The organism is Eubacterium aggregans (genome assembly GCF_900107815.1).
In the GTDB taxonomy this organism is placed as follows: Bacteria; Bacillota; Clostridia; order Eubacteriales; family Eubacteriaceae; genus Eubacterium_O; species Eubacterium_O aggregans.
Genome location: NZ_FNRK01000002.1, coordinates 57,058 through 114,728, shown reverse-complemented (window position 1 = coordinate 114,728; position 57,671 = coordinate 57,058). Strand labels below are relative to the sequence as shown.

The 57,671-nt window shown below is 48.8% G+C and carries 61 protein-coding genes (2 of these 61 only partly in view); 7 read left to right on the top strand and 54 right to left on the bottom strand.

Going from position 1 to position 57,671, the window contains the following annotated elements:
* A protein-coding gene (locus BLW33_RS01715; RefSeq protein WP_242911563.1) for a citrate/2-methylcitrate synthase crosses the window boundary here: on the bottom strand, positions 1 to 9 show its start. The gene continues 1,329 nt to the left of window position 1, outside the view; 9 of the gene's 1,338 nt are visible here — the first part of the coding sequence; the start codon lies at positions 7 to 9; its stop codon lies beyond the left edge, outside the window.
* Between the two features lie 327 nt (positions 10 to 336).
* Entirely contained in the window at positions 337 to 969 is a 633-nt protein-coding gene (locus tag BLW33_RS01710) for an ECF transporter S component (protein ID WP_090244322.1), read from the bottom strand.
* Between the two features lie 155 nt (positions 970 to 1,124).
* Here BLW33_RS01710 and coaBC point away from each other — a divergent pair, with 155 nt between their 5' ends.
* Entirely contained in the window at positions 1,125 to 2,321 is a 1,197-nt protein-coding gene (coaBC, locus tag BLW33_RS01705; protein ID WP_090304465.1) for a bifunctional phosphopantothenoylcysteine decarboxylase/phosphopantothenate--cysteine ligase CoaBC, read from the top strand.
* A gap of 6 nt (positions 2,322 to 2,327) precedes the next feature.
* Here coaBC and dprA read toward each other — a convergent pair whose 3' ends face one another.
* From dprA to mraZ, 33 genes are all read right to left on the bottom strand, one after another.
* Positions 2,328 to 3,422 carry a DNA-processing protein DprA gene (gene dprA / locus BLW33_RS01700; RefSeq protein ID WP_176966579.1) on the bottom strand — a complete coding sequence of 365 codons (1,095 nt, stop codon included), beginning with the start codon at positions 3,420 to 3,422 and terminating at the stop codon, positions 2,328 to 2,330.
* Between the two features lie 41 nt (positions 3,423 to 3,463).
* Entirely contained in the window at positions 3,464 to 4,996 is a 1,533-nt protein-coding gene (locus tag BLW33_RS01695; RefSeq protein WP_090304462.1) for a YifB family Mg chelatase-like AAA ATPase, read from the bottom strand.
* Positions 4,996 to 6,402: an amidophosphoribosyltransferase gene (locus BLW33_RS01690; protein WP_090304460.1), complete on the bottom strand. Its 1,407-nt coding sequence runs from the start codon at positions 6,400 to 6,402 to the stop codon at positions 4,996 to 4,998. Before BLW33_RS01690 ends, BLW33_RS01695 begins: the two co-directional genes overlap by 1 nt.
* 191 nt (positions 6,403 to 6,593) lie before the next feature.
* Positions 6,594 to 7,397 (bottom strand): family 1 encapsulin nanocompartment shell protein, encoded by an 804-nt coding sequence (locus BLW33_RS01685; protein WP_090304622.1) that lies wholly within the window; start codon positions 7,395 to 7,397, stop codon positions 6,594 to 6,596.
* Between the two features lie 10 nt (positions 7,398 to 7,407).
* Positions 7,408 to 7,773 (bottom strand): demethoxyubiquinone hydroxylase family protein, encoded by a 366-nt coding sequence (locus BLW33_RS01680; RefSeq protein WP_090244335.1) that lies wholly within the window; start codon positions 7,771 to 7,773, stop codon positions 7,408 to 7,410.
* Positions 7,774 to 7,911: 138 nt separating this feature from the next.
* Complete coding sequence (locus BLW33_RS01675) at positions 7,912 to 10,086, bottom strand: bifunctional 4-hydroxy-3-methylbut-2-enyl diphosphate reductase/30S ribosomal protein S1 (protein ID WP_090304458.1); 2,175 nt, start codon at positions 10,084 to 10,086, stop codon at positions 7,912 to 7,914.
* Between the two features lie 98 nt (positions 10,087 to 10,184).
* Positions 10,185 to 10,763 carry a lysophospholipid acyltransferase family protein gene (locus BLW33_RS01670; RefSeq protein ID WP_090304457.1) on the bottom strand — a complete coding sequence of 193 codons (579 nt, stop codon included), beginning with the start codon at positions 10,761 to 10,763 and terminating at the stop codon, positions 10,185 to 10,187.
* Positions 10,760 to 11,410, bottom strand: coding sequence for a (d)CMP kinase (gene cmk / locus BLW33_RS01665; RefSeq protein WP_090304455.1), 651 nt, complete (start codon positions 11,408 to 11,410; stop codon positions 10,760 to 10,762). The genes BLW33_RS01670 and cmk overlap by 4 nt, the downstream gene beginning before the upstream one ends.
* A gap of 5 nt (positions 11,411 to 11,415) precedes the next feature.
* Entirely contained in the window at positions 11,416 to 12,654 is a 1,239-nt protein-coding gene (locus BLW33_RS01660; protein ID WP_090304454.1) for a BaiN/RdsA family NAD(P)/FAD-dependent oxidoreductase, read from the bottom strand.
* Positions 12,642 to 13,559, bottom strand: coding sequence for a MurR/RpiR family transcriptional regulator (locus BLW33_RS01655; protein WP_090304452.1), 918 nt, complete (start codon positions 13,557 to 13,559; stop codon positions 12,642 to 12,644). The genes BLW33_RS01660 and BLW33_RS01655 overlap by 13 nt, the downstream gene beginning before the upstream one ends.
* Positions 13,556 to 14,137 (bottom strand): tRNA 5-(aminomethyl)-2-thiouridylate-methyltransferase MnmM, encoded by a 582-nt coding sequence (gene mnmM, locus BLW33_RS01650; protein ID WP_176966578.1) that lies wholly within the window; start codon positions 14,135 to 14,137, stop codon positions 13,556 to 13,558. The genes BLW33_RS01655 and mnmM overlap by 4 nt, the downstream gene beginning before the upstream one ends.
* 1 nt (position 14,138) lies before the next feature.
* Positions 14,139 to 14,528 carry a hypothetical protein gene (locus BLW33_RS01645; RefSeq protein WP_090304449.1) on the bottom strand — a complete coding sequence of 130 codons (390 nt, stop codon included), beginning with the start codon at positions 14,526 to 14,528 and terminating at the stop codon, positions 14,139 to 14,141.
* Between the two features lie 3 nt (positions 14,529 to 14,531).
* Complete coding sequence (locus tag BLW33_RS01640) at positions 14,532 to 15,251, bottom strand: pseudouridine synthase (RefSeq protein WP_341456139.1); 720 nt, start codon at positions 15,249 to 15,251, stop codon at positions 14,532 to 14,534.
* Positions 15,248 to 15,823, bottom strand: coding sequence for an SMC-Scp complex subunit ScpB (scpB, locus tag BLW33_RS01635; RefSeq protein WP_090304447.1), 576 nt, complete (start codon positions 15,821 to 15,823; stop codon positions 15,248 to 15,250). The genes BLW33_RS01640 and scpB overlap by 4 nt, the downstream gene beginning before the upstream one ends.
* Positions 15,795 to 16,502: a segregation and condensation protein A gene (locus BLW33_RS01630; RefSeq protein ID WP_242911562.1), complete on the bottom strand. Its 708-nt coding sequence runs from the start codon at positions 16,500 to 16,502 to the stop codon at positions 15,795 to 15,797. The genes scpB and BLW33_RS01630 overlap by 29 nt, the downstream gene beginning before the upstream one ends.
* Positions 16,503 to 16,553: 51 nt before the next feature.
* Positions 16,554 to 17,249 carry a site-2 protease family protein gene (locus BLW33_RS01625; RefSeq protein WP_242911561.1) on the bottom strand — a complete coding sequence of 232 codons (696 nt, stop codon included), beginning with the start codon at positions 17,247 to 17,249 and terminating at the stop codon, positions 16,554 to 16,556.
* A complete protein-coding gene (gene lysA / locus BLW33_RS01620; protein WP_090304441.1) occupies positions 17,200 to 18,471 on the bottom strand; it encodes a diaminopimelate decarboxylase in 1,272 nt (423 codons plus the stop codon). The genes BLW33_RS01625 and lysA overlap by 50 nt, the downstream gene beginning before the upstream one ends.
* Before the next feature lie 75 nt (positions 18,472 to 18,546).
* Positions 18,547 to 19,077: an NUDIX hydrolase gene (locus tag BLW33_RS01615; RefSeq protein ID WP_090304439.1), complete on the bottom strand. Its 531-nt coding sequence runs from the start codon at positions 19,075 to 19,077 to the stop codon at positions 18,547 to 18,549.
* 10 nt (positions 19,078 to 19,087) lie between these two features.
* A complete protein-coding gene (gene nrdR / locus BLW33_RS01610; protein WP_090304437.1) occupies positions 19,088 to 19,543 on the bottom strand; it encodes a transcriptional regulator NrdR in 456 nt (151 codons plus the stop codon).
* Positions 19,544 to 19,551: 8 nt separating this feature from the next.
* Positions 19,552 to 20,625, bottom strand: coding sequence for a cell division protein FtsZ (gene ftsZ, locus BLW33_RS01605; RefSeq protein ID WP_090304619.1), 1,074 nt, complete (start codon positions 20,623 to 20,625; stop codon positions 19,552 to 19,554).
* Between the two features lie 44 nt (positions 20,626 to 20,669).
* Complete coding sequence (locus tag BLW33_RS01600; protein ID WP_090304435.1) at positions 20,670 to 21,143, bottom strand: small basic family protein; 474 nt, start codon at positions 21,141 to 21,143, stop codon at positions 20,670 to 20,672.
* Between the two features lie 22 nt (positions 21,144 to 21,165).
* Positions 21,166 to 21,903, bottom strand: coding sequence for a DUF881 domain-containing protein (locus BLW33_RS01595; RefSeq protein WP_176966577.1), 738 nt, complete (start codon positions 21,901 to 21,903; stop codon positions 21,166 to 21,168).
* A complete protein-coding gene (locus tag BLW33_RS01590) occupies positions 21,890 to 22,606 on the bottom strand; it encodes a DUF881 domain-containing protein (protein WP_090304431.1) in 717 nt (238 codons plus the stop codon). The genes BLW33_RS01595 and BLW33_RS01590 overlap by 14 nt, the downstream gene beginning before the upstream one ends.
* Before the next feature lie 8 nt (positions 22,607 to 22,614).
* Complete coding sequence (locus BLW33_RS01585) at positions 22,615 to 23,403, bottom strand: cell division protein FtsQ/DivIB (protein WP_090304429.1); 789 nt, start codon at positions 23,401 to 23,403, stop codon at positions 22,615 to 22,617.
* A gap of 32 nt (positions 23,404 to 23,435) precedes the next feature.
* Complete coding sequence (gene murG, locus BLW33_RS01580) at positions 23,436 to 24,539, bottom strand: undecaprenyldiphospho-muramoylpentapeptide beta-N-acetylglucosaminyltransferase (protein ID WP_090304427.1); 1,104 nt, start codon at positions 24,537 to 24,539, stop codon at positions 23,436 to 23,438.
* Positions 24,536 to 25,642, bottom strand: coding sequence for an FtsW/RodA/SpoVE family cell cycle protein (locus tag BLW33_RS01575; RefSeq protein ID WP_090304424.1), 1,107 nt, complete (start codon positions 25,640 to 25,642; stop codon positions 24,536 to 24,538). Before BLW33_RS01575 ends, murG begins: the two co-directional genes overlap by 4 nt.
* A complete protein-coding gene (murD, locus tag BLW33_RS01570) occupies positions 25,642 to 27,015 on the bottom strand; it encodes a UDP-N-acetylmuramoyl-L-alanine--D-glutamate ligase (RefSeq protein ID WP_090304422.1) in 1,374 nt (457 codons plus the stop codon). Before murD ends, BLW33_RS01575 begins: the two co-directional genes overlap by 1 nt.
* Positions 27,016 to 27,038: 23 nt before the next feature.
* Positions 27,039 to 28,010, bottom strand: a complete 972-nt coding sequence (mraY, locus tag BLW33_RS01565) for a phospho-N-acetylmuramoyl-pentapeptide-transferase (RefSeq protein ID WP_090304420.1) — start codon at positions 28,008 to 28,010, stop codon at positions 27,039 to 27,041.
* A gap of 3 nt (positions 28,011 to 28,013) precedes the next feature.
* Entirely contained in the window at positions 28,014 to 29,378 is a 1,365-nt protein-coding gene (locus BLW33_RS01560) for a UDP-N-acetylmuramoyl-tripeptide--D-alanyl-D-alanine ligase (RefSeq protein ID WP_176966576.1), read from the bottom strand.
* A gap of 90 nt (positions 29,379 to 29,468) precedes the next feature.
* The gene (locus tag BLW33_RS01555; protein ID WP_090304417.1) at positions 29,469 to 31,874 is read right to left on the bottom strand and encodes a penicillin-binding transpeptidase domain-containing protein; all 2,406 of its coding nucleotides are present in this window, start codon (positions 31,872 to 31,874) and stop codon (positions 29,469 to 29,471) included.
* A 26-nt stretch (positions 31,875 to 31,900) separates the two neighbouring features.
* The gene (locus tag BLW33_RS01550; protein ID WP_090304415.1) at positions 31,901 to 32,398 is read right to left on the bottom strand and encodes a hypothetical protein; all 498 of its coding nucleotides are present in this window, start codon (positions 32,396 to 32,398) and stop codon (positions 31,901 to 31,903) included.
* A gap of 34 nt (positions 32,399 to 32,432) precedes the next feature.
* Positions 32,433 to 33,368, bottom strand: a complete 936-nt coding sequence (gene rsmH / locus BLW33_RS01545) for a 16S rRNA (cytosine(1402)-N(4))-methyltransferase RsmH (protein ID WP_090304414.1) — start codon at positions 33,366 to 33,368, stop codon at positions 32,433 to 32,435.
* A gap of 9 nt (positions 33,369 to 33,377) precedes the next feature.
* Complete coding sequence (mraZ, locus tag BLW33_RS01540; RefSeq protein WP_242911559.1) at positions 33,378 to 33,830, bottom strand: division/cell wall cluster transcriptional repressor MraZ; 453 nt, start codon at positions 33,828 to 33,830, stop codon at positions 33,378 to 33,380.
* Positions 33,831 to 34,004: 174 nt separating this feature from the next.
* Between mraZ and BLW33_RS01535 the strand changes: the two genes are divergently transcribed.
* From BLW33_RS01535 to BLW33_RS14050, 5 genes are all read left to right on the top strand, one after another.
* On the top strand, positions 34,005 to 34,274 hold the full coding sequence (locus BLW33_RS01535; protein ID WP_090244381.1) for an ACT domain-containing protein: 270 nt from the start codon (positions 34,005 to 34,007) through the stop codon (positions 34,272 to 34,274).
* Positions 34,275 to 34,288: 14 nt separating this feature from the next.
* Positions 34,289 to 35,647, top strand: coding sequence for a PFL family protein (locus BLW33_RS01530; protein ID WP_090304412.1), 1,359 nt, complete (start codon positions 34,289 to 34,291; stop codon positions 35,645 to 35,647).
* A gap of 17 nt (positions 35,648 to 35,664) precedes the next feature.
* A complete protein-coding gene (locus BLW33_RS01525) occupies positions 35,665 to 35,922 on the top strand; it encodes an NAD(P)H-dependent oxidoreductase subunit E (RefSeq protein ID WP_090304410.1) in 258 nt (85 codons plus the stop codon).
* Positions 35,923 to 35,948: 26 nt separating this feature from the next.
* A complete protein-coding gene (locus BLW33_RS01520) occupies positions 35,949 to 37,463 on the top strand; it encodes a 4Fe-4S dicluster domain-containing protein (RefSeq protein WP_090304407.1) in 1,515 nt (504 codons plus the stop codon).
* A gap of 114 nt (positions 37,464 to 37,577) precedes the next feature.
* On the top strand, positions 37,578 to 37,742 hold the full coding sequence (locus BLW33_RS14050) for a hypothetical protein (RefSeq protein WP_176966575.1): 165 nt from the start codon (positions 37,578 to 37,580) through the stop codon (positions 37,740 to 37,742).
* A gap of 144 nt (positions 37,743 to 37,886) precedes the next feature.
* Here BLW33_RS14050 and BLW33_RS01515 read toward each other — a convergent pair whose 3' ends face one another.
* The 19 genes from BLW33_RS01515 to BLW33_RS01425 form a co-directional block, all read right to left on the bottom strand.
* Positions 37,887 to 38,450: a 5-formyltetrahydrofolate cyclo-ligase gene (locus BLW33_RS01515; protein ID WP_090304406.1), complete on the bottom strand. Its 564-nt coding sequence runs from the start codon at positions 38,448 to 38,450 to the stop codon at positions 37,887 to 37,889.
* A 32-nt stretch (positions 38,451 to 38,482) separates the two neighbouring features.
* Positions 38,483 to 39,400, bottom strand: a complete 918-nt coding sequence (locus BLW33_RS01510; RefSeq protein ID WP_090304404.1) for an AAA family ATPase — start codon at positions 39,398 to 39,400, stop codon at positions 38,483 to 38,485.
* 20 nt (positions 39,401 to 39,420) lie between these two features.
* Positions 39,421 to 41,184, bottom strand: coding sequence for a vWA domain-containing protein (locus BLW33_RS01505; RefSeq protein WP_090304402.1), 1,764 nt, complete (start codon positions 41,182 to 41,184; stop codon positions 39,421 to 39,423).
* 32 nt (positions 41,185 to 41,216) lie between these two features.
* Positions 41,217 to 41,432 carry a DUF8180 domain-containing protein gene (locus tag BLW33_RS01500; protein ID WP_090304401.1) on the bottom strand — a complete coding sequence of 72 codons (216 nt, stop codon included), beginning with the start codon at positions 41,430 to 41,432 and terminating at the stop codon, positions 41,217 to 41,219.
* Positions 41,429 to 41,866 carry a DUF3842 family protein gene (locus BLW33_RS01495; protein WP_338070051.1) on the bottom strand — a complete coding sequence of 146 codons (438 nt, stop codon included), beginning with the start codon at positions 41,864 to 41,866 and terminating at the stop codon, positions 41,429 to 41,431. Before BLW33_RS01495 ends, BLW33_RS01500 begins: the two co-directional genes overlap by 4 nt.
* Entirely contained in the window at positions 41,859 to 42,059 is a 201-nt protein-coding gene (locus BLW33_RS01490; protein WP_090244396.1) for a CooT family nickel-binding protein, read from the bottom strand. Before BLW33_RS01490 ends, BLW33_RS01495 begins: the two co-directional genes overlap by 8 nt.
* 49 nt (positions 42,060 to 42,108) lie before the next feature.
* Positions 42,109 to 42,483, bottom strand: a complete 375-nt coding sequence (locus BLW33_RS01485) for a DUF8180 domain-containing protein (RefSeq protein ID WP_090304399.1) — start codon at positions 42,481 to 42,483, stop codon at positions 42,109 to 42,111.
* Between the two features lie 169 nt (positions 42,484 to 42,652).
* Positions 42,653 to 44,800 carry an acetyl-CoA decarbonylase/synthase complex subunit alpha/beta gene (gene acsB, locus BLW33_RS01480; protein ID WP_090304397.1) on the bottom strand — a complete coding sequence of 716 codons (2,148 nt, stop codon included), beginning with the start codon at positions 44,798 to 44,800 and terminating at the stop codon, positions 42,653 to 42,655.
* A 51-nt stretch (positions 44,801 to 44,851) separates the two neighbouring features.
* Positions 44,852 to 45,637: an ATP-binding protein gene (locus BLW33_RS01475; RefSeq protein WP_090244403.1), complete on the bottom strand. Its 786-nt coding sequence runs from the start codon at positions 45,635 to 45,637 to the stop codon at positions 44,852 to 44,854.
* 16 nt (positions 45,638 to 45,653) lie between these two features.
* On the bottom strand, positions 45,654 to 47,561 hold the full coding sequence (gene cooS / locus BLW33_RS01470) for an anaerobic carbon-monoxide dehydrogenase catalytic subunit (protein WP_338070052.1): 1,908 nt from the start codon (positions 47,559 to 47,561) through the stop codon (positions 45,654 to 45,656).
* Between the two features lie 130 nt (positions 47,562 to 47,691).
* On the bottom strand, positions 47,692 to 48,477 hold the full coding sequence (gene acsE / locus BLW33_RS01465) for a carbon monoxide dehydrogenase/acetyl-CoA synthase methytransferase subunit (protein ID WP_090304396.1): 786 nt from the start codon (positions 48,475 to 48,477) through the stop codon (positions 47,692 to 47,694).
* A 117-nt stretch (positions 48,478 to 48,594) separates the two neighbouring features.
* Positions 48,595 to 49,941: an acetyl-CoA decarbonylase/synthase complex subunit gamma gene (gene acsC, locus BLW33_RS01460; protein ID WP_090304394.1), complete on the bottom strand. Its 1,347-nt coding sequence runs from the start codon at positions 49,939 to 49,941 to the stop codon at positions 48,595 to 48,597.
* A gap of 18 nt (positions 49,942 to 49,959) precedes the next feature.
* Complete coding sequence (gene acsD, locus BLW33_RS01455) at positions 49,960 to 50,895, bottom strand: acetyl-CoA decarbonylase/synthase complex subunit delta (protein WP_090304393.1); 936 nt, start codon at positions 50,893 to 50,895, stop codon at positions 49,960 to 49,962.
* 89 nt (positions 50,896 to 50,984) lie between these two features.
* Positions 50,985 to 51,629 (bottom strand): DUF3786 domain-containing protein, encoded by a 645-nt coding sequence (locus BLW33_RS01450; RefSeq protein ID WP_090304392.1) that lies wholly within the window; start codon positions 51,627 to 51,629, stop codon positions 50,985 to 50,987.
* Positions 51,629 to 53,566, bottom strand: coding sequence for a corrinoid activation/regeneration protein AcsV (acsV, locus tag BLW33_RS01445; protein WP_090304390.1), 1,938 nt, complete (start codon positions 53,564 to 53,566; stop codon positions 51,629 to 51,631). Before acsV ends, BLW33_RS01450 begins: the two co-directional genes overlap by 1 nt.
* A gap of 4 nt (positions 53,567 to 53,570) precedes the next feature.
* Positions 53,571 to 54,341, bottom strand: coding sequence for an ATP-binding protein (locus BLW33_RS01440; RefSeq protein ID WP_090304389.1), 771 nt, complete (start codon positions 54,339 to 54,341; stop codon positions 53,571 to 53,573).
* A 267-nt stretch (positions 54,342 to 54,608) separates the two neighbouring features.
* Entirely contained in the window at positions 54,609 to 55,313 is a 705-nt protein-coding gene (locus BLW33_RS01435; RefSeq protein WP_090304387.1) for a GntR family transcriptional regulator, read from the bottom strand.
* A complete protein-coding gene (locus BLW33_RS01430) occupies positions 55,313 to 55,951 on the bottom strand; it encodes a cobalamin B12-binding domain-containing protein (protein ID WP_090304386.1) in 639 nt (212 codons plus the stop codon). Before BLW33_RS01430 ends, BLW33_RS01435 begins: the two co-directional genes overlap by 1 nt.
* Positions 55,951 to 56,781 carry a dihydropteroate synthase gene (locus tag BLW33_RS01425; protein WP_090304384.1) on the bottom strand — a complete coding sequence of 277 codons (831 nt, stop codon included), beginning with the start codon at positions 56,779 to 56,781 and terminating at the stop codon, positions 55,951 to 55,953. The genes BLW33_RS01430 and BLW33_RS01425 overlap by 1 nt, the downstream gene beginning before the upstream one ends.
* Before the next feature lie 203 nt (positions 56,782 to 56,984).
* Between BLW33_RS01425 and thyX the strand changes: the two genes are divergently transcribed.
* Positions 56,985 to 57,671, top strand: partial view of an FAD-dependent thymidylate synthase gene (gene thyX / locus BLW33_RS01420; RefSeq protein WP_090304382.1) — the 5' portion only. It continues 87 nt past the right edge of the window; only the first 687 of its 774 coding nucleotides appear in the window; it begins with the start codon at positions 56,985 to 56,987; its stop codon lies off the right edge, out of view.

Genomic DNA, 57,671 nt, shown 5'->3' with positions numbered 1-57,671 from the left:
GATAGGCATTGATTGCGAAAACGCTGTACTCATATATTCAACTCCATTTCACACCTTAATCATTTTTATAAATCATACCATAAAAACTAGATAGAATTGTATACAAAATGTAAAATATGAATAATGCTTAAGATTTTTATTCATATTCTTAAGTTTTAAAGTCCTTTTATCGAGATAATCTCTTTAATATGCAAGACTTTACTATAGTTCCTTCATTTTGATTGTATAAAAAACATTAAGCCTTTCTTAAAAAACACGCTTTTTCCCTTTGTTAAAGGCCTTAAAAAAGCCCCTTCGCTTTCGCAACAGGGGCTTTGTTTACAAACTATTCTTTAATTATGCCGGTGAGGCAACATGTTTTTGATATTTGAGCAACACCTTGGCAACGGCCAGGGTCAGGACGCCAGCCACAATGGCTTCGGGTATTCCATTAATTCCAACAACGCCCATGAGGACGCCCACCAGAGCTGAGTAATCTACCCCGGAAACAGCCGCGTATTGTTGTCCAAAGCAGAAATAAATGAGGCTGAGGACTAAAACGGTGTTGGTTAAAGAGCCGCACACACCAGCAACGGTTAATGCCACACTATCTTTACCAATCTTTGATTTAAGTGCCCGGTAAACATAAAAGGGAACAATACCCACTAGAATACGGGGAACAAAACAGATGACCAAGCTCCAGAAATTCCCATTTACCCCTGCAAAGGAATAAAACGGGCTAAAGGCAAAGGATGTGGGCGTCGGGTTAAAAGTGGCGTTTAGCAGGCTGGTTAATCCAAATACAAAGCCTAGGAATGCCCCTTTCTTCGATCCCAAAACGATGCTGCCGATGATCACAGGAATGTGGATGATTGTCGCTTTGGTGAACCCCAATGGAATGTAACCCAAGAACGGTGTCACTGCCAGGAGCACGATGATGGCAACAAACAAAGAAAGCTGGACCAGATCCGATGTTGATTTGTTTTTCATATTAAATATGACCTCCTTGCTATCGTTCCGATTAACGGATACAATGCTAATGGGGTAATTGTACACAAAAATTAAGGTGATGTCTACTGTTTTTATTGACGCATCCCCTGTATTTGTTATAAAATAAACAAAAATATAAAGAAAGTCTGAATCCAATGGAATTAAAAAATAAAACTGTCATTTTAGGGATTAGCGGTAGTATTGCAGCCTATAAAATGGCCAATGTCGCCAGTGCTTTAGCTAAGGCTAAATGTGATGTCCACACCATCATGACTAAGAACGCCACGGAAATCATCACACCACTGACCTTTTCCACTTTAACGGGCCACAATACTATTGTGGATACCTTCGATAAGACGGTAAATTATAATGTGGCCCATGTGGCCCTGGCCAAACGGGCTGATGCCCTATTGATTGCACCGGCCACAGCCAATATCATTGCCAAGCTGGCCTATGGCCTGGCTGATGATATGCTTACCACCACAGCCTTAGCCTGTACCTGCTCGAAAATCGTTGCTCCAGCCATGAATACGGCCATGTACAACAATCCCATCGTGCAAAAGAACATCGGAATCCTCCGGGATGCTGGCTTTATTATCATCGAGCCGGCTTCTGGTATTCTAGCCTGTAAGGATGAGGGAGCCGGTAAGCTGCCCGCTGAGGAGGTCCTCTTGGATTATCTGTACCGGGAAATTGCCTGTCCCAAAGATTTACTGGGACAAAAGATCCTCATTACAGCTGGTCCCACCTGTGAGTCCCTGGACCCGGTTCGCTATATCACCAATCATTCCAGCGGAAAGATGGGCTATGCCCTGGCACGGTGCGCCATGCTGCGTGGGGCCGATGTTACCCTTATCTCCGGTCCGACCCAATTATCAAAGGTCCCCTTCACCACCCATATCGCTGTTGAAAGTGCCCAGGATATGTACGATGCGGTCATGGGCCAGGGCCCGTCCCATGGGATTATCATTAAATCTGCGGCAGTGGCGGATTATACTCCTTTAGTTTGTGCGGAGGATAAAATCAAAAAAAAGGAGGGCCATCTCTCCCTCTCCCTTAAACGAACTCCGGATATTCTAGGGGCTCTTGGAGAAAAACGCCTTCCTCATCAATTTTTATGCGGTTTTTCAATGGAAACCCAGGATCTTGTTAAAAACAGTCAGGATAAGCTAGTCCGAAAAAATGTGGATATGGTCATTGCCAATAACCTGAAGGTAGCCGGTGCCGGTTTCTCCGGCGATACCAACGTCGTCACCATCATCACAAAGGATTCGGTCTCAGAGCTGGGACTCATGAGCAAGGAGGATACCGCCCACCGGATCCTGGATGAGATCCTCCGGCATAAAAAATAGAGGCCCTTACAACAAAGTCACCCGTCCATAATCCACCCGGAGGATGTCCCTCAGCTCCATCATGGAGAGGAGGGCATTGACTTCTGCAATGGGTTTTTCTGAAACCAGGACCAATTGATCCGTGGTGTTGTACCCTCTGGCAACGAGGTTAAACAGTTTTGCTTCATCCTCGGATAGTTTCAAATTTTTTACGGACTTTACGGTCTCTTCCCCATCGGGCACCGGGACAAAATCCACATAATCCTCCAGTACATCCCGGGCCTCGGTCACCACCTTGGCGCCATCCTTAATCAGGTTATTGCACCCCACGCTTTGAACGAGGGTGATATCCTTGGGAATAGCGTAGACATTCTTCCCCTGCTCCAGGGCGTGCTTTGCAGTGATGAGAGCCCCGCTTTTTTCCGCCGCTTCCACCACCAGTAATCCCTCGGAAAGTCCGCTGATAATCCGATTGCGCAAGGGAAAATGAAAAGCCAGGGGTTGGGTATCCATAAAAAACTCCGTTAAGATTAGCCCTCCCCCCTCTAAAATTTCATGATACAACGGTTTGTTAGCCTTGGGATAACAAACATTAATGCCACAACCCAACACCGCAATGGTAGAGCCCACCCCCTCCAGGGCGCCTTCGTGGCTGGCCGCATCGATACCTGCTGCAAAGCCAGACACCACGGTAACTCCATTTTCCGATAAATCCCGACTAAGCCGCCGAGCCTGGGCTAAGCCACCTGGAGATGCCTTGCGTGAACCCACGATTCCAATATTTAAAGGTGCCTTCAACAGTTCCACATTTCCTTTAACAAAAAATGCTGTCGGTGGATTATAAATCTCATGAAGAAAAGATGGAAAGGCAGCATCTCCTTGGGTGATGAGCCGAATATGATGGCGTTCCATGTAACGGATGGCTTTTTCGGCTCCCCTCAAATCACGATTCTTTATCAATACTTCCCGTTTTTCTGGCTTAAGACCCTCGATAGCCTTCAGGGCCGGCCCATCACTTTCATAAATCCCCTGGGGTGACCCCAAATGGGCTAACAGCCGTTGACGGGTGGTATTCCCGATTTCTGGTATTGACAGTAGCCAAACCCAATACAGTTGGTCCATTCTTCCATTCCTTTCTTTTCCTTTAGCGATCATGCCGGCCTCTAGTGACTGACTGGATGGGTCCGATATTGAACAGCCTCTGCCAAATGGTACTGCTCGATGACATCGGCACCTTCCATATCGGCGATGGTTCGAGCTAGCTTTAAAACACGGTGATACCCCCTGGCACTTAGAGCCATTTTCTTATAGATCATCTCCATAAAGGCCAAGCTCTCCCCTTTAAGGACACAGCACTCGGCAATCATTCTAGGGGTGAGCTGGCTGTTGAAAAAAATACCTGGATATTCTTTAAACCGCTCCCGCTGACGTTGTCTGGCCCCATTGACACGCTCTCGGATAACGGTTGACCCTTCCCCGGAAGCCCCGCCCTCCAGCTCGGAAAAGGAGGTGGCTGGCACCTCAATGCGGATATCGATGCGGTCCAGGAGGGGTCCTGATATTTTACTGGCGTAACGATGGATTTCCCCGGGTGTACAGCTGCAGGCATGGGTTGGGTCCCCATTATAGCCACAGGGACAGGGATTCATGCTGGCAATGAGCATAAAGGATGCCGGGTAGGTCAGGGAGGCATTAATCCGGGAAATAGTAACCGAATGGTCCTCCATGGGCTGGCGCAGGGTTTCGATACTCCCCCGGGAAAACTCTGGCAGTTCATCCAAAAAGAGGACTCCCAAATGAGCCAAGGAGACCTCCCCAGGCTTTGGAATGCGCCCGCCCCCCACCAGGGCATTTTTAGAAATGGTATGATGGGGGGCCCGGAAGGGCCGTGTGGTGACCAGACGCTGGCCCTTTAACAGGCCTGCTACGGAATAAATCTTAGAAATTTCCAAAACCTCCTCGGCATCCAAGTCTGGAAGGATTGAGGGAAAGGCCTTGGCCATCATGGATTTTCCGGAACCAGGAGGGCCGCTGAGTAAAATATTGTGAGCCCCGGCCGCCGCAAGGGTCAGGGCACGTTTAGCCGCCTCCTGCCCCCGGATATCTGCAAAATCCACCAGTTTATCACAAGCTCGCCTATCCTTTAACAGTGCCTCCAAGGGCACGCGCTTGGCTTCCAGGATTTTTTCCCCCGTCAGGTGGGCCGTTACTTCGGTGATATGACCTGCGGGATAGACCGTGATGCCCTCCACCACCGCAGCCTCCGCCCCATTGGCCTTGGGCACGATGATGTGCTTAAAGCCGTGGTCTCTGGCTGCTAGGGCCATGGGCAGGACCCCGGTAACACTGTTAATCTCTCCACCCAGGGAAAGCTCACCCACAATGAGATAATCCTCAATATCAACCACCTCAATCTGCTCTGAGGAAAGGAGCAAGCCGATGGCAATGGGGAGATCAAAGGCCGAGCCTTCCTTTTTAAAATCCGCCGGAGCCAGATTGATGGTTATCCGCTGCATGGGGTAATGAAACCCACTGTTCTTTAAGGCTGCATACACCCGTTCCTTGGATTCCCGAATACCAGCATCCGGCAGCCCCACCACCGCATACACGGGTAACCCATTAGCCACATCCGTCTCCACGGTGATCATAAAACCGTCCACCCCCAGGAGCCCGCAGCCAAAAACCCGGGACAGCATTATTCTTTCCCGTCCCAGCAGTAAGTACAGACCTTACACCGATCAATCCCAATGGCCTCAATCATCTCATCCAGACGATGGTATTTAAGGGAGGTAAACTTCGAGCGCTTACAAATACAATCCACCATTTCCTGGTGGACCTCTGTATTGGGATCGGCATATTCAAAGAGACGCTCCTCATCATGGTCGCCCTCCCGCTCTTTAATAATCCGGCGGGTAATTAAATCATACTCCGATGTCGACCTGGAGAAATTTAAATATTTACAGCCAAACATGATGGGCGGGCAGGCTGACCGAATGTGGACTTCCTTGGCACCATCCCCAAAGAGGTAGTCCGCCATTTTCTTCGTCTGGGTCCCCCGGACAATGGAATCATCAATGATGAGCAGCCGTTTGTCCTTAATGAGGCTGGAAATCGACACCAGCTTCATCTGGGCAATCATTTGACGCATACTCTGCTTAGGAGGCATAAAGCTTCGGGGCCAGGTTGGCGTATATTTAATCAGGGGACGCTTATAGGGCAGGCCCGAAGCGTGGGAATACCCCAGGGCATGGGCAATGCCGGAATCCGGCACCCCACTGACATAATCCACATCGATGTCCTGATCCCGCTTAGCTAAGGCTTTTCCACAGCGATACCGCACTTCCTCCACGTTGCGCCCCTCATAGCTGGAGGTGGGGTAGCCGTAATATGTCCAAAGGAAGGCACAAATCTTCATGTTCTCTCCCGCCTTGGAAAGTACATCATAGCCCTCAGGTGTCACCATCACGATTTCTTGGGGTCCTAATTCGTAGGCATCCCGGTACCCCAGGTTTTGGTAAGCAAAATTCTCCATGGAAATGGCATAGCCCCGGTCCTGCTCCCCGATAACCAGGGAGGTGCGCCCCAGGCGGTCCCGGGCAGCTAAAATCCCTTTTTCGGTCATCACCAGCATGGTTAAGGACCCATCCACCAGCTCCTGGGCAGCCTGGATACCCGCCAGCAGGTTTTCCTGGGAAGAAATAATCGATGCCACCAACTCAGTCGTATTGATCTGTCCAGCACTCATTTCCATAAAATGCCCTCTGCGATCCGCTAAAACCTGATCTAAGATGGCCTGAGCGTTATTGACCCGCCCCACTGTGGCCAGCACAAAATGGCCAAAGTGAGCCCGGACAATCAGGGGCTGTGGATCACTATCACTAATGGCTCCAATCCCTAGATTTCCTTCCATGTTTTGCACGTCCTGCTCAAACTTCGTCCGAAAGGGCGCATTGGCAATATTGTGGATTGCCCGGTCGAAGGAACCATCCTTACATACTGCCATTCCCCCACGGCGTGTTCCCAAATGGGAATGATAATCGACCCCAAAAAATAAATCATTCACACAATCATCCCGGGTTGCTACCCCGAATAATCCTCCCATGTCTACCTCCTCATTGGCTACTCAGTCTACTAAAATCCCTTTCATTATACATTAATTTTGATCCTGGGACTACCCGCTTTTCCTTTTTTCGTAAAAAACCCATACCCGCTCTGAAATAAAAGAACCCCCGGTCCTTTCGCCATTTTTAATGACCAAGGGTGGGGGTGTCTTTTATTTAAAAATTTATAAACTTAATACACAATAACAGCCTGGGGGACTTTCAAGCGAAGGGCCAGGGTTTCTAAAACCCGGAAGTGATGGTTTAATTCCGCATACTCCACATAGGCCGTCGTCATGTCCTGGCCGATGGCCAAGTCCATAAACTGAGCTTCCCCACATAATAGAATGGCCTTTCCCATCAGGGCTCTACTGACATACACCCGACCATCCAAAAGACCCCGGATTCGGTCGATTTCCATAACACCGGTTTCCGGCAAAATGCGCTGGAGGCTATAATATAAATCCGGGCCCATGGCTAACGCGTAATGGCCGATGATGCCGGATTCATAAAACTGGCTGATGCCCTTGGCAATATTCAAGAAAGCATCTTGCCCGACACTCCAATCATCCCGGGCCATCGTGATGACACCCTCACTATTACATAAACCCTTGATGCCCAACTGCTCCTGACCGAAAAAGATAATTTCATCCTCACGCTGGGCCAGGGTCTGGGCTGCCTGATCCACACTGGACAAATCCACCGGTGTATTTAAGCGTTCCTCCTCTTCTAAATCCCGCCAAAACAACCAAAAATCTTCATAAATCTGTAAAAGATCCACCATGCTGCGCCCGCAGGTTCGAGCAATGCCGCCATCAAAGGCTTCTTCTCTTTTAGTGTCAACATTGACTTCTAAAATTCCGGCACCCAAGGGACCATAAAGGGGCATGAGATGCCGGCCAACCAAAAACTTTTTGGCATTCTTTACCACATGGGTATCAATGTCATTCCATAGGGTATCCCCAAAGGGGGCTGTCGTCCGTCCTAAGTAATCCATTTGATCCACCTTATTCTTCTTTCAGGCTGCCAATGGTGGCACCCTCTGGAGACTTGGCATCCGTGCTGTCCACGGGAATTCCTAATTCCCGCATCATTTCATGGACTTCCTCTGCCCCCGACTCAAAGAGTTTATATTCCTCAGCATCTAAATAACGCATCAGCGTCGTTAGCTCACCGATATGTGCTTTTTCTTCATCCCGGATATCCGCCAAAACTTTTTTTGCGATGGCATTATCCGTTGCACGAACGTGAGCATCGTATAAATAGATTGCCTCCAATTCTCCCGCCAAGTCCAACCGGATGGCCTCTGCCAATTCTTTCTTGTTCATTTTCCGTTCTACATTCCCTGCAAAGGGATCTCCAAACTGTGGCATTGATGTTTCTCCTTTCGAAGTTAATAAAGTAACCATATCATGGGATTATTAAGAAGAACCAAAATCAATGATATCCCCATTTAAGAGGATTTAAAGTAAAAAAAATGGAACAGCACAAGCTGTTCCATTTTTTCTCGATTATTCTTTGTCGCCATCATCCGTATCGTCCCCGAAGGATAAACCTTCGAAGAGATTTCCAAATGCATCACCCAGGGTGACATTGGCCGATTCTTCATACACAGTGGTGTTTCTGTTCTGTGCTGCTCTCTTCTTCTGTCCACCGCCACGGTTGGGACGATCGCCAGTGAAGCCGCCTTCGCGCTTCTTGCTTCTGCTGCGCTGGGGTCTTTCAGGTGCTTCCAGAGTTGCTTTGATGCTCAGGCTGATTTTTTCTTTTTCAGTGTTGATGCCGATGATCTTAACCTTGACCACATCCCCTGGTTTCAGGACAGCAGCCACCGATTCGACACGGTCATAGCTGATTTCAGAAACATGGATCAGGCCTTCGACACCAGGGATGATTTCTGCAAAAGCACCGAAATCCAACACATTGGTGATTTTGACTTCAACATCGTCCTTTTCGTTATATTCCTGAACGAATACATCCCAAGGTCTGGGCATCAGTGCTTTGACACTGAGCTTGATCTTCTTGTCTTCTTCGTTCTTGGAGATAACCTTTGCTTCGATTTCCTGGCCCTTCTGAACCAAATCCTTAGGTTCGTTGGCACGTTCCCAGGTCAGGTCAGAGCGATGGACGAAGCCATCGATACCATCTAAATCTACAAAGATACCGAAATTGGTGATAGTCTTAACATTCCCCTTGACCACATCGTCAACGTTCAGCTCACCAAAACGTTTTTCCTTAACTTCACGCTGCTTTGCTTGTTTTTCCTTAATTTCCTTTTCCAGAATAACCTTCTGGGAAAGAATTGCTCTGCGGCGCTTTGCATTGTAATCAATGATTTTACCCTTGACTTCTTCGCCGATAAGGGATTCCAAATCCTTGACATAACGCACATGATACTGGGATGCAGGCATGAAGATATCGGTAAATCCGATATCGACGATCAGGCCGCTACCAGAAACACTTTTAATCTTACCTTCCAAAACATCCTGATTTTCAAAGGCTTCAGCTAATTTGTTCTGAACCTTTTGATTTTCATATTTGATTTTGGACAATTTTACCCGGGAAGAACCATCATTCAAATCGGTGACGATGGCGGTAATCAAATCGCCAGGCTTGACCAAATCTGTTAATTCTTCATCGTGCTTCCAAGTGTAGTCACTTTTCTTAATGACTGCATCAGATTTATATCCGATGTTCAGGATCACTTCATCCGCATCAACTGCGATAACTTCGCCTTCCACTGGTGCACCCTTGCGGATAGACTTCATCGAGTCTTCTAGTTCTTTTGCAAAATCAAACTCTTCATCTGCAACATCATTCAGAACCGCTTGCGTCTGTTCCTGCTCTAACACGTTTTCTTCCATACTTTCCGTTACCTCCTTAACGATCCAATCCGGTGTCGATGCTCCCGCTGTGATTCCGATGGTTTGATATTTCTTAATCTCATCAGGATCTAATTCCCCGGCTGTCTCTATGTGACAAGTATTTTTGCAATGGGCTTTGCACACCTCCAAAAGCTTTTGAGTATTGGAGCTATGGTACCCACCCACTACGATCATATATTCTACACCTTCTGCCGTCTTCGCCGCGGCTGCTTGTCTCTCAGCCGTCGCGCTGCAAATGGTATTAAATATAACACATTCATCCGCCTTGTTTTTCAAGGCTTCGGTTATCCTTTGGAATTTGCTTTCAATGATGGTGGTTTGAGCCACTACGCAAATTTTTTCAAAATGCGGTAAGGCATCCACTTCATCCCCAGAGCTGAGGACAATTCCAGAATCATCACACCAACCCATGGCTCCGACCACTTCTGGGTGCTCGGCATTTCCAACGATAACAATTTGATAGCCCTTTTCGTAATAATCCCGAACCTTATTTTGCATGGCCCGGACAAAAGGACAGGTTGCATTGACAATGGTCAGTGCCTTCTCTTCTGCTGCAGTGATGACATTCCTTCCCACACCGTGGGAACGGATAATAACGACGCCATCCTCTACCGCATCCAATGTATCCACCTTTTTCACCCCGAGGGTAATCAGACGGCCCATTTCTTGCCGGTTATGGGAAATATCGCCCAGACAATAAATCTGCTGTCCAGGATAGGTTTTAAGGGTATTTTCCACCATTGCCATGGCGTTCTGTATTCCAAAGCAATACCCCGCTTTTTCAGCAATAATTATTTTCATCGACTATCTCCATTATTGTATTGTAAAACACCCTTAATGTCCACTATTTTTTGCACGAATTCGTGTTTTTTTTTCTAATATTTGCATTCTCACTGGGCCTAATCCAGAGCGTACACCTGATCCATGATTTTTTGACTAATTTCAGACATCTCGGGTGCTTTTAGCTTCTTCCCGTAGTATTCTTCCAAAGTGATGGGCGCTCCAAAAGTAATGGTGATATGGCTTCTAAATTTAAAGCGCCCTTGGATATGAACCGGTAAAATGGGACTTTTCGTCTTGAGTGCAAACACCACAAAGCCATCCATCGGAGGCTTTTCTTCCCCCTCTGCCACCCGAGTTCCCTCTGGAAAAATGCCTAAAATCCCGCCATCTTTCAAAACCTTCATGGATTCCTTAAGGGTTTGTACAGAAACATTCCCCCGATTCACCGGAATGGTTTTAACCGCCCGCATAACCCAGGCAACAATGGCATGCTTGTAGAGCTCCGCCTTGGCCATGTAGTGGACAGGGCGATCCAGTTGGGTCGCAATGACAATGGGATCATACAGGCTGACATGGTTGGGACAGATAATCAGCCCACCACTTTTAGGTACATTCTCCTTGCCCTTAATGGTAAACCGATACAGGATGATATTAACAATATATTTAAATAAAGCACGGCCCAATCGATAAATCATAATGGTACCCCTTTAATATGAGCCATAATGGCCCCACAAACCTCAGAGATGCTTTTTCCCGTGGTATCAATAATAACGGCATCTTCGGTACAGACCAGGGGACCGGCATCACGATGGGTATCGTTATAATCCCGAGCAGCAATATCCGCTTTCATCTCATCTAAGGACTTATCGATACCCTTTGCTGCCAATTCCTTCATCCGCCGCATAGCACGCTCTGTAATGCTGGCATCTAAATAGAATTTATATTGAGCCCGGGGCAGAACCACCGATGCAATATCCCGGCCATCCATAATAACAGAATGATTAGCCGCAATCTGTCGCTGCTCCTCCACCAACAGATCCCGAACAGCCTGGATGCAGGCGATATCCGAAGTATGCTGGCTCACTAGGGGCCTGCGGATTTCCTCGGTAACAACACCCCCGTTTAAGCGCACAGCGGAGCCGTCAAAATCAATGGTGCTTTTCTGGGTAAAATCAATAATAGCTGCTTCATCCGAAAAGGGGATCCCCGCTTCCATGACACCATAGGTAATGGCCCGATACATGGCCCCGGTATCCAGATAGATGATATCCAGGTCCTTTGCGATCATCTTTGCAATGGTACTTTTTCCGGCCCCTGCCGGGCCATCAATGGCAATTTGCATTTCCTTCACTCCTTACCGGCAAGCCATCCTGTGCTCGCTGCAATTTGAATATTATATCCTCCCGTCAGGGCATCCACATCAATCATCTCCCCTGCAAAATACAGTCCATCCACAATTTTAGATTCCATGGTTTTCGGATTGATATCCCCCACATGGACTCCCCCTGAGGTGATGATGGCCGAATTCATGGCGGTAAAGCCAGTCACAGACAGGGGCATGGATTTAAGAAGCTCCTCGACCCTGCGCCGTTCCTGTTTGGTAATCTGGTTGACCCGCTTTTCCCCTGAAATTCCCGTTAATTCTATAAAAACAGGAATCAACTTGGAGGGAAGGAGATCTCCCATGGCATTCATCAATTGTTTATTCTGGTATTTTTCAAAATCCCGGACGACCCGGGCCTGGATTTGCTCCTCACTGAGTCCCGGCTTAAGATCAATGGAGAGGCGACAGTTTCCCGGGTCCTTCTTGATTCGCGCACTATGGCTTAACACCATGGGACCGGACACCCCAAAATGGGTGAAGAGCATTTCCCCTTGTTCCCGGGCGATTAGCTTTTTCCCGGAATACAGGGTGAGGCCAGCGTTACGCAGGGATAAGCCCTGGAGCGCCATTGGCCACCGCTCCTTGGTGGTCAGACCCACTAAAGAGGGCCGACAGGGCACCATCCGATGCCCCAGGGCCTTGGCCAGACGCATGCCATACCCATCAGAGCCTGTGGAGGTATAACTCATACCCCCGGTGGCCAGGATCACGCGGTCCCCTGGAATCAGGCTTCCGTCTTGCAGCGTCACACCGATCACCTTCGGCTTACCCTCGACGGTTTCCCTTTCAATGGCTTTGACAGAAGTACCCAGGCGAACCTGAACACCGGCTCTTTTAAGGGCTGTGCCCAGGGCGCGGATAATATCGCTGGATTTATTACTTGTGGGGAAAACCCGGTTTCCCCGCTCCACCTGCAGGGGGCAGCCAGCATCCTCCAGAACCCCCATCAAATCGTAATTATTAAAAGCCGCAAAGGCCGAGTACAAAAACCGGGGATTGGTCATAATGTTTTCGAAAAAATCATCCTGATCACAAGCATTGGTCACATTACAGCGGCCTTTTCCTGTAATATAGAGCTTCTTACCCAGCTTTTCATTTTGCTCACACAAAACAACGGCTCGTCCACCCTCTGCCGCAGAAAGGGCTGCCAGCATTCCGGCGGGGCCGCCGCCGACCACAATGGTCTGCATTACTCGTTCCATAAGTCTCGCTCCAATTCATCCCCCGTATAGACGTAGTTTTCTTTCCATATTTCTTCCAGATCTTTAAAGGTCCTTTTTGTTTTTGCTACATTTTTAAGACCGATGGCCACCACCAGGGCATCAATCATACTTAGTGGCGCCACCAGGGAATCCACAAAGGCATAGGCATTGCTCTTGGCCAAAAGGGTATAATCCGCATATTGGTTAATGGGCGCATGATTATTATCGGAAATCACAATGATTTTTGGTCCCCGATCCTTTAAAAACTCCACGGCCTCCATGGTTTTTTTGGCATAACGGGGAAAGCTGATGGCAATGACTACATCATTCTCCCCAATTTTAATGAGATGCTCATAAAAATCCGTCACCCCATGATTGACAATGCGCACATCGTCCAGTACCAGGCCCAAATAATAGCCCAAATACTCAGTGAGGAGGCTGGTGGTCCGAAAGCCGATGATGATGACCTTCCTGGCCTCTGCAATGAGCCCCACGCAGTGCTCAAAGGTCTCCTCATCGAAATTCGCAAGCGTATCCTTCACGGATTCGATATCGCTTTTAAGCATATGCTTGGCGCTATCCTTCATCAAAAGGGCTTTTTCATCATCCCCCATGGTCAGGTCAATGCGCTCCACCGTGGTCAACTTGCTGTTCATTTCATCCTTCAGGAATTTCCGAAATTCCGGGTAGCCTTCATAGCCAAGGAAAATGGCAAATCGCACGACGGTGGCTTCACTGACATGTACTGCCCGAGCGACCTGCATGGCCGACATATCCGGGACTTTTTCAAAATTCCGCATGATGTACAACGCAATCTTTTTATGGCTTTTGCTAAAGCTGTCGTACTGACGCTTTAGCTCTGCAAAGATATCCCTGACATCACATTTTTTCCGATAATTGTTCACTTTACATTCCTTGCTTTTTTGATGAGATACAAAACGGGGCTGTTGTGATGATTGATGGTTTCAATTCGATGGACATCAATCCCCTTGCCTAAGGCACTGCACCAGGTTTCTATCCCTTGTGCCTCCGCCAGGCCTTCTTTATGTCCATAAGCGCATACCGTCATCACCCCATCCGCTGCCAATACGCCAAGGGCCCCCTTCAGAGCCGCCATGGTGGTCTCACATCGGGTCACGATGGCACGATCGCCACCTGGTAAATAACCGAGGTTAAACATAATCCCGCGAATCCTTGGGTCCCCGGAGATTTCCGGCAAGCTCCCCAAGGACTCATGTCCCAGGTGGTACAGCCAAACCGGTTGTTCCACCCCTTGGGCCACCAGAAGGGACCGGGTTCGGGCAATGGCATCCCCTTGAATGTCAAAGGCATACACCTTGCCTTCTGGCCCCACCTTCTTGGCCATCATAAGGGTGTCCTCTCCAGTTCCTGCGGTGCCATCGATGGCAGAGTCTCCAGGATTCAAATGCTCCGATATAATGGCCCCTGCCAAAATCGTTTGACGCCTAAAGGCTTCAATCATGCTACATGCCTCCACAGGATGGGCATCCGCAAAAAAGGGCCCCTGGAAAATCATCATGGTGCCAATGGTCTCCTTCTAATGTAAAGCCCAGCCCCCTAAAGTATTCCGCTAGATCCTCTGGTCCATTGAAAACCTCCACCGAATGGCAGCCCATCTCCATCAAATGAAAAAGAACTGACCGCAGAAGCCCGTCAAATATCTCCATATCCGCGCTGTGGTCCACTTTTACAATCTCCTGGATCACAGCTGAGCTTCCCGAATAAATAAAGCGGCAGAGGGCCAAAAGACCAACCTCATCCTCTGCAGCCATAATCAAACTTTTCCTTAAAGCATCCTCCTCAAAAAAAGAGGCAATTCCATCGGTTTCCTTTGGAAAATAAAATTTCAGCATTTTCTAAACTCCTTTTAAGTAGTCCACTTCAGCAGCCGTCAGATAGCGCCACTTCCCCGCTTTAAGACCCGGGTCTTTTAAATCCCCTAAGGCCACCCGCTTTAACTGGATCACGGGATGCTCCACCGCCTCGCACATTTTACGGACCTGACGATTCTTCCCTTCAGAAATGGTGATGCTAATGAGGGTAGCGCCTCGCTTTCGTCGCAGCACGGTAACCTCCGCAGGCTGAGTTTGATAGGCTTCCCCATCATTATCAATCAGAACCCCTTCCCGGAGAAGATCTACAGCCTCATCCTCCATGCGCCCCTTAACCAGGCAGGTGTAGGTCTTTTTAAAATGATGCCGTGGGTGGGTAAGCCGAAAGGTTAGATCCCCATCGTTGGTCAAAACCAACAAACCTTCAGTATCCTTATCCAGCCGTCCCACCGTGTACAGGCGTTTGTCACTCTTCACCAAATCCACGGCGGTTTCCACCGCATGGACATCCGAAGAGGTTGAAATCACCCCCATGGGCTTGTTTAGAAGGATGTATTCATGGGATTCCCCACTAATGGGTTTACCATCCACCTCCACCTGATCCACACCGGGCTCTATCTGATGCCCCGGCGTCATAATGCCCACTCCATTAACCCGGACATGGCCCGTGGCAATGAGCACCTCGGATTTCCGCCGGGAAGCCACGCCGCACATTGCCATATATTTTTGTAACCGCATACTCATAAAATTGCTTCCTCCAATAAATCCTGTTCCGCATCTGAAAAAAAATCGAAGGATGGCAGTTCTGCCAAAGACGTCAGATGAACGGATTTCAAAAAACAATCGGTTGTTTTATACAAAAATGGACGCCCCGGGGCATCCTTTCGCCCTGCCTCGGTGATCAGCTCGCGGTCCAACAGTAATTGAATCGAACTGCTGGAGCTTACCCCTCGGAGGGCTTCAACCTCCACCCGGGTTATGGGCTGGCGATAGGCCACAATAGCCAAGGTTTCCAGTGCCGCCTTGGACAGGCCCGCCGCCTGATGGAGGCCCAAAACATCCGAAACCACAGCGTAGTGCTCTGGCTTTGTGGTCAGCTGCCAGCTTCCGTTAACGTTAAGCAGACGAATTCCTCGTTCTTCCCCCTGATAGGCCTTTTCCATCTCAACCAACAGCTGCTGTACCGTGTCCTGCTTTTGATCCACCGCCACAGCCAGATCTTTTAAGGTAACCGGTTCCCCGGACGCAAAAAGTACCGCCTCGATCATCCCCTGATATCGGCGGCGGTCAAGCATGGTTATCTGTCGATTCTCCATCTACCATCCATCCTTCTTCTATGATTATTTCCTGGAACAAACCCCTTTGCTTAATGGCAATCTGTCCACCCTTGTACAATTCCAGTACTGCCAAAAGGGTGACCACTACCTCCTCTTTCTGCCCGTGTCCGATGAGCAAATCCGAGAAAGGCACTGCTTCATCCCTACCATTGGAAAATCGGCCCCGTATTAAATCAATCTTTTCTTCAACCGTAAAATTATCCCTTAGAATCTGTCCGGAGTAAGACTTAAGAAGATGGTCGTCCCGGTACATGGCAATGATGCCCCGAAAAGCCTTAGCCAAATCCTCACCCTTGATTTCCACCGGCTTTTCCTGGACCAGCCCAGGGATGTACTCCGGCTCCTTGGCAAGGGTTCCCAGCTCGGCCATCTCCCGATCCTCCAGATAGGTGCTGATTTTTTTAAAAACCTGGTAGTCCAAAAGTTGGCTGACCAGGGCGGCCCGCATCTCCTCTTCAGATTCTTCCTCGGGTGTCATCCGGGGCAATAGAGTCCGGGATTTAATTTCCAGCAGCCTGGAGGCCATGACAATAAACTCGCTGGCAATCTCCAGGTCCATCTCCTGCCATTTATAAATATAAGACAAATACTGCTTGGTAACCTGTACAATTGGGATATCATAGATATCGATTTTATTTTTCTGTATTAAAAATAACAATAAGTCTAAAGGGCCTTCAAAGCTCTCCAGCGCAACCTCATAGGACATCGTTTAGGACCAAAGGAGGGTGAACAGCGGTGACAAAAGGGTGGCGTACAGGCTAAGCACCGCATTGATAATGGGGCTGATGACCATCCCAAAAATACCGGTAAACATCAGAGCCAGCAAAACGAACATCCCATAACGCCCGAATTCAGAGAATTTCTGACTCGCCCTTGGCGGCAGAAATTCAGCTAAAAGCTGGGACCCATCCAGGGGTGGAATGGGAATGAGATTAAAAACGGCAAAGAGTACGTTATAGTAGTAAATATACTGTAAAATCGTCGAGAGCATCTCATTTTGCAAGGGAAGGACCGCAAAATAGGCCGCCATTCCGATAAAGCCCAGAAGCAAATTGGTAAGGCATCCCGATAGGGCAACGACAATCATTCCCTTCTTTCGATTTTTAAAATTATTGGGATTGACAGGGACAGGTTTCGCCCACCCGAAGCGCAGCAGCACCATGGCAATGAAGCCCACGGGATCGATGTGCTTTAAGGGGTTCATGGTCAAGCGCCCCATCATCTTCGGCGTGGGGTCCCCCATGGCATCCGCCGCATAGCCATGGGCCATCTCATGAAAAGAGATAGCAATGAGGATTCCTGGTAGTCCAAGGAGCAGATTGAAAAAATACTCTGGCGTAAAATTCGTCAGCATCTTATTTCTCCAGCCATGGTACGATCCGGTCATGGGCAATAAGGTCTGCATAAGTTTCCCGTTCCACAATAATACCGGACTGTCCCCCGCGAAGGAGAACCACTGCCGGCCGACGGAGACGGTTATAATTGCTGCTCATGGAATAATTATAGGCTCCGGTATGGCGAACGGCCAAAATATCCCCGGGTGCGGCACTGGGTAATTTTGCCGAAGCAATTAACCGGTCGGTTTCACAGGCCTTTCCACTGATTGTCACGGTTTCGGTGGATGCTTCCCCATAGTGATTGCATAAAACAGCTTCATATTCCGCATCATACAACGCAGGTCTGGGGTTGTCTGCCATTCCTCCATCAATACACACGTATTTTTTCACCCCTGGGATATCCTTCACCGTTCCAACCGTGTATAGGGTAATGCCAGCGGTCGCCGATATATACCGACCTGGCTCGACAACCAGACGTGGCATGGCCAGGGCTTTTTTAACGGACATCTCCCGAATATGGGCAACCATTCGTGGAATATGGTTCATGACATCAAAGGATTCGTCTCCAGTTAAATATGGAATGCCAAAGCCTCCCCCCAAATTAATTTCTTTTAAATCCAAACCATCCTCTTGGAGCACCTTATACAGGTCCATCATGATGTCCATGGCCATAACAAAGGGGGCGTCGTCGATAATCTGGGAGCCGACATGGCAGTGGATACCCACCACATCAATAAATGGCATTTTACGGGCATTGCCGATGACCCCCCGAGCCTGACGAATGGGGACTCCAAACTTGGAATCCTCGGTCGCTGTTTGGATGAGTTCATGGGTATGGGCAGAGATTCCCGGTGTCACTCGAAACAAAACGGTGATGTGCTGCTCCCGTTCCCGGGTCAGTTGATCCAAGGTATCCAGTTCAACGGCATTGTCGACAACAATACGTCCAACCTTGGCATCCAGAGCCATTTCAAGCTCTTCCTTGGATTTGTTGTTGCCGTGGAGACAAAGACGTGCCGGATCAAAGCCACTTTCGAGGGCGGTGTATAATTCTCCGCCAGAAGCAACATCCAGGCAAATCCCCATCTCATCAACGATACGGCACATCGCCAGGTTTAAGAAAGATTTGCCGGCAAAATTAATTTCGTATTCGGCGCCCGTTTTTTCAAAGGCATCCACAATTCCCTGAATATTATCTCTGAGGATATCTTCACTCATAACATATAAGGGTGTACCGTACTCTTTGGCCAGGGCCACGGTATCGTGACCGGAAAATGTATAATGGCTCATTCAATACTCCTTTTTTAGAATAGAAAAGGTGACCACTTATCTCGCCCATGCGGGATAAAGGATCACCCATGATTATTATCTGCACTGTGAAAAATAACGTCCCAATGCGCAGGCCGTCTTTGCATCTGTAAATTTGCCACTTAAATAAAGGGCCCTTACCGTCGGGATTGGAATCCGGATAATCTGGATGAATTCATCATCATCCGCTTCCAAAGCTTCTTCTTCAAACTGTGTCGCCATAAACAACGCTGTCTTTTCATTGGTGAATCCTGGTGAAGGCCACATGTCTCCTAAGTACTTAAGGTCCATCGGCTTCAGTCCAATTTCTTCCTGGAGCTCACGGGAAGCCGTTTCAAAAATGTTCTCCCCCGTTTCCATGAGGCCTGCGGGTATTTCTGTCAACACTGTTTCGACGGCCTTTCTAAATTGCTTTACAAAGACCATGCAATCATCCACAATGGGCAAAATAGCCACTGCATCTTTATGGTCAACAATTTCACGGAGGGATGTTTTTCCATCCGGAAGGGCAATGGTATCCACCCTTAAATTTAAAATTCGACCAGAAAAAATTTCCTTTGTTTCTATGGTCGGTTCGTAAAAGTCCACAAAAGCCTCCTTATTGCTCCGACTTCAAATGGTTCAGTTCCTCCATAAAGGAATCCACATCCTTAAAATGTCGATAAACCGAAGCAAAGCGCACATAAGCTACCTGATCGATGGATTTAAGGGCATCCATCACCTGCTCACCAATACACTCCGAGGATATTTCCTTGGCCTCATTTTGATAAAGGTTGCGTTCAATGCCATCGACCACTTCTTCGAGATGGTCGATGGGAACAGGCCGCTTTTCGCAGGCTCTAATCATCCCATTCAGGATTTTATTCCGATCGAAGGATACCCGTTGTCCCCCTTTTTTTACAATGATAAGGGGAATATTTTCAATTCGCTCGTAGGTGGTAAAGCGCTTCTTGCACTTTTCACACTCCCTGCGACGTCGAATCATGGTATTTTCTTCCACTGGTCGTGAATCGATTACCCGGCTGCCGTCATACTCGCAAAAGGGACATCGCATGGTTCATCCTATTCGTCAGTATTCAAGAAGTCCGGAATAGAAAAGAGATCCGCACTGGAACGACGGTTTTCATTCTTTTTCGGTGCCTGTTTCTGAGCTGGAACTGAACGGTTCGCCCGTTCTTCATCCTTTGTCAAAAAACCGGTGGCAATGACGGTAATCTGGATTTCATCACCCAGACTTTCATCGATGGTTGCCCCAAAGATGACATTGGCATCCTCGTCAGAAGCTTCCCGGGCAATGGTCGCTGCTTTATCGACTTCAAAAAGGGATAAATCTTCCCCTGCGGTGATATTCAGCAACACGCCTGTAGCGCCATCGATTTCAGTTTCCAGAAGTGGACTTAAAATGGCTTCTTTCGCTGCTTCTTCAGCACGGTTTTCACCGGAAGCACGGCCAACACCCATGTGGGCCAAACCGGCATCCTGCATGATGGTCTTGACATCGGCAAAGTCAAGACTGACCAGGCCTGGCATGGAAATTAAATCCGAAATACTACGAACACCCTGAAGCAGAACATCATCTGCTAATTTAAAAGCTTCCCGCAGGGAGGTGGATTTGTCTGCCATACGCAGCAAGCGGTCGTTGGGGATGGTTACCAGGGCATCGACACTGTCCTGCATGAAATCACTGGCAATCTGAGCATTGCGCATCCGCACCTTTCCTTCAAAGGAGAAGGGCTTTGTAACGACACCAATGGTGAGAATACCTATTTCCTTCGCCACTCTGGCGATGATTGGGGCAGCACCAGAGCCAGTCCCACCACCCATTCCGGCAGTTACAAAGAGAAGATCGGTGCCCTCAATGATTTCAGCGATGGCATCCCGGCTTTCTTCTGCAGATTTTTGACCCATTTCCGGATTGCCACCTGCACCAAGACCTCCAGTGGTCTTTTCACCGATCTGAAGGCGCTTTTCTGCCAAGGTTAGAGCCAAGGCCTGGTTATCCGTATTGATGGAGACAAAATCAACCCCTTTAAGGCCAGCCTCAATCATGCGATTGACGGCATTGTTTCCACCTCCGCCGACACCGACGACACGAATCTTAGCGGAATTGCTACTGTAGTTATCTAATTCAATCACTTTTTTTCCCTCCTGCTTTTTCATATACAGAATAATAATCTATATCAATCATCACCTTCAACATCTCTAAGCTGCTCCATGTTTACGGGATGTTTGGTACCTTCGTCCTTCTTTTCCCGCGCCATTGCTGACTCTTTGATGGTTCCAGGCACTTCTTCTCGCTTAACAACACTATTCTTATTGCCACCTTCTGTATGGAAGTAATGCCGCCTGATTTTGGCAAAATTGGAAAACAATGTTGTTCCAAAATAGAAAATTGCGGCGTAATAAATCGGAACCCCAATACGGTCCCCAATATAGGTTAACAATGCGGCGAGTACCGTATTGCCAAAGAAACCTGTGATAAAAAGCTTTTGATCAAAGGCCCCTTCCAAATCCGCCTGAATCCCGCCAAAAATGGAATTCAATGCAGCCAGAATGGCAATGGATAAATAAGAGGAATAGGCCAGCGGTACCTCTATGGGTAAAAATAACCCGATGATCAGACCGATCATCAACCCAATTAAAGGAAATAGCATCGCAACCTCTTTTCCTGGAAAATTAATTATAGCTACTCTTATCCAAGTATAATGATTCTGACTTTTCTATATTAACCTTTATTTCCGAATATTTCAATATCTGAATGACACTTTCGTCAGAATTTAAGTAAAGACTCAATTTCTCCGAATCCCCAATGGCCTCAATAACGAAGGGCGGGGTTGAAAGATTTCCATCCACATTGATAACCGCACCACCACAATCCACGGCGCTATGCTCTGTTACTCGAAAACCATTGAGGGCGATGCCTTCCGCGCCAGCCACCCGCAATTCATTGAGAACCTGAAGTACATCTGAATTATGAACCAAAAATTGATTGGGATTCTCACCCTTCTGGATTTCCCGATCGCTATCCATTAAAGTTACCCGGACCCCTGGGCCTTGAATGGCAACGGAACCATCCAGAATCTGCAGAGCTTGGCTGGTCTCATTTAAATACGCTTCCAGTGAAGCCGTCCTGTTTTCGTCAGCACTCTTTGAGGGCGCATCATAGGCCCCCTCGTACAACGCAATACGTTCCTGCTGCTTTGTCATTTGCTGCTCGAGCATCGTGCTTCGGGTCCTGAGGTTCTCAAGGATTACCTCCTGCTCATACAGGGAGGCTGTGGAATGAAGGCCGTCTCCCAGAGGAAGGCTGACACTATCCAGATTTCTGACCATGACGGCCATCAAAGCACCAATAAGGATGAATAAAACCAATAGTCCCAGTTCCTTGGGCTTTAAATATTTATTGAACGACATCGTCTGCCACCGGCTGAGCATATTGAATGTCTACCGTACCGTCATAGGCCACAATTTCCAGGGCTTCCTGCCTGGAGATTCCCACCTTCAGATGATTGCTCTTCATGACATCCACAATACCAGAGCGCATCTCCACCGCTGCGGCGAGGGTTGCTGGTTCTCCGATGGCCCGAACTTCAAAAGGGGCCGTAAATTTCTTTTTATTAATATTAACATAATTGCCGCCCTGGCGGACTTCCGTTGTTCCCACTAGTCGTTCACCATTGATGGAAACCGCTTCTGCCCCCGCTGCGTTGAGCTCATTCACCAGGGTTAAGAGCAGCTCAGCGTGGGAGGCGTACAGGCTTGGATCGTAATCCGATGTACTGTCAACATCGATGGCAATGATAATGCCCGAACCACTGACATCCGTATAACCTGCTGCAATCCGCTCCTTTTCCAAAGCTTGCAGTTTCTCCTTAATGACATCGTCGCCTTCTGCCAAAGAGGATTCATATTGGGCCAGCTTTTGGGATAACTTTGTTTTCTCTGCCTCCAGGGCTTCATTCCGGCTTTCCAGGGCGTTGATTTCAGAGGCGAGCTTGGCGGCACGCTCCGTGTTGGCAGAGCCGCCGATCTGGTCCACCGCCCGCATGGACAGAATAATGAGTACCCCAACAAGGACAGACACGACAGCAATGGATAATTTTCCTGTATTTTTCATATCATCCCCTAACGTGTTTTAACGATGGGATTGGGCCCCGCCGTCAGATTGATATCTAGATTGCTCTGGTTCTTTTGAATAACCGTACCAATATAATCGTAGTTTTCTTTAAAACCTTCGAAATCATCGACTTGGAAAATCACATTATTTTTGGTGATGATTTTATAGTGATTATCCGAGGTCGCAATGATCTCTGAAATCTTTGACCCGTAGCCACTATTGTCTAACACATCAATCATCCGCAAGATTTCTTTATATTTCCATTCCGGCTGGATGGTGGCATTACTGCGCACTGCGGTATCCACCGTAATTCCCGTCAATCCAGAGACCAGTGGAATATCTGATTTTTCCAGGTAATCACTGACCTCCACCACCTTCCCCTCTTTGTTGAGATAAAAGGTTTTATCTTCTGCCACCATGGCACAAACAGCAGGCTCCAAGGTGATATCAATAAGAATGGTATCCGGATATTTTTTTGATACCCTTAAATCGTCCACCATCAGATTATTTCGGATATTGGTGTCTATGGCATTGAGATTAGCGGTAAAGAGATTTTGATCCATGGGAACACCAGCTGCATCGATAATCCCCTGGGATTCCCGGGACCCACTCCCCACGACCTCAACATGCTTAATATTAAACACTCCCTGGACCGTTGCTGTGTAAAACCAGTATCCCACACCGGCAAGAATCCCCAAGGCAATAAGCAGACTAAGAACACGCACCGCAATGCGCCGCCTCTTTCTTCGCCTCAGCTTCTGCTTGAGCTCCTTTTGTCGCTGTGACCTTTTCTTCATACCGGCATCTACTTCCTTATTTGATCTTTATTTCACACCATCAGCCTCATGGCTTCATCGGCAATACGTGCATCTGCATCGACGACACCGTAGGCCCGTACCGCTGCCTCCATATTTTCCATTTCCACAGGATCTGCCAACAAATCTTCTACCACCTGCATCAAGCGTCCGCCTTCAAGGTCGGCATCTGGAATCATGATTCCTCCCCCAAGATCCACAATCGCCTGGGCATTTACGCGCTGGTGGTCGCCTGCTGCCATGGGATAGGGAATCAGGATTGAAGGGGTTCCCGATGCTGCCAGCTCTGCGATGGACATCGCCCCGGAACGGCTGATAACCAAATCACTAGCGCCAATAAGCACCTGCATCTCGGTGCTGAAGGGTGATACCCTCAGGCGCTCTCCGTCAATGGCAATGCCCGCTTTTGCATAGTCTTGACAGACTGCATCGTACTGTTCCTTCCCCGTCAGATGATAAAACACCCGATCTGACTCTGTGTCCTTTCCAACCAACTCAACCATTGCCCGATTAATGCTCTCTGCACCCTGGCTGCCGCCAACGGCGAGGACCATTCGTTTATCCTCCCCAAGATGAAGGGCTTTTCGCATTTCTCCCCGGTCAATGGTCTTAAAGACACCCCGAACAGGATTCCCAGCAAAAAAGACCTTATCCTCTGGAAAATAATCCCGGGCTTCATTAAAGCTGATCCCAATACGGTCGACCACCTTGGCAAGCATTCGGTTTGATCGTCCCGGATAAGCGTTTTGTTCATGGATGAGTGTCGGAATCCCCATTTTAGCCGCTTCCTTTACGAGCATCCCACAGGTAAAGCCCCCGGTTCCAATGACTAAATCCGGCTTTTCACTTCCCAGCAGCTTCTTCGAATCTCGAATACTATCAAAGAGCCCTTTCACTGCGGCCAGGGTTTCTAAAGATAGCTCCCGTTCGAAGCCCCGGGCCCGAATAAACGTCATCGAATAGCCATATTTTGGAATAATATCCTTTTCCATCCCCACATAAGAACCCACAAAGGTAATGTGGCTATCCGGCAGTTTCTCCTTTAATTGATCTGCAATGGCCAGGCCCGGATAAATATGACCACCGGTTCCTCCCGCCGCTATGAGTATTTTCTTCACAAGTGTTTTTTCCTTTTCTCTAAATTAACCCGACGGGATAAGTTGAAAATTGGCCCCATCATCGCAAAAAGCACCAACATCGAGCTCCCCCCTGCACTGACAAAGGGTAATGCCATCCCCGTTACAGGAAGAACTTTGGTGGCAACGCCAATATTAACCACCACTTGAAAGCCTAAAAGAATCATGACGCTGCTGGTGTAAAGATAGCCAAAGCGATCCGGGGAGCAATTGGCAATCTTGATGCCCCGGATGATGATAAAGCAAAACAAGCCGATTACGAAGAGGCATCCCAAAAGGCCAAATTCTTCCCCGATATTGGCAAAGATAAAGTCATTCTGCAGCTCAGGCAAAAACAGATATTTCTGCATGCCGTTCCCCAGACCCTTTCCAAAGATGCCGCCTGTCCCAATGGCCAGGAGTGACTGGGTAATCTGATAGTCCACGGTACCCTGGCCAAACATAACGCGAATCCGTTCCAAACGCCAGGGCTCCGCAATCAACAAAATGACCACACCGGCGAGCATCACCAGTACGTAGGGTAAAAACCGCTTCATATTGACCCCACCAAGGAAAAGTACGATGAGCATCCCTACCCCAATAGCCATGGCGGCGCTTAGCGAGGGCTCAATGGCCGTCAGGCCACATAAGACCATAATGGGTGCGATACACCGAAAGGCAAATTGTTTGCTGTCGCGCAGCACCTTGGGCTCCCGGCAGATCAAGCCGGCCAGGTAAATAATCCCGGAAACCTTAGCCAGCTCTGAGGGCTGAAAGGTCGTAAATCCCAAAGAAATCCACCTTTTGGCATCATTCACTTCTACCCCAATTAATAGAACAGCCACCAGTAACACACCACTGGCACCCATCAGAAAATAGGAAAGATCCTTATTATTCAGCCGTCGATAATCAATCCGGCTAATAAAGTACATGATGACCAGCCCCAATGCAACGAAGAATAATTGCTTGGCAAACAGACTGAGCCCACTACTGTTACCGTCAACGGATGAGGTGTACATGCTGGCGCTAAAAACCATCAGAACTCCAAAGCCTACTAAAATAAGCAAAGCAATGAGCAAAGGCCGGTCAACCCCTCCACGTTTCATTACTGACTCCCGTATTTGACAGCGAGTGTTTTAAAAAGCCTGCCCCGATCCTCATAATTATCAAACATTCCCCAACTGGCACAGGCAGGTGAAAGGAGAACAACATCCCCAGACGCTGCTAACCCGCAAGCCTTTTGAACCGCTTCATCATAATTTTCCACACGGTAGATGGCTTCAAAACCATTTTTGCGGGCGCATGCTTCAATGGCATCGGCTGTTGCTCCCAAAAGGATGAGAGCCTTCACCTTTTTCTTAACACTTTCAATAAATTCAGTATAATCTTCATTTTTATCATAGCCACCGGCTAAAAGAATGGTGGGCTTCGTCATGGCCTCCAGGGCTGTGATGGAGGCATTGGTATTGGTTCCCTTGGAATCATTGATATACTCCACCCCACCAATGGTAGCAAAGCGTTCCTGTCGATGCTCTACCCCTGAAAAAGTCTTTAAAACCCTTTGAATCACCGGAAGCGATACCCCACCAAAATAAGCCAATGCCGTTGCAGCTAAAGCATTCATGACATTATGGGGCCCCTTAATGCCGATATCCTCCACAGCGCACACCAGGGTATCCCCGCCGTCCCGAAGGATGACCTTTCCGTTCTCCAGAAAAACCCCGGTATCCACTGGCTTTTCGGCACTAAAATAAATTTTGCGGGATTTAGCCATCGCACCGATACGACAGACATCCGCATCATCAGCATTGAGCACGATAAAATCCGCCCCATCCTGATTCATAAACACCCTGGCCTTGGCTTCGTAATAATTTTCTAAGGTCTTGTGTCGATCCAAATGGTCTGGGGAAAGGTTTAAAATGGCCGCCCCCACCGGTTTAAAGGTCAGGCAAGTTTGGAGCTGAAAGCTGCTGATTTCCGTTATAAAAACATCTTCTGCATGGGCATCATTCACATAATTGGAAATGGGATCTCCAATATTCCCAACCGTATACGTCCCTCGGCCGCTGGCTTTGAAAATCTCACCGGTCAAGGTGGTGGTTGTCGTTTTTCCATTGGTCCCCGTAATCGCGATAAAAGGGGCTTCTGAAAGGCGGTAGGCTAATTCTACCTCACTGATCACCGGGACATCCTTCTCAAACGCAGCTTTAATGATTGGGATGGTCAACGGAACCCCGGGACTCACGACAATCATATTAATGGATGAAATCCCTTTTGCATCAATCTGTTCACCCAGCATCTTTTCCACCCGGTCTGCTGGAAAGGCCGCTAAAGCGTCCTCCACCTGGGGAAACTCCTTTATAATGGCCGCTGTATCCCGGGTGTCGGTCAGAATGACATCGTAACCCCGGGCCAGCAGAGCCTGTGTAACCGCGGCGCCACTTCGGGCAGCTCCGATAACCAATACTTTTTCTCTCATATCTTCCTCCTGGATTATAACAGCTAAGCGACGTATGCTAAAAATGCCAGAGCAACGCAAAGGGCAGCCGCCACCCAAAATACCGTGACAACCCGAGTCTCACTCCAGCCCTTTAATTCAAAATGATGATGGATCGGGGCCATTCGGAAGACGCGCTTGCCACCACTCATTTTGAAATACCCCACCTGGATGACAACGGATAAAGCCTCCATGACGAAAACAAAACCCGCGATTAAAACAAAAAACTGCAGCTGGGTCATAATAGCCACCGCAATGACCCCACCTCCCAGCGCCATGGAACCGGTATCTCCCATAAATAAATCTGCGGGATTGCTGTTGTAACGCAGGAATCCAAGACAGGCTCCAATGAGGGCCCCTGAAAACATCGCCGGTGACAAAAGATTAAGGCCAATGGCCGCAATGGCAAAAAAGGTCATGGATACCGCAGTAACACCAGAAGCCAAGCCATCCAGTCCGTCGGTAAGATTGACGGCATTAACCACCGCTACCACCGCGATAAAGGTGAAGGGATAGTACCACATCCCCAGGTCCACCATACCGCCCCCAATGGGCAAATATAAAGTAGTGCCGATATCTGGGTTTAGTCCGGTATAAGCAGCAATCAGCGCTGCCCCGCCAAATTGAAGGACAAGCTTCTGCCAAGCCCGCAGTCCCAAGTTATGCTTTTTTGACACCTTAATATAATCATCCACAAACCCAATGAGTCCGAAAAAGAGCATGACAATCACAGGAAATAAGACGGCTGCACCAGTGGCAATCATCATAACAATCATGGAGAAAAGAACACCACCCTGAATGACGATGCCCCCCATGGTAGGCGTCCCAGACTTTTTCATATGGCTTTTGGGCCCTTCCTCACGGATGGCCTGGCCAAAATGCAAGCGTCTGAGCACCGGCAAAAAATGTGGGGTGATGATCCAGACAAACAGAAAGCTGACTAAAAAGGCGATAATCGTTAGCTTTTCAATACCCATCGTTTAGTCCTCTCCCTTTACGGATGTCATAATTTTTTCAAGATGAACACCATGGGATGCCTTGATTAAAACCGTATCCCCTGGTACCGCAATATTCTTAAGGACCAGCGCAGCATCCACAGCATCCTCGCAGTGATGAATGGCCTCAACAGGCAATTTCCCCGACGCTCCCTGGACATAGGCCTTTGCCAAATCCCCAACGGCAATGAGGATATCCGCTATCTCTCCGACGGTTTCCCCCACCTTGCGGTGAATCTCCCAACCGGTTTCTCCCATTTCCAGCATATCACCAATCACGGCGATACAGCGTCCTTTTTCCCCACCCATGGCTCGGAGGGTATTTGATGCCGCCCGCATAGAATCTGGATTGGCATTGTAGGAATCATCGATATAGGTGATCCCGTCAATGGTTTCTACCTTCATACGGTTTCCACTGGGTATAAAGGCATCAAACCCACATTGGATTTGTTCCTGATTCAGTTCCAGGTCCTTTGCAATGACGATGGCAGCCATGGCATTGTACACATTGTGAATCCCGGGAAACCGAAAATGATAAGCCTCTCCATCCAACGTGAAGCGAACCCCGTCTGATGAGGATTCAATGTTTTCAGCCCGATAATCCAACGCATCGGAATCAATTCCGATGCGAATAATACGGTAGGGCGTATCTGAAATTCGGTTGAGGTAAGGATCATCGCCATTTAAGATCGCATAGTCTCCCTCACCCATGGTTTCTAAAATTTCCATCTTGGCCTTCAAAATATTTTCCTGGGTCTTTAAAAACTCAAGATGGGCTGTCCCAACATTGGTGATAACGGCATAGTGGGGCGTCACCTCATCAATGGTCTCCCGGATATCCCCCAGATGATCCATCCCCATCTCCACAACGGCAGCACCGTAACTTCCATCTAACTGGAAGAGAGTTTGAGGCACTCCCAACTGGTTATTGTAATTTCCCTGGGTTTTCATCGTTTTGCATTTTTGGGATAACACCGCGGCAATGACATCCTTCGTGGTTGTCTTTCCGCTACTGCCCGTCACTGCCACCACCGGAATATGGTACCGATGACGATTGGCCCGCCCCAAGGCCTGAAGCGCATCCTTGGTGGAACCCACTCGAATAACCGTTACTTCTTTAGGAACCGTACAATCTGGCTGCTGGGTTAATACCGCCACCGCTCCGTGATCAATGGCGTTCTGAATAAACTGATGCCCATCCATTGATTCTCCAATAATGGGAATATACAATCCTCCAGGAGCGATGGTCCGGCTATCAATGGAAGCTGAAGTAATGAAGGGAACCGTCCCCTCCTGCTCCAGTTGACCATCGAAAACATCCAACAACTCACTGACTAAAAATTTTTCCATTTCGATCTGCATCCTTCTATTTCATTTTTCTTTTGCTTAACTTATTTATTATAGCAAATCTTTCGATAAGGTCCAGCTCTTTTCTCAGGGTTATTGGGCAAAGGTTACCGTTACATCAGAATTTTTATCAACCGCAGACCCAGGTGCTGGATTTTGCCCTGTTGCAAAGCCACTCCCCTGGACTTTTAGATTCAGGCCCAGGCCCTTGAGGAGTTCGTTGCAGAACTGAACCGATAATCCGGTCAAATCCGGCACCCGGACCTTTCCATTTTCTATGCTTTCTGAGGTTCCCACATCCAGGGCCAGGGTATCGCCTTCAGCATAGCTTCCTTTGGCATCAATGCTCTGGCTAAGGACGATACTGCCATGATCCTTTTGATTTACCGTATAGGCAATCCCCTTTTCATCCAATATCGCTTTTGCTGTCTCAAGGTTCAGTCCTACCAAGTCCGGCACGACAACGGTCCCGCCGACACCTGTACTGGACACGCTGGATTCCGATGCTCCGAGAATTTGCTTCATAATTTCAATGGCAGCCGGTGCGGCACTCGTCCCACCGGATGCATCACTACTGGGCTCATCCAATACCATCAAAATAGAATACTGGGGATCTTCAACCGGTGCGTAGCAGAAGAAAGATGTCACATAAGCCGTTTTTGAATAAGCACCATCCACAAATTTTTCCGCAGTCCCGGTCTTCCCACCAATACTGTATCCCTCAGACAGATTCTTTAGCGTGCTGCTCCCCGTGACGACATTCACCATGATATCCCGCATTTCCTTGGAGGTCTCACTAGAGACAATTTGTTTGGAAGACCCTAGCTTTCCGTTAACCCCCAAGGCGGAATCATTATTATCCGCCAGAACCGAAGGCTCCATATAATATCCATTGTTGACAACACAATTCAGAGCTGCCAGATTTTGGATTGGCGTAGTGGCCAAGCCTTGTCCAAAGGAAAGCGTTGAGTAGTCCAGCTCATTAATGGCACCACTATCGTCAAAACGGCGGCTGATCAGACCGGCTTCTTCACCGGTAAGCTCAATCCCCGTTTTTTCACCGTAGCCAAAATTGTAAGCATACTGGTAGAACTTATTGGGGTCCAGCCTTTGGATAATCTGAACCAGGCCAGGGTTGCAGGAATTGGCAATGGCTTCTGTTACCGATTGGGTACCGTGGTTCCCCGTACAATTGACCGTCACGCCGTTAATATTAATGGACCCTGAGCAATACACCGTCGTATCCGGGCTCACCACCCCTTCTTCCAGGGCGGCGGCTGCCGTTACAGCTTTAAAGGTAGATCCTGGCTCATAATTCGATGCCACTGCAGGATTTTTCCACATTTCCGATAGCTGATCACTTTCAGATTTGCCGCTCAGATCTTCAGCCTTTTTCGCTTTAAAGGCATCGCTGATGGTATAGGGATCATTCAAATCATAATCCGGCTTGCTGGCCATGGCCAAGATCTTTCCGGTTTTGGTCTCCATAACAATGGCTGTGCCACTTTTAGCCTTCCATTCTTCAATGGCGCTGGATACCGCTTTTTCAGCCATGTTCTGTATATTGCTGTCAATGGACAGGGTGATATTCTTTCCCTGGGTCGGCTGCTTGATGATCTTTGTTTGGCTTGGAATGGTATTCCCCGTGGCGTCCTTCTGGAAATAGGCAATGCCCTTTTCCCCGCTTAAAATATCGTTACAGGTAGCTTCCACCCCACTTAAGCCATCGTAATTGGCATCGGTAAAGCCCAATAAATAAGAGGCAAAATTACCATTGGTGTAGTACCGCCGACTATCCTCTATGAGCTCAATACCGTTGGTGCTTTCTGTTTTCCCAGCGGCATCCTTTTTGCTTTGACTATCAAGAATTTCCTGGGCCAGGCTATTGTCCACCTTCCCTTTAATTTTAATGGGAGAGTTTTCCCGTCGGGTCAGATATTTTAAAGCCGAATCGTATTCCATCCCCGTGGCATCACTGATGGCACCCGCAGCAGCGGCACTATCTGCTATTTCATCCGGAATACAATAAAGGGTTCCATTTTTGTAGGCAATTCCCTTGGTGATTTTTTGGGTGATGGTATCTGCCACATCCTGGGAGACACCACTCTTCATTTCGACCCGATCATTTTCTAACCGCGTAACCTTCTCATACACCTCCTTGTAGTCTAAGCCCAACTTTTGGGCAAGAAGGGTAGCTAAATCCTTTTCCTTCCCGGTTTCAACATCCAGGGGGATGATATGCACAGACTTAGCCGAGCTATCTTGGACCAGGATATTCCCATTACGATCCAGAATATTCCCTCGGGAAGCGGATACCTCCACCTCATCGACGGATTGATCGACCTGGGCTTCATATTGATCCGCCACATCAAAGATTTGCAGATAGATCAGCTTCCCGATGATAAAGACCAAAACAAAGGAAAGGAGGAATAAGACGAAAAGCAGACGCTTTTGGCTAATCTGCTTCAGACTTTTTTTAACTTTTCTCTTTTTTGCCATTCTAACTCCATTTATATGAATGGTGGCTAATCAAACAGCCCCACATACCACGCAGTGTTCGCCTCTGGACTTTCCTGGAGGGTTTGAGCGGTAACGGATTCGCTCACCTTTTGTTGGGCGGTTGCCTCTGTCATCCCATAGCCCCGGGCTTGGGCTTCGATCTGATTATAATCCCTGCTGGTTACCAGCTGTCCTTCTTTACTATCATTCAACGCTTTTTTTTCATCGTATTGGCTTTGGAGCTGTCGCACATCATTATCCAAACTGGAAATAACGGCGTGCTGGACCAGAATTCCGGCACAGAGTAAAAAAGCAATGATGGCCACAACGCTGATGGTGGTGGTCAGAGCCCATTGGTTTTTTCTCCCCTTGACCCGGCTTTTGGCCGGTCTTTTCCTTTTCCGGGGACGGACCGATGCCTCTTGCTCCTTCCGCTTGGTGCCTGTATAACTTCCCGGGGCCGCTGCAACATTGCCCATACCGCTCATCTGAGAAATTTGCCAACCATATTCTTTCCGTTTCATTCATTCACCTCAACAAATTTTCATTTCATGGATTTTATCGCTTTTCAATCACCCGCAGCTTTGCACTCCTCGCCCGGCGGTTTATCTCCAGCTCTTCTTCTGGGGGTGCAATGGGCTTCCTTGTGATCCCTTTGATTTCCGGCTTTTTACCACAGATACAAACCGGAAAATCCGGGGGACAGGTACAGGGGTGCTCGCATTTTTTAAAATACTGCTTCACCAGCCGATCCTCCAGGGAATGGAAGGTGATTACCGACATCCGTCCCCCTGGACGAAGATGGTGAATCCCTGCAGCCAGGGCATCCTCTAAATAGTCCAGCTCATGGTTAACCTCGATGCGCAGGGCCTGAAAGGTTTTTCGCGCCGGGTGCTTTTCCTTATACCGCTCCTTGGCGGGATAGGCCCCCCTGACAATATCAGAAAGTGCCAGGGTAGTGACAATGGGTTCCTTTTCCCGCTGGGTGATAATCCGATCGGCAATGCGCCCGGCAAAGCGTTCCTCTCCAAATTCTTTAAGAACCCGGACCAGCTCTGCCTTGTCGTAGGTGGCCACAATATCTGCCGCCATTAGGGCTGCACTGCGGTCCATGCGCATATCCAGAGGGCCGTCGTTATGGTAAGAGAATCCCCGATCAGCATCGTCAAATTGAAAGGAAGAAACCCCCAGGTCAAAGATAATACCATCCACACCATCCGGGGCATTTTCCTTTAGTATCCGATCTAAATTAAAAAAGCTGTCGTGAACAAATACCTTTTCACAGAGATAGGGGGCCAGGCGCGCACTGGCGCGCTCTAAGGCATAGGTGTCCTGATCAATACCGATCAGCCGGCCCGATTCTCCCAATTCCTTACAGATTAATTCTGAATGGCCGCCACCCCCAAGGGTGCAGTCCACATACGTTCCCTGAGCCTTAATGCAAAGGCTATCCACTGTTTCATGTAATAAGACAGTAATGTGCTTTCCTTTCACAGGCTCCTCCTATATCCCCAGGGCAGCCATTCGATCGGCAAAATCCGTTGCATCAATATCGGTGCAGCTTTGCCACTTGGCCTCATCCCATATTTCAATCCGATTGGTTACCCCCACCACCACAGCTGTTTTTTGCAAATCCGCAAATTGTCGCAGTACTGCCGGGAGCATCACCCGCCCCTGCTTATCCAGGGTACATTCAGCCGCACCAGCAAAGAAGAAACGGGTAAACATCCGTGCATCCCGGTCCGCCAGAGGCAGCTCCATTAATTTTTTCTCAAAAAGCTGCCATTCATTCTTTGGAAATACAAAGAGGCAGCCATCCAATCCTTTGGTGATAATGAAGGATTCCCCTAAAAAATCCCTGAATTTAGGCGGAATGATGACCCGGCCCTTATTATCCACAGCATAAGAATACTCGCCAAGCACATAATCTGCCACAATCATCTCTCCAATCACCATAATTTACCACATTATACCACTTTTCCCCACTTCATCGCAAGATAGGATGGTTTTTATTTCATTAAAAAGGTTATAATTGATTTCCTGAATTCCGTTACACCACGCCTTCCCCTTGTGATTCCTCGGTTTTTAGTATAAGATATATAGAAAAAGTATTATTTAAGGAGTTAAAGTATGAGAGCAGTTTTGACGGTAATCGGTAATGACCGTACCGGTATCATTTACAATGTTTCCAAAATCCTCGCGGAAAACAATGCCAATATCGAGGATATCAGCCAAACGATCATGCAGGGGATTTTTACCATGATCATGTTAGTGGATGTTTCCAACATCACCTGCGATTTTGCCCAGTTGAAAGAAGATATGGATGCCCTTTCCAAAACCATCGGCATGTCCATCCGCATCCAGCATGAAGACATCTTCAACGCCATGCATTCCATTTAAGGCGGTGGAAAGCGATGGCAATGTTTAAAGATGTGCTGGAAACCGTCCGCATGATTGAAAAAGAAAACCTGGATATCCGTACCATTACCATGGGGATTTCCTTGTTGGACTGTATCGATGCCGACGGTGAAAAATGCCGCAAAAAGATTTATGATAAAATCACTCGAAGTGCAGAACAATTGGTGACGCAGGGAGAGCGGATTGAAACAGAATTCGGTATTCCCATTGTCAATAAGCGGATTTCCGTTACCCCCATCTCCTTGGTAGCGGGTGCCAGCGGGGATACCGATTATGTCGCCTTTGCCCAAACCCTGGATGCTGCCGCCAAGGAGGTTGGCGTCAATTTCATCGGTGGTTTTTCCGCTTTGGTTCCCAAGGGCTTTACCCGTGGGGATCTCACCCTGATCAACTCTATCCCTGAAGCTCTGGCTCAAACCGAACGCGTCTGCTCCTCGGTCAACCTGGGCTCCTCTAAAATGGGTATCAATATGGATGCCGTTAAAATGATGGGCGAAATCGTCAAGCAAACCGCTTATCTCACCCGGGATGCCGATTCCATTGGCTGCGCCAAGCTGGTGGTCTTTTGTAATGCAGTGGAGGATAATCCCTTTATGGCCGGTGCCTTCCACGGCGTTGGCCAGCCGGACACAGTGCTTCACGTTGGTGTCAGCGGTCCTGGAGTTGTCAAGCGGGCCTTGGAAAAGAGACAAGATGCGTCCTTTGACGAAATGGCCGAAATCATCAAAAAAACGGCTTTCAAAATCACCCGAGCTGGACAATTGGTGGGCACCACCGTGGCGGAACGCCTGAATGTCCCCTTTGGTATCCTGGATTTATCCCTGGCGCCCACACCAGAAATCGGAGATTCCGTCGCCCGAATCCTGGAAGAAATGGGACTTGAACACTGCGGCGCTCACGGCACCACCGCAGCGCTTGCCATGCTCAACGATGCCGTTAAAAAGGGCGGTATTATGGCATCCACCTCAGTGGGTGGCTTAAGCGGTGCTTTTATCCCCGTCAGTGAGGACGAAGGCATGATTGAGGCCGCCACCATCGGTGCCCTTACCTTGGATAAGCTGGAAGCCATGACCTGTGTCTGCTCCGTGGGGTTGGATATGATCGCCATTCCCGGGGATACACCGGCCACCACCATTTCAGCCATTATTGCCGATGAAGCGGCCATTGGGATGGTCAATAATAAAACCACCGCCGTCCGTCTGATTCCAGTCTACGGCAAGGGCCTTGGTGAATCCGCTGAATTCGGTGGTTTACTGGGCTTGGCCCCCATCATGGCGGTCAACGGTAATGATAGCTCCGTATTTGTCAACCGCGGTGGAAAAATCCCCGCACCAATCCACAGTTTCAAAAACTAACACTATCGGAGGATGGTATGGATCATTTACAGATTGAAGTATGCGTCTGCTCAGCCTGCATTTTAAAGGGAGCCATGGATATTATTGACTCCATCGAAAGTCTTGGGGAGGTCCAGGATATTACGGGTCTCCAGTGTAGTATTGAAATCAAACCAGTCAGTTGTCTTGGGCTGCCGGGTCACGGAAAAAACTCCCCCATCGTTCGGATTGGGGATAACATCATCGAATGCGCTACCATGGAAACCGTCATGGCCCATATTATGGCCCTGGCCTAATTTGACAGAAGAAGGAAGTGAATCAATTGAGAGGCATTTATACCCCTCTGACAGAAATACGTCGCCGCGTTTTTGCCGCCATTGCCCGAATGGCTTATGATGACGATGTGGACTACGCCAAGCGGATTGAAGAAATCCCTTATGAAATTGTTCCTGGAGAAACCGCCCGATACCGGGACAGTGTTTTTAAGGAGAGAGCCATCGTTGGGGAACGCCTGCGTCTTGCCATCGGCCTGCCCCTCTATCCCGTGGATCGGCCCTCCCCTATTTCCACGGGAGTTCGGGAAAGCGCCATTGCTGAAAAGGTGTACGAACCGCCTCTCATCAATGTCATTCCCTTTGCCTGCGATGCCTGCAAGACAAAGGCCCTGGAGGTCACCAATAATTGCAGGGGCTGCCTGGCCCATCCCTGTACCTCTGTCTGTCCTGTAAAAGCCGTCTCGATCCAAAACGGCAAATCCATTATCGACAATGAGAAGTGTATTAAATGCGGCCGTTGTAAGGACGCGTGCCCCTATGGGGCCATCATCCAGTATGATCGGCCCTGTGCCGCTGCCTGTGGCGTGGATGCCATCGAAAGCGATGATTTAGGCCGGGCAAAGATCAATTACGATAAATGTGTTTCCTGTGGTATGTGTCTGGTCAGCTGCCCCTTTGGAGCCATTGCGGATAAAACCCAGGTTTTTCAGCTCATTCAAGCCATTAAAAATGGGGATGAGGTGATTGCCGCCATTGCACCCGCCTTCGTGGGGCAGTTCGGACCCCTGGCTACCCCCGAAAAAATCAAAGATGCACTCAAGGAGCTGGGCTTTTCCGATGTTTATGAGGTGGCCATTGGTGCGGATCTCGGTGCCATTGAGGAAGCCCATCACTATGTCAATAAGGTTGTCCGGGGCGAAGACCCCTTCATCGGAACCTCCTGCTGCCCCTCCTGGTCCGTCATGGCCAAGACCACCTTCCCGGATTTGGCTTCCTATATTTCCGGGGAACTGACCCCCATGGTTGCCACAGCCCGAATCATAAAAAAAGAACGGCCTGGCGCCCGCATTGTCTTTATCGGACCCTGTGCCGCAAAAAAGCTGGAAGCCAGCCGACGGACGGTACGCAGCGATGTCGATTTTGTCATCACCTTTGAAGAGCTCATGGGAATGTTTGTGGGAAGGGGCGTGGAATTCGGAGATATCGATACGGATACCCCCATTGAAGACGCCACCTCAGCAGGCCGTGGCTACGCTGTAGCCGGCGGTGTGGCGGATGCCATTGGCCAAACCGTCAAGGAGCTGTACCCCGATGTGGAAGTGAAGATCGACCGTGCCGAGGGTCTCCGGGAATGTGCGAAAATGCTGAAGCTTGCCCGGGCCGGTAAACGGGATGGCTACCTCCTGGAAGGAATGGCCTGTCCCGGTGGCTGTATTGGCGGTGCCGGCACCTTAATGCCCATCCGCAAAGCCGTCACCGCTGTGGGAAAATTCCAAAAGGAAGCAGAGCACCACAGCGCTATGGACAGCAGCTATCTTTCAGAAATGGACACCTTAGATTAAGCTATTCTGTTAAATAAGCGGTTATCTTTAATACTTTCTGTTATTTCGTCTTTATTCATAAAACCTTCAAGCTTTTGGTGCTACAATGGCAAAAATGCCAAAGGAGACATGGACATGGACGAAAAATCTAACAAAGAATTAGCCGTTGATGTAGCAAAGGCCTACATTGTTGCACACCAAACTACAGGAGATACCCAAAAGCTGGATGTGAACACCATCTGCCAAGTGATCACCGAAGTGTACAGCACCCTCCAGACCTTGCCGGGAGAAGGGGTTTAGACGCAATTAAAAAGGAACTGTTCCACAAGGAAAAAGCAGCAATCGACGTCCGTCATATAAATACATTCATAAATGTATTTATATGATGGATATCTGTGAGCTCATTTCATTTGCGGGACAGTCCCTTTTTATTTTTGTGATAAATCACTGACAATCAATAATCCGATCCTCAGTCATTAAAACCTGGGCGTGTTTATCGTGGGCGTCCATGGGGATGGTGTCATAAATAAAATCCTCCCGGATCAGCCCCAGGGTTTTGCAATCCGGGGTGATGGTTTCCAGGAAGCGATCATAGTAGCCTCCCCCAAATCCCATGCGCCCGCCGTCGGGCATAAAGGCCATACCCGGCACCAGTACCAGATCCAGTTTTTTCGCATCGATGGGACGAATGCATTCTTTTTTAACTTCCAGGATGCCGTAGTGGCCTTCCTCTAAATCTCCCGGGAAATCCTGGATTTCTGATAAAATCATCGTGTGGTCAGCCATCACACAAATGGGTGCTACCACATGCTTGCCATCGGCCAGGGCCCGGCGGATGAGTTCGTGGGTGTTGATTTCTGTGCCAAAGCTGACGTAGACCATAATCCAGTGACAGTCCTTATAATATGTCGATGCTAAAAATCGATCGATGATCCGGGCATCGGTCACTGGGGAATAGATGGCCTTGCGCTTGGCCAGGGTTTCCTTCCGAAAGGTTTGTTTATCCATTGGTTCGCTCCTCTTGTTCTCCATTTTCTGCTCTAAGCAAAAATATCGGCGGGACCCCACTCCTGGGGCAATCGGGTGGCAATGACATCGCCGACAATATCCTTTTCGTATTGATCAAAGGTTTTTCCCACTACCCCCATGGTAATGGCCAACTGTGGGGATAAGCCCCGGCGAATGGTCCGAAGGGCTGCCATAATCCCCCTCAGATCCACGGCCTTTGTGGAAATTTCAGAATGGAAGGCCTTTTCCTGGAGATCCACAAAGATTCCGGCGAATTGCTCTAAGGCCTCTGGGCGGCCATCGGGGAATTCATCGGCCAAAATCTTCATTAAAACCGGCATCTCGATTCGGGGAATATCCACCACCAAAAACCGGGAAACCAAGGCTTCGTTGAGTTCCTTCGTCCCGGCATAATCGTAATTCATGGTGCCGATAAAACGGGTTTTAGGATGCAGGGAGATTTTCTCATACCCCGGCACGTCAATGATCTTCCGATAATCCAGGGCAGAATGCAACACCACTAAGGCATCGTTTTTAGCCATATTGATTTCATCAAAAACCCCGAACCCACCATTGACGGCACATTCATAAACCGATCCCCGGCGCAGCCGCACCTCATTATCAATGAAGGTGTCTGTTCCGATGAGGCTGGTGCTGTCGGTATTGACATGGAAGGAGGTGTTCCACTGGGGACGGCCAAACAATCGGCATAAATTATCCGCTAAGATATTCTTCCCCGTGGCCTTTGGCCCCGATAGGAGAATGTTCTCCCCTTCTAAGAGTGCGGCGATACACATCTCCCAAATTTCTTTTCCATAAAAAACCATCTCTGTCCCTGGGATGCGATCGGCCAGATCGGAGGCCAATGGACTGGTTTCATTAAAGGCCATGGCTGCCTGGATTAAAGATTCATCCACCTGCTGTTCTCTAAGCTTGTCTGCTAATACCATTCTTCTTCCTTTTATTCCTCTTAAATCGTGATGATTTGCCGAATGTACTTGATGACGATCTCTGAAAACCGGTTGATATCCCGGATATAGGCAAAATCCACGCCGTATATCAGTTTTTCAGCCGGAAGATCCCGTTCCCGCCCCGTGTAGACTCCCAGGACCATAACACCGGCCTGGCGGGCTCTACGAACTTCCAAGGCCGTATCCCGCACGGCGTTTAGCCCCCGATAGGATTCCTCCATGGTGGTACTGCGCCCCTTGCCCACCTGGATATCATTGGGCCGTCCGTCGCTTAAGACAATGAGGATGCGGTTTTCCTCGGGACGCTTGATTAAATCGTAGGTGGCAGCTTTAATGGCCAAGCCATCCCGATTATTCCCGGAGCAAAAGTACTCAAAGATGTTCTCATTGGCCGCGTGGGGGGACTCGTAGTCCCTAAAGCGTTTGAGGATGCTGAAATCCAGGAAGCTGCTGTAGCCCTGGACCCGGGTGGGAATGCCTGCGCCGGTGAGGGCCTCGGTTAAGATGTAGGCCTGGGCCGCTACCCGGTATTTATTCCGGCTTTGGGACCCGCTGGCATCGATGAGGATATCCACCACATACCGCCCCTTAGTATTATCCACAGTGCGTTCAAAGACCTTATGGTTATTGCTTCGCCCGATGCGCCACAGGCGCCCGGGCACCAAAGCACCGGCATCTGAGGCGATGGCATCCACCACATCCTCCTGGACCAGGGTCCGAGCGATGCTCTCGGTGAGCTTATGGATGGCCCGGCGAAAAATCCGCTGGTTCTCACCATAAACCAATTTGTTTTTATTTTTATGTCGGGTGACAAAGCTATGCTGGAAGGCGTTATCACAGGCTGACCGCAGCACGCCGTCGGTCATATGGATCCGGCAGTTTTCGTGGATGCCCCGGCATAAACGTCCCTGGCGAATGAGGAGCTCCTCCGGGGACAAATAGGTATTTCCAAAATGACGGGAAACCTGGCGGTAAATCCCCTCTAAATCCTCCTCCCGGATTCTTAAAACCCGGGCCGGGCCTCCATCCAAAGCCCCCGCACCTTCATCCAGAGTCCCTTCAAATAAAGCCTCGGCCAGTTCTTCCAGCTCCATTTCCACATCCTCAAGCTCGTCATCACTGTACAGCTCATCCAGGAGGAAATCATTGAAATCACTGGTTTGTGCCTGGCGCTGCTCTTCAGCGTTTTCCCCATTCTCTGATGGCAGGTATAGGGGAAAAAAGGACAGATAGGTTTTCTCCAGACTGCGCAGCATTTCCCGGGTGTCCTTCTGGGCCGCCGCCTCGGATACCGCCGATAGGAGCCTGCTGGTGGCCGTGTCCATTTGGGGGTTCCGGCCAGATTTTCTTAGCACCGTGGCATGCTGGGCTTTTTCCAGAAGATCTGCGCTGTGGAGAAACAAAAAATGAGCGGCTATAGAATCGTAGGCCTGCTGTCGTAAGGTGGCCACCCCCGGACGCTCGGCAATAATACATTCTTCCACATAGCTGTCAGAAGCCAATTGCACCAACCCCAGAAGCGTATCCTTATCACATCCGGCCCGGACCCGGCTAATCACAAATTTCTTGACCTGGTCCCACTGGATAAACCGCCGTCGCCCCCCAGCGGTAATACCGTAGTACAGGGCGACCTCCGGGGAAATCCGACTCTTTTCTCCGGCATCGACCCCGTCATCATAATTTCCAGAAATCGTCCACATCATATTGGAAATACGATTATCAATCTCTGGTGTATCGGTGAGCCATTTACTGCCATCCGCCATACAGTCTTCCTTTCCGAACCCATGAGGCGATCTTAAGCCTGATCCTTGTCAAAGGCGACCTTTGCCGCCATTAGGCGGCCCTCAGCCGCCTTCATGATCTCCCATGCCCCATTAATTTCTGCCGAGACTTCGGGATATTTTCCGGCTACCCGCTCAGACCATACCACATACTCTGCCCTATGGTCCTCCAGATGGTTAATCCAATGGGTTATGAGTACCTTAAATAATTCCTGATCCCCTGGCTTCATTTCAAACACCCTCCGGATTCTAACTTCGTTTTAATTAAATCGGCGGCCTCACGGATTTGCAGCAACAAAGGCTTCTTTTCCAGAGCGACAATGGCTGTCCCCTCCGGAAGGATGGGAATGAGGATTTTAATGGCGCTGCTGGCAGCGATGGCCTCGACCATGGGGGTGGTAACCTCCCCCATCATCCCATTGGGAATCATCATGGAGATGGCTCCTACCACCACATCCGCCCGGGCGACGTTGTAGGCAATGGCATTCTCTCCAGTGGCACCACGGTTCGCACCCTTTTTCAGCATGGCCGCTGTCGCCAGGGAATTGGTTCCCAGGCCGTACACCATCACCTCAGCCGGGAGCTCTTCTTTTAGAATTTCCACAACCCGGGCTCCAATACCGCCCCCCATGCCATCCAGTACCGTAATCACCATTTCAGGCATCGGTTTCCTCAATGAGGATTCTATGCTGGAGGAGCTGCACTTCCTTTAGCCGTCCCCGGATGGATTTGGTTTCACCCAATAGGTCCGATAACACCAGGCCACCATCTTCCGACGGACGGATATCAATAACATAATCCATTATCTTTTCTTCATTACCTTGTTTGTTTACAAAAAAAGCGGCTGATTCACACATGATTGTTCTCCTTTAATCTGTATTTTTGATGTTCAATATGTTTTAAGCTTTACGCTTCTTCCGTCAATTTCTTCTTAGCGGCACGGAGATGCTCATCCGCCTGGGCCATGAGGGCAATGGCCTCGGTAATGGCCCCTGCAACATCCGTTTTTCCATCTGCGGTCAGCTTATCCACCCATTTTTGGTATTCCACGGCATGGTCCTGGTTATGGGCTGCCCAATGGTCCAAAAGTAGGGCAAGGACTTCCTGGTCCCGTCCCGCCGCACCATGGGAATGTCCATGCTCACCATCGTGGCCGTGATCATGGCTGTGGGTATGGGCATGGGTTTCACCATCATGGGTATGGGTGTGAACGTGCTCATGGGTGTGTGCCCCTCCATCGTGGTCGTGATTGTGCAAGTGTTCGTGCGTATGTTCTTTCATCAGAATGCCTCCTTTGCATTATTCATTATATTTATCATCATTATAACAGAGTCTATTGGGGCTGGCGAGAAAATCCACTGGAATTACGTCCATACCTACCTATTGAAAAGCCCCCTTAAGAAAGGGGGCAGTCAAACAAAGCAATCATGCATTGTAAAGGCAGGTGCCCCTACATAATCGCATCCATCTCAAGGGCTGGATGTCCTTTTTCAGTTAGGAATTCAAGAACGGCTTCAGAATCAGTGGCAATGGTTTCATCACACACCATATCGGTAAAGTTCTTAATCCCGGTCATTTCTTCAACGGACTTATTCAAACGTTCTGCAACATCATCCTTCAGCTCCTTAGGCATCCAAACGATCCGTTCGATACCGCCTTCAGCTGCCATGAATTTCTTGGAGGAGATAAAGTGACGGCCGTGGCCCATAAAGCCAGGCGTCTGCACCCCACCACCGGTCATGGAGGCGAGTTCACCGAAGGTCATCCCAGTTGGGGTCATATCCGGGAATTCACGGTTGACGATGATAACGCCATTAGCTTCTGGCATAATCCCACAGATACATTCGAAGCAACCACAGGAAGTCATGGGATCTTCCAAGATGGAGTACAAGGTAACCGCTTCAACAGCACCCTGGGAACATTTCGCCACAATTTCATTGACTTCTTCCCATGAACCCAGACGATCGTCGATAACCTTTTTCTTTTCAATGGGCTGAGCCGGACCAGTGGGATCAAGCTCCTTAGTGGCCTTACTATCCAGCCAGGATACAGCCCCGCACAGACCCAAACGTTCCGGTGTAACCACACAAACGTGGGAAGGTGCGAAGGACTGGCAAAGAGTACAGGTATAGAATTGATCAACACTTTCATCGGTCAGGGATGCCAGACGATCATCACGCTTGTCATAAATGGGCTTAACCATTTCTTTCTCTAAACGAACGACATCTTCTTCTTTCGTGTACAGGGTCACAGAAACCTTATCGACTACCTTACCAAATTCATCCAGCATTTTGGCATAAACCACTTCACCGAAGTGACGCAGACGGAAACCAGCATCGAAGGCTTCTTTGGTCAGACGAATCCATGAGATATTACGCTGTCCAACGTGCATGGAGCCTTCAATATAGTTTAAGAAGTAGTGGAGACGACGTTCCAAAACGGATTCGAAGTCCGATTGCATGGCTTTACCAGCCACCTTAATTTCCATACCCAGGGGCAGGCGTACCACATCCACGCCGTCGAACATTGGATCATCAATATCTGGTCCGATGATTTCAATGGCGTGATCTTCAATATCCCCTAAATCAACGGTGTGGACCAATTCCCAAGCCTTGGTACGGTTTCCACCAAATTCAGCCTTCATGTCATCCTTACGGACACGTTCCCCTTCAAAGGCAGAGGAAACGGAGACTGGGCAGTCAATTTCGGTAATCTTAATCTTAATGCCCCGGGCTTCCAAAGAGGTCGAATCGGTCTTGGTGAGATCCGGCTGATTGAGGAGCAGGGTTGGTACTTCGTTGATATAGGTTTCAGTAATAGCTGGGAAGCCCATTTCAATGGCGCCGGCACCCGCTGCAATAATCTTGTCTGTCCAATCGTCAAAGACGTTGACAAAGGCCATAACGCGGTCACGAGTGTAGATTCGGTGTGCTTCCCAATCCCCGGCCGGGGTATTTCCGAACATAATGGAAGCACGGATCGCAACAGAAATAACATTGATGACATCTTCAATTTCATACCCACAGGGGATAACCCGAAGTTCAACGCCCATTTTAATATTTTGTTCTCTGGCCTGATCAATACATTCCCCAACCAGGTAAGTCTGCAGACCCTTGTTCTGATAGGATTTAATGGTTTTAGCCAGCTGTTCCGGATCCTTGTGTTTCCCAATAATAACAGCAACACCAGGGATATCCTGGGTAACCAGCGCGACACCGAAAGAACGGACGACGGCATCGGTTAAGGAACCATCCACCCATTCTTCGTGGGGATTGCCATCCAGGTATTTGATGGCCTGAATGATTTCACAGAAAATAATGGAAGCCACACCAGCATCCAATGCACTTTGCAGCATGGTTGTCCGGTTAACCCGTTCCCGCCCAAGTTCCAGTGCGTGTTCCAATTCGCCAACGGTGGTGATTTTTTCACCAGTAATGGCGTAAATACAGGGCAGAGCGTAAGCGGTATCCGGCAGCTTGACCTGAGCATCTGCGCCCTTAGTGGCCAAGGCTTCCGCCACCATTTTTTCAGCACGGGTCTGGTACTCCGCCGTACCTCTAAATATAACATCAAACAAATTGACTGTTTTTCGTTCCATATAAATATCTCCTTAATACTTAAAGGGTGCTTCATGCATCCGTTAATATGGCTATTTCTTTTTTTCCTGGACGATGGTTTCAATGGCATCGCCCAATTTAGCGGTCATTTCCCGGATTGCCGGTACGTCGTAGGGAGAGTGTTCGTTCCGGTCTGACTCTGAGATTGAATCCTGATAATCGATGAAGCCAACGATGTTTTCCGCACCAATACGCTGGGTGAGGAAATCGCGATCCTTCTGACCCCGTATTTTATTTCCGATGACATAGACCTGATGGATTCCGATATCGGCTGCCAGCTTACATACCCGTTTATAGGTCTGAATGCTACGCACTCCAGGCTCCACTACAGTGATGAAGGCATCCACCGCCGAGGCCGTGCCCCGGCCAAGGTGTTCGATACCGGCTTCCATATCCATAATGACCATGTCCTTTTCGTACAGAACCAAATGGGTCGTGAGCATCTTTAGAAGCACATGCTCGGGACAGACACATCCAGATCCGCCGAGATCGACAGTTCCCATGGTCAAAAGCTTAACACCGTTGAATCTGCGGCAGAATTTTTCAGGAATATCTGCGACCTCTGGATTCATTTTGAAGAAGGCACCATAGCCACCGGTGGTGGCATTGGTCCGTTCCTCCGCCAGATCCTTCATCTCTGAAATGGGCGTGATAGAATCGATCATTTCTTCACTCATCCCCAAGGCCAGTCCCAGATTGGCATCTGGATCGGCATCTACAGCGAGGACTTCATACCCTTTGTCCGCAAAATATCGGCTTAAGCAAGCGGTTATTGTGGTCTTTCCCACACCGCCTTTTCCCGTCAGTGCAATCTTCATGCAATCATCTCCTCGGTTAGATTCCTAATTTGACACGCTTGTCTTCGATGTCTTCCATGATCAAATCAACCATCTTCATTGGATCGGTTTCAAAGACAAAACCAGCTCCCGTGTACTCCTTCAGGCCTTCGCTCATTTCCTTCATGAAATTGGGGCTACCAGCCACATAGGGGGTAACACCCAAATAGGTATTGAGTCCAGAAGCGACCACATAGGACGCGATGGCAACGGCTTTTTCAGACATATATTCAGGAGCGGCCCCAACAACAGGCAGTTCACAGACATCAATACCCCGTTCATTGGCACATTGATTGACTAAATCCAGGATACGGCTGTTATCCACGCAGGAGCCTAAATGCAGCACAGGTGGGATATGGGCACGTTCGCAGGCTTCACGCAGACCGCGGCCACAGAGGTCCTTGGCTTCGTAGGTCAGGAGTCCAGCCTTGGCAGCGGCCTGGGCGGCACAACCGGTAACGACGACGACTACATCATTCTTGATGAGTTCCTTGATGACGGTGATGTGGGCCAGGTCATGTTCTTGTTTCGGGTTGTTACAGCCGACCACGCCAGCGGCACCACGGAGGACGCCGGCCCAGATGAGGTCCATGAGGGGCTTGAATGTGCCGGCGACATCGGTCTGGGAGTTGACCACGCGGTCCAGAGCACTGATGGTGGTTTCCACGGAGTAACCGACAATGGTATCGGATTTGAGTTCGGGGATGCTCACCTTGGAGGCGTCGCGGTTCTTGAAGTTCATGACAGCCGTCTTGATGACTTCGTTGGCCACGGCCATGGGATCTTCTTCATTGAATTCGATGTACATATCGCCTGCGATCTTCGCCTTCTGAGAGGTGGAGATGAAGCGGGTATGGTAGGATTTGGATAATTCCGGCAATGCGGGGAAGATACACTGCACGTCGACGACGATGGCTTCCATGGCACCGGTTAAGATTGCCATTTCCTGCTGGTAGAAGTTACCGGCGATGCGGATGCCGTGACGCATGGTCATTTCGTTCCCGGTACAGCACATCCCGACGATGTTGATGCCGTCGGCGCCCTGTTCCTTAGCCAATTCCACAAATTCCGGATTCTTGGAGGCCACGGCCACCATTTCTGCCAGATTCGGGTCATGGCCATGGATCATGACGTTGACCATGTTTTCTTCGATGACGCCCAGGTTGGCCTGGGAAGCCCGTTCGGTGGGAACACCGTACATGATATCGGAGAATTCGGTCCCGATCATGGATCCGCCCCAACCATCGGACATACTGGTGCGCAGGGCACGTCTTAAAATGGATTTGTAGTCAGAGGCACAACCCATGTGGGTGGAGTGCATGAGGGTAACCACTTCCTGGTCAATGGCCCGGGGAGCGATCCGTTCCCGATCCCATAATTCCTGGCGGACCTTGGGTGCACGCTTCAGGAAGTTCTGGGTGCCAAAGGGCTTCCCGAATTCCATCAGGGCTTTTTCGGCCAGTTCGTGGGCCAGAGCGTAGGTTTCCTTGGTGTCAGTATCTTCCAGACCCCATTCTGCAGCGATGCGACGCAGCTTGCCTTCTTCACGGATTTTGAAGGGGCCATCTGCGGATGAATTGTGCATGGCGTGGACGATATCCCGAGCGTGGTCGGAGTGGGCGGATGTCCCGGCACAGACCATACGGGCAAAGTTACGGGCGACGATGGTATCACGGTCCGCGCCACAAATCCCACGCTGTGCGCCTTTGTCTTCGGTCAACCCAACCCGGCAGGGTCCCATGACACAAATTCGGCAGCAAATCCCATTTTCACCAAAACCACACTGGGCCTTTAAGGCCTTGCGGCGATCCCACATGGTTTCGGCGCCATCCTTTTCGGCCTTTTCTAATAAAGCTTCAGCTATCTGGTCAAATTCCAATAACTTACTGGCCATCTCATTTGACATATTTTATCTCCTTCATTCTTCTGTTTTCAAACAGTTAAAAATTTGCTATAATAGATGTGTTCTCTCTGAGCGTCTTTGCACCGGCATTTCGATGCCCTCGCGAAGACGCTCTATTCTATTTTAGCTAAAATTACAACTCTAAGACGGAATCCGCATACAGGATTTCATTCTTAATGATATCGCAAGCCTTGATGGTTTCCATCAATCGCTTGTCACAGGGATTGATGATTGCAGAGGATAAACCACACTGCATGGCCATGGCCATAATGGCACTATCCAAAATTGGACGGATGTGCTTTGGTGCTCCGTTGGAGTTATTGCTTAAGCCACCGGTGGTCAGCAGACCCATTTCGGTAATCATGCTGATACATTCTAAAATATCCATCTGCTTATCCTGCATTCCCTTGACCACCAGGAACAGGGGATCGAAGAGCATGTCCGTGGGATCCATGCCGTGTTCCATGCCCCGTTCGAGAAGCTCGGAGCAATAGGCAATCCGTTCATCGTTGTCCCCAGGAACACCTTCTTTCGAGCACAGACAGATACACATGGCATCATTGGCGGCTGCCAGATCCAAATAACCGATTCGTTCGCCGGCATCCGCTGAGTTAACCATGGGCTTTCCAACGCTGCGGTCATAAACCTGGATTCCTGCTTCAATGGCTTTCATATTAGCGGTATCCAATGCCAGTGGCACATTATCAAAGTTTTCCTGGAGGAGCTTAACGCCCCACTGCATCAGTTCTTCACCATCTTTTTCAGCCGGTCCAATATTCAGATCCAAATAATCTGCACCAGCATCCAGTTGTTCCTTTGCACGAGCCAGGATTGGTTCAGGATTACGTTCTTCAAAAGCTTTGCGAATTACCGGTGAGATACAGTGGATCCGTTCACCAATTACCATAAATTTAGACATAGGAGTCTCCTTTCACGCTTTCAACATTTATTCACAGGAGCACCTTCCCCATTTTCCAAGGGGAAAGCGCTCCTCCAGCCAGAATTCATTCTGGCTTTGAATGCTACTCTGTGCTTTCTAGCTAATGCCGCAAAGATCCCGCATAAACTTGGGAACCTGCATGGCTTCGGTCGGTCCAACAATGACTTCCCAATCCGGCAGTTTTTCAGCGACATCCCCCTGAAGGACAGCGACCTTCCCAGGAAGAATGAGCTTTCTGCTCTTTGTTTTTTCTTCAATGCCGGATTCCTTAACGAAATCAGCGATGGTTCCTGCACCAAATTTACCGGCAGCCCAAGCGGTCAGAACAGAGTATCCACCAGCGTCGGGGATAATCAGGTAAGACGGCACCTTGGAGCGTTCGATTTCGCCGGAAACCACGAAGTAGGATAATGCAAAGTCAACGGTAACGAGGACTGGTGCATTGTCATCGGGCTTATTGTATTCATAGATGGCGGGTTCAACACGCATTGGCTTCTGGGGATCGGTGAAGATATTCTGGCGCAGACCGAACAGTGGCAGAGCCTGGGCATAATCAATATCATTCATGACGATAACGGAGCCGTAGCGCATAATGAAAGCAGAGGCAAGGGCCACTTCCATTTCAGAGCTTTTTGCCAGCTTATTAACAAAGACGATGGACGGATAACCGAAGGTCCGGTCGTCCCCCTTGAGGGCATTGGTTCGAATGGTTACGGCATTTTGATAGGCATCTTTAATGGAGGTTTCGCCCACATTCAGGATCAATTCCTTGTAGCCGGCCTTTTCGATTTTTTCCACTGTATCGTGGAGGGCTTCGATGCTGTCCGCTGTCACACCCAGGACGACACCCGCTTCCTTTGCAACAGCGGCCATGGCTTCAGCGTTATCACCGTTGGCAGCCATGAGAATCCCCTTGACGGGAGCGATGGCGGCAGCAGCTTCTTTAGCCACATCTGCATCTTCAACAACGGCGATGGGTACACGGCCGAGCTCAATTGCCTTGGCAATGAGGGCTAAGAATTTGTCCTTATCGCCTGCGTAACGGACTGCAACCATTTCAGCGAACATCATTTCGCTGATCCGATCGTATTTTACGCTCTCTAAGTGAGCGATTTTGGCTTCTGTCACATCATCTGCATCGGCATCTGAGAGTTCGACAGCCATGAGGGCTTTGTTATTATAGGTTTTTTCGTGGCGGAAGAGCACGGTTTCGCCACCGAGGGTATATTCTGTTTCACCGGTACCTACCTTGATGGTTTTCATGGGAGGTGCCGTCGCTTCAGAGAGGACTGCCTTGGCATCGTCTGAAATATAGGGACATTTTTCCAACTCAGCAGCACCAGCGGCCACTTTCATTGAGAATGCCATACAGGTAGGGAATCCACATTCCTTACAATTCTTTTTGGGAGTTAATTTGAAAATATCTAATCCTTTTACTGCCATTTTAGTACGCCGCCTTTCCTAACCAACTAATTCCTTGACGAAATCCAAAGCAACTGCTGCGGACTTGGGATGTCTGACGACGACCGCATTACTGCCTCCAATTAGACAGGCAGCCACAGTAGAAACTTCCATATCAATGCCGCGAGTTTCCTGGCTCCCCCATTCCGGAGCTTCTTCTTCGGTAAACACGGCTTCCTTTACGCCCCAGGCATCATCGGCTACATTGGTGATGATGGGCATCTGGAGGGAATCGTCATTTTGGCCTAAAGCAGCAAGACGGATGCGGTCCATGGTTGAAGCAACATATTCAAAACCATAACCTACAGCAGCTGAACCGATATCCATGACCATGTTATCTTTATTGACACCCAGTTGGTCCATGAGGATGTTCAACTGTTTAGCAAGGTTGATATCCACGGCAGATTCACCTGAAACCTTGTTGCCATCCGCATTGGCTTCGATTCCGATTGTTTTATAGTTATCTTCCACAGCAGAGAATAAAATGACATTCTTATTCATTAATGCCTGTGAAATTTTGCTCAAAAGCTCACTGTCTTTTTCAGCATTTTTACAACCGCCAATAATAAGGGGTAGATCCACAGCGGCTTCAACGGCGACTGCAATCTCGACACATTCATCCACCGGACGATCCGCACCGTTAGGGTCTGCACTGCTGAATTTCAATTCGATAAATTGAGCATCGGTATTGGCTTCAATGTACTTAGCCCATTCCACTGGGTCCTTCATCACATCACCGTACAGATCCTTCAAACAGGGTTCCCAATCCTCCGGATATGAATCGGTAATTTCAATTCCCACTGCTGGTGCATGCCCAGCGTCACTAAGGAACATCAGGCCCTTTTCCCCACCGATGGTGATGGCTTTTTCGCCTGTCCCCAGGACACACTCGTTGATACTGCCACTGAATTTCTGCTTTGTCATTTTAAATGGCATTTCCAAAACCTCCTCTAAACCTCTTTGAATTTTATAATAAATATAAATAAATTATATTGATATAAACTGATTAAACTTTTATAACTCGATTATTTTGTATAAGCCTTCAGCTCACTGATAAAAACATCGCCAACCACTGCCAAATCCTCGGCATCGAAGACGCTTAAAACATTTTCATCAAAGAGCACCTGGGCTTCCGGTGGAAACTCCTCATCGGCCAGCCACAAAATAGCGGTAACATACCGATTTCCAACAAACCGGAATCGGTAGGCCAAATCCCCACCCTTTACCGGCTCTGCACCCACAGCCGCCATGGCCTTTTTAAAACCCTCTGGATTATGGCCGAAGCTGAAGGCCAACCGCTTAAGGCAGCGTCCTTCAAACGTTTTAAAATAGTGGTTCCCACCGGATATATCCCGGTAAGATATATTAGAACCTGTGGGTTCCATGGGCTTCGCATTTTCCAAATATCGCAGGATAAGCGTCATCATGTGCATATCCTGGCATTCAGTGCCATCCTCCATGGTAATGATCCCCTCGGGGTAGCTGACAAAATAGTGCTTTCCCATGAGCACGACATCAAAGAATTTTTCAGCTTCGTCATATGGACAGCTGCTTCCCTCTGCCATTTCCTGGGGGGCATGCTGACCAAGTAAGCTTCGGTAATGCTCCAGGGGAACTTTATCTTTACGGTGCTCCTCAACGGCCTCAAGAATTGCCTTGCGATCGATCATCACATCCCCCCTTGATTTAAACTCGGAAACAGGCTTTTATCCGTATGGGGAATGAAACAGGCTGAAATAAATTCATCCATATACCCCGGATGGGCACTTAATTCCACATAGGTCATATTGTCGGCGATACTTTCGATTTTTTCCTTTGCCTCTGCCAGGGTCAAGGCCAGATAAGAGCCTTGGATGGAGCTGTTCCCAATGAAGTAGTACTTCTCCTCTTCAATGTCCGGCAGCATCCCCAAGGCAATGGCGTTGTGGATGTTGAGATTGGTCCCAATCCCACCAGCTACGTAGACATTGGACAATATTTCCACTGGCATATCCATTGTTTTAAGTAAGGTATTGATGGCCGAGAATACCGCTCCCTTGGCTTTAATAAAGCTATCGATATCCACCTCGGTCAAGTAAATATCCCGGGCTGCACCGTCCAAATCCTTTGACAATAACAGATACCGCCCGATGTCATAATCATCAAAGGCAATCCGGGGAGTGCTTAATTCCCGGGGCATCCGTCCCTTCCCATCGATGAGTCCCACGCGCTTCAGCTCGCAGATTAAATCGATGATGCCAGAGCCACAAATTCCCGCCACTGTCTTTTCATCTCCAATGGTATGAAAATCCGCTTTATAAGAGATGTCGTCAATATGGACCGCTTCAATGGCTCCCGGTACTGCCCGGGTTCCACAGCTGATCTCTCCCCCTTCAAAGGCTGGCCCAGCGGAGCAGGCACAGGTCATCATGAAGTCCTGGTTTCCAAAGACGATTTCACCATTGGTGCCCAAATCCACCAGCATGGTAAAGTCCTCCTGGAGCCACAGGGGCACAGCGAAAACGCCGGTGGTAATATCGCCACCCACATAACTGGCGACGGAGGGGGCCAGGTATATCCGCCCCTCAGCATTAATATTAATCCCCAAATCCATGGCTGCCAGCTCATTCACCCGGCAAACTCCTGGAATAAAGGGCTCCTGTCTTAAGTAGTCTGGGTTTACCCCCAGAAGCAGTTGGACCATAGTCGTGTTTCCAGCCGCACAAATGGTGTAAATATCCGTGGGACGAATCCCCGTGGCCAAGACGATTTGTTCGATTAAGGGATTGATGGTTTCATCCACCACCGCCGCCCGAAGTTTTTCAAGACCCCCTGGCTTTAATGAATACACAATCCGGTTAATGACATCGCCGCCATATTTTACCTGGGCATTCCCCATGGATGCCTTTGCCACAATTTCATTGCTGTCCATATCTACCAGACAGGCAGAAACCGAGGTGGTCCCAATATCTAAGGCGATGCCATAGAGCTGTCTTGCATCGGTAAAGGGAACGGCCACATCCAATATTTCCGCAGTCTCCCCATTGTTGAGATAAACCACCTTGACCTTGAAATCCTCGACTCTGAGAATATCCGGCAGCTTCCGCATAACGGAAAGGCTCATGTGGATATCTGCAAATCCCAGGGTCTGGGAAAAATAACGCCACAGGCGTGTTTTGTCGTCTACATTGTCATCTAAATCCGGTTTTGGCAGGGTGATCATTTCACAGCACAGTCGGTTATCGTCCGTCATCCCCCTTTGAATGAGCTTTTTTCGGACGTATCGAATGTTTTTATTTTCACTGGCCGATAAATCGGTAATTTGCATTTTATTTTGAAAGGAGGATGCCAAATCGGGCACCTCGATGACCAAATCCGATAAAGCATGACACTGGCAAGCCAGTACATAGCCATCTGCTACAGCCTCTTCCTCCAGGCGTTCACTGGTATTTCCCCCAACCTCGCCAGACAGGATACGCACCTTGCATTTTCCACAGGTTCCATTGCCATTACAAGGTGAATCAATCATCACACCGGCCTGTCGGGCCGCATCTATGATGAGCTCACCATCTCCAGCGATGTATTCCACCCTGCGTTTTCCCTTGATTTCAAATGCGATGTGATGCATGGGTCTACTCAATTCCCAGGGAATCTAAAACACTGATAATTTTCGCTTTAGCTGGATTGTCCTCTGGCAGCTCCACCAAAGGCTTGCCGTAAGCATCAAATTCGAAAACATCGGTATCCATCGGAATAACACCGGCTAAATCCAGCCCTAATCGTTCAATTTCCTCTGCTGTCCCAGCATTTAATTCTCCACCCGGCGCACGATTGACAATCAACTTAATCACTGGGATCTTTAGCCCCAATTCTTCGGCTAAATCCCGAATCCGTGCCACGGCCTGAATCCCCCGGCGGGAGCTATCGGACACCAAAAGCAGCATATCCATCCGCCCCATGGTTCCTCGGCTGATATGCTCCATTCCTGCTTCATTGTCCATAATGACATAGTCGTAATTTTTTGATAAGTCATCAACCTGGGCCTTGAGCATGCCATTAACATAGCAATAACAGCCTTCACCCTGTCCACGCCCCATAACAAGAAGGTCAAATCCTTTACCTTCCACAATCGCCTGATTAAGACGCAACTTCAAAAAATCTGCCTTGGTAATCCCTGCAGGCAGTGGCTGCCCATCCATGGTTGCATGGTTGATTTCTTCTTTTACATGGCCAATGGTAATGGGCTCTTCCAGACCCAACACCTCATTCAAATTCGCGTTGGAATCGGCATCCACTGCTAAAACAGGGCCCTTGCCTTTCCCAGCCATATACGTGACCAACATTCCGGTGAGTGTTGTTTTTCCGACGCCGCCTTTTCCTGCAATCGCAATGTTAAAAGCCATAGTAACATCCCTTCATTGAAATTCATTTTCAACCCTATCCTCGCTTCAGCGAAGGATTTTGTTGTCTGTTCTGCCTAGGATCATTTTAAGTATACAACTTGTGTACACATGTATAACTAGATTATAAACGCTATGAAAAGGGCTGTCAACAGTAGATTATGGTAAAATTATGTTTTTCTTTTATCAAGAAATAAAAAGGGACCAAGAAATTCCAATCCTCTACCGGATCGTCTTTCCCTGGCCCTGTTCTAATGGCTGTATTTCCAATTATATGGTGGTTTCAGCCTCCAGCTCATAATAATTGCGATTGATATAATATTCATTGTAACTTACTGGCGAATTATCTTTAAGGGAGACAATTCTCTGAGATATTCGAAAACAGCAATCCCCAGGTGGAATATCCAACAGCTCACAGATTTCCATGGGGGGAACCACAATTTCTAACCGCAGCTTCTTCCGGATCTGAAATTGTAAATCGTCCTCTTTAATATAGCCATCATAATTGGCAAAGTTGATGACGCTCTCAACAATGGGGTTTCCCTTTTCGTAAGGAATGTTGACAATGGAAACCATGATAATCTTATCATCCTCCATGGCTACCTTTTCAATTTTAACCACATACTCATAGGGTCTGACCCCCAGCTCACGGATGAGTTTTCGGCTCGGGGGGACCGAGCGTACACTATGGAGCTTAACTTCCTCAATCTCCACCTTTAAGCTATCAATTTCATCAAAATAAAATTGATAGTGGCTATTGGCCGGTTCACAGACAAAATGCCCCTTTCCCTGAATCGTGTAGATATAATCTTCATTGACTAAAAGCGCCAAACCTTTTCTTAGGGTTGTGCGGCTGACGCCATACAGCTCCGTCATCTCATTTTCAGAGGGCAGCATGTCCCCAGGGCGTAGAACACCTTTTTCAATTTTACTCTTAATATCATTAACGATATCAAGATATAGAATCCGTGCCATCAGTCCTCCACCTTTTGTACCTTCATCCAGGCAATGCACTGGCTGAGTCCTTCGACTGCGTCCATGGTACTGGCATCACAGCCGATGGCCGTCACACAATCCGGTGTTGCAACCGCACCGCCTAAGATCACCTTTACCCGCTCCCTGAGCCCTTGGGCTTCCAGAGCATCCACCAAAACCTTCACATTGTCTAAGGTTGTGGAAAGGACAGCGGATACCCCCAGAATATCGGGGTTCTCCCGCTCGATGGCCTGGATGAATTTTCCAACGGGAACATCAATACCCAAATCCACCACTGTGAACCCGGCACTTCTTGCCAGACTGCAAAAAATATTTTTCCCAACATCGTGGATGTCATCAAAGATGGTTCCGATGACCAGCTTCCCCGAGGGAATGACATCGGCATCCGTCGGCCTAACCAGCTGATAGAACCCTGCAATGACTTCTCCCATCATGATGAGGTCAGCGATGAAGTATTCCCCCTCTTCATATTTTTTAAGCATCTGGGCAATGGCATCCTTTAAATACCCGGCAACCTCTTCCGGCCGCATCCCTGTAGCCAAAGCATCCCGAATTAAGGTTTGTCCCCTACCTTTATCAATGGCCTCGATGGAGGCATTTAACTCATCTGCAAACATCAGCCTTCTCCTTTATCCTGATTTCCGGAACACCCCAGGATGCGACCATCCCGCCAGGCCCGATTATAATCCAATCCCCGGTGGTCGACATCCATCAGCACCGCCGCAGCAAATCGGGCGTTGGTGATATCCTGATCACAGGGGTCCACCAGCATTGCCTCTGCTCCGGCCTGGATGGCCATGGTCATGCAGGCCGCATTGATGACGCTCCGTTCGGGCATATTGTAAGAAATATTAGAAATTGCGCCTAAAACCATGGCCTCTGGGGCACAGCTTCGAATGGCGGCCACATCAGCCATATAGGTTTTCATCACTCCCGGCACGGCCACAAGGGCCATGATACAGGGATCAAAAATAAGCTGATCCATGGCGACACCGTAGTAATCAGCCTGCTCAAGGAGTCGTTTCACAATTTCCACCTTATCTGCCGTGGTCTTGGGTACCCCTCGATCATCACAGGTCAAAACAATGGCTTTCCATGGGGTTCCAGCAATCATTGGAAAAAGAATTTCCCCCTTTTTTCCCGCACCACTAACTGAGTTAATAATGCCCGGCCGATGGAAGTCCACGGATTCAATGAGGCGCTTCAGCAGCCTGGGATCCCCGCTGTCAATACATAATGGCGTATCCACCCTATCCTGCACCACTTTGATCAGCCATTTCATAACCTGGTATGGATCTTTGGTCCTTCCTGCCATGCAGTCTAAATAATCTGCGCCACACTGTGTCTGGCGCCAGGCCAGATCTTCTATATAAGGGGCATCCCTTTTCTCAATGGCCTCTTTTACCCCAGAGGCGATAGCATTAATCCGTTCACCGATTATGATCATTGTTTAAGATTCCTTTCGGTATTTCTATAACATTATCATACCATGGCTTCAGCGGTTTTCAAAGATGTAAATCATGGCTTTTCCCTTGACAAATAATAAACATAATATCTTTTTGGACCAGGAAATGGTATACTTTTTGCAAGCATTCATTCGGAAGTGGATACTTTTCGGAATGGAATTTTTTTTATGAAGGAGAGTTGTCAATGGAATCAAAATTAAGCGTCACCCTTATTCAACACACCCCAGAACCTGAAAAAACTATTGCAGCTGCTGCAAAGCTCTGTTATTCTCACTCCGGGGCGAAGGACATTATGGCCGATCTCACCCCAGAGGCAGTGGAGAAATTCTTGAATCGCCTGGTGTCTATGGGCCATGCCTCCCCCGTGGAGCACGCCACCTTTACCTTTGCCATTGAGGGGGTTAGCCGTTCCCTCACCCACCAGCTGGTTCGCCATCGTATGGCCAGCTTTAGCCAGCAGTCCCAACGGTATGTTTCGGAAAAATCCAGCTTTGATTATGTCATCCCGCCAGAAATTGCCGAAATCCCAGCTGCAAAGGAAGAATACCTCCGGGCCATGGAAAATGCCCAGGCTTCCTACGATGTCTTAGCCGATCTGCTCATTGCAAAACACAAGGCAGGGCTCCTCGCCAAAGGCATGGGCGAAAAGCAAGCCACCTCTGCTGCTGAAAAAATGGGAATTGAGGATGCCCGTTACGTCCTCCCCAATGGCTGCGAAACTAAAATCGTGGTCACTATGAATGTCCGGGAACTGCTCCATTTCTTCAATGTCCGATGCTGCAGCCGCGCCCAGTGGGAAATCCGGGAATGCGCTACCCAGATGCTTGCAGAATGCAAAAAAATAGCGCCCATCCTTTTCTCCCATGCCGGT

Bases quoted from the DNA above. Each gene is read 5' to 3' on its own strand.
- mraY (WP_090304420.1), bottom strand. From the start codon at position 28,010: ATGGGTATTGAAAAGCTAACGATTATCGCCTTTTTAGTCAGCTTTCTG.
- cooS (WP_338070052.1), bottom strand. From the start codon at position 47,561: ATGTCAAATGAGATGGCCAGTAAGTTATTGGAATTTGACCAGATAGCT.
- lysA (WP_090304441.1), bottom strand. From the start codon at position 18,471: ATGAGCCATTATACATTTTCCGGTCACGATACCGTGGCCCTGGCCAAA.
- dprA (WP_176966579.1), bottom strand. From the start codon at position 3,422: ATGGACCAACTGTATTGGGTTTGGCTACTGTCAATACCAGAAATCGGG.
- acsD (WP_090304393.1), bottom strand. From the start codon at position 50,895: ATGCCATTTAAAATGACAAAGCAGAAATTCAGTGGCAGTATCAACGAG.
- BLW33_RS01505 (WP_090304402.1), bottom strand. From the start codon at position 41,184: ATGGCGGATGGCAGTAAATGGCTCACCGATACACCAGAGATTGATAAT.
- cmk (WP_090304455.1), bottom strand. From the start codon at position 11,410: ATGCAAATTGCCATTGATGGCCCGGCAGGGGCCGGAAAAAGTACCATT.
- BLW33_RS01590 (WP_090304431.1), bottom strand. From the start codon at position 22,606: ATGAAAAATACAGGAAAATTATCCATTGCTGTCGTGTCTGTCCTTGTT.
- BLW33_RS01450 (WP_090304392.1), bottom strand. From the start codon at position 51,629: ATGATCGATCGCAAGGCAATTCTTGAGGCCGTTGAGGAGCACCGTAAA.
- BLW33_RS01710 (WP_090244322.1), bottom strand. From the start codon at position 969: ATGAAAAACAAATCAACATCGGATCTGGTCCAGCTTTCTTTGTTTGTT.
- BLW33_RS01600 (WP_090304435.1), bottom strand. From the start codon at position 21,143: ATGCTATTTCCTTTAATTGGGTTGATGATCGGTCTGATCATCGGGTTA.
- BLW33_RS01500 (WP_090304401.1), bottom strand. From the start codon at position 41,432: ATGAAGCCAGGGGATCAGGAATTATTTAAGGTACTCATAACCCATTGG.
- BLW33_RS01490 (WP_090244396.1), bottom strand. From the start codon at position 42,059: ATGTGTGAATCAGCCGCTTTTTTTGTAAACAAACAAGGTAATGAAGAA.
- BLW33_RS14050 (WP_176966575.1), top strand. From the start codon at position 37,578: ATGGACGAAAAATCTAACAAAGAATTAGCCGTTGATGTAGCAAAGGCC.
- mnmM (WP_176966578.1), bottom strand. From the start codon at position 14,137: ATGATTGAAGCCTTTAGGCGTCAAACGATTTTGGCAGGGGCCATTATA.
- BLW33_RS01485 (WP_090304399.1), bottom strand. From the start codon at position 42,483: ATGAAAGAACATACGCACGAACACTTGCACAATCACGACCACGATGGA.
- BLW33_RS01525 (WP_090304410.1), top strand. From the start codon at position 35,665: ATGGATCATTTACAGATTGAAGTATGCGTCTGCTCAGCCTGCATTTTA.
- BLW33_RS01625 (WP_242911561.1), bottom strand. From the start codon at position 17,249: ATGCAGACCTTATTGCCCATGACCGGATCGTACCATGGCTGGAGAAAT.
- BLW33_RS01550 (WP_090304415.1), bottom strand. From the start codon at position 32,398: ATGAAACGGAAAGAATATGGTTGGCAAATTTCTCAGATGAGCGGTATG.
- BLW33_RS01595 (WP_176966577.1), bottom strand. From the start codon at position 21,903: ATGTCGTTCAATAAATATTTAAAGCCCAAGGAACTGGGACTATTGGTT.
- BLW33_RS01515 (WP_090304406.1), bottom strand. From the start codon at position 38,450: ATGGATAAACAAACCTTTCGGAAGGAAACCCTGGCCAAGCGCAAGGCC.
- acsE (WP_090304396.1), bottom strand. From the start codon at position 48,477: ATGTCTAAATTTATGGTAATTGGTGAACGGATCCACTGTATCTCACCG.
- coaBC (WP_090304465.1), top strand. From the start codon at position 1,125: ATGGAATTAAAAAATAAAACTGTCATTTTAGGGATTAGCGGTAGTATT.
- BLW33_RS01560 (WP_176966576.1), bottom strand. From the start codon at position 29,378: ATGGAAAAATTTTTAGTCAGTGAGTTGTTGGATGTTTTCGATGGTCAA.
- BLW33_RS01645 (WP_090304449.1), bottom strand. From the start codon at position 14,528: ATGCTGAAATTTTATTTTCCAAAGGAAACCGATGGAATTGCCTCTTTT.
- nrdR (WP_090304437.1), bottom strand. From the start codon at position 19,543: ATGCGATGTCCCTTTTGCGAGTATGACGGCAGCCGGGTAATCGATTCA.
- scpB (WP_090304447.1), bottom strand. From the start codon at position 15,823: ATGGAGAATCGACAGATAACCATGCTTGACCGCCGCCGATATCAGGGG.
- acsC (WP_090304394.1), bottom strand. From the start codon at position 49,941: ATGGCAGTAAAAGGATTAGATATTTTCAAATTAACTCCCAAAAAGAAT.
- BLW33_RS01680 (WP_090244335.1), bottom strand. From the start codon at position 7,773: ATGCCACAGTTTGGAGATCCCTTTGCAGGGAATGTAGAACGGAAAATG.
- BLW33_RS01640 (WP_341456139.1), bottom strand. From the start codon at position 15,251: ATGAGTATGCGGTTACAAAAATATATGGCAATGTGCGGCGTGGCTTCC.
- BLW33_RS01690 (WP_090304460.1), bottom strand. From the start codon at position 6,402: ATGGGAGGATTATTCGGGGTAGCAACCCGGGATGATTGTGTGAATGAT.
- BLW33_RS01695 (WP_090304462.1), bottom strand. From the start codon at position 4,996: ATGCTGTCCCGGGTTTTTGGCTGCGGGCTCCTGGGGGTGGACGGTTTT.
- acsV (WP_090304390.1), bottom strand. From the start codon at position 53,566: ATGCATCACATCGCATTTGAAATCAAGGGAAAACGCAGGGTGGAATAC.
- BLW33_RS01440 (WP_090304389.1), bottom strand. From the start codon at position 54,341: ATGGCTTTTAACATTGCGATTGCAGGAAAAGGCGGCGTCGGAAAAACA.
- BLW33_RS01535 (WP_090244381.1), top strand. From the start codon at position 34,005: ATGAGAGCAGTTTTGACGGTAATCGGTAATGACCGTACCGGTATCATT.
- BLW33_RS01530 (WP_090304412.1), top strand. From the start codon at position 34,289: ATGGCAATGTTTAAAGATGTGCTGGAAACCGTCCGCATGATTGAAAAA.
- murD (WP_090304422.1), bottom strand. From the start codon at position 27,015: ATGAGAGAAAAAGTATTGGTTATCGGAGCTGCCCGAAGTGGCGCCGCG.
- BLW33_RS01555 (WP_090304417.1), bottom strand. From the start codon at position 31,874: ATGGCAAAAAAGAGAAAAGTTAAAAAAAGTCTGAAGCAGATTAGCCAA.
- BLW33_RS01495 (WP_338070051.1), bottom strand. From the start codon at position 41,866: ATGCCTGAAATGGTGATTACGGTACTGGATGGCATGGGGGGCGGTATT.
- BLW33_RS01585 (WP_090304429.1), bottom strand. From the start codon at position 23,403: ATGAAGAAAAGGTCACAGCGACAAAAGGAGCTCAAGCAGAAGCTGAGG.
- BLW33_RS01660 (WP_090304454.1), bottom strand. From the start codon at position 12,654: ATGGAACGAGTAATGCAGACCATTGTGGTCGGCGGCGGCCCCGCCGGA.
- BLW33_RS01685 (WP_090304622.1), bottom strand. From the start codon at position 7,397: ATGGATTACTTAGGACGGACGACAGCCCCCTTTGGGGATACCCTATGG.
- acsB (WP_090304397.1), bottom strand. From the start codon at position 44,800: ATGGAACGAAAAACAGTCAATTTGTTTGATGTTATATTTAGAGGTACG.
- BLW33_RS01475 (WP_090244403.1), bottom strand. From the start codon at position 45,637: ATGAAGATTGCACTGACGGGAAAAGGCGGTGTGGGAAAGACCACAATA.
- BLW33_RS01510 (WP_090304404.1), bottom strand. From the start codon at position 39,400: ATGGTATTAGCAGACAAGCTTAGAGAACAGCAGGTGGATGAATCTTTA.
- BLW33_RS01430 (WP_090304386.1), bottom strand. From the start codon at position 55,951: ATGTTTGCAGATGAGTTAAATGCCTCCATCGAGGCCATTGATAAAGGT.
- BLW33_RS01435 (WP_090304387.1), bottom strand. From the start codon at position 55,313: ATGGCACGGATTCTATATCTTGATATCGTTAATGATATTAAGAGTAAA.
- BLW33_RS01670 (WP_090304457.1), bottom strand. From the start codon at position 10,763: ATGATTTATCGATTGGGCCGTGCTTTATTTAAATATATTGTTAATATC.
- BLW33_RS01425 (WP_090304384.1), bottom strand. From the start codon at position 56,781: ATGATCATAATCGGTGAACGGATTAATGCTATCGCCTCTGGGGTAAAA.
- BLW33_RS01575 (WP_090304424.1), bottom strand. From the start codon at position 25,642: ATGAAACGTGGAGGGGTTGACCGGCCTTTGCTCATTGCTTTGCTTATT.
- mraZ (WP_242911559.1), bottom strand. From the start codon at position 33,830: ATGGTGATTGGAGAGATGATTGTGGCAGATTATGTGCTTGGCGAGTAT.
- BLW33_RS01675 (WP_090304458.1), bottom strand. From the start codon at position 10,086: ATGAAAATAATTATTGCTGAAAAAGCGGGGTATTGCTTTGGAATACAG.